The organism is Rothia sp. HMSC069C01 (assembly GCF_001814655.1).
GTDB classification, from domain to species: Bacteria; Actinomycetota; Actinomycetes; order Actinomycetales; family Micrococcaceae; genus Rothia; species Rothia dentocariosa.
Genome location: NZ_KV817408.1, coordinates 1 through 57,671, shown reverse-complemented (window position 1 = coordinate 57,671; position 57,671 = coordinate 1). Strand labels below are relative to the sequence as shown.

The following is a 57,671-nucleotide window of genomic DNA, read 5'->3' as shown; positions in this document are numbered from 1 at the left end:
GGAGCGTGTGCTCGCGGTTTTGGCGTTTAGGATGTATAACTCCCGTTGGCCTGACCCGCGAAACAGCAGCGATCAGTACATTGTCGAAACTCAGGCAGCAAACGGTATCGCCGAAAAAGCTCTCTGGAATGAGCATCCGGTCGGTAAGAACCTGTTGATGCCGCAGAATGTTCAGTAATTCCACAGTAGACAGTGGGAGCAGAAATCATCTGGGTTGTTTCTGCTCCCACCGTTTATTGTTAGGGGCTATATTCCGGGTGAAATTATCTGAGGTTTGCAGGTTTTAAGATGCGCTCCCCTGCGGCGGGTTTTGATTCTGCTGATAGTTGTGGGGCTGCTGCAGGTATCCATAGGGGCTCATCTGCTGGTTCGAGGGCTGCTGACCTGAATTCAGATAGCCCTCTTGAGGATACGTGTTCTGCGGGTATTGTGGCGGCATTGGTTGTTGTGGGACAGCAGTCTGTTCGGGCGTTATAAATCCATTTACTTGAGGGTATTCCATCAAGAAATCGGTTACTTCATATTTGGAGTCTGCTAGTTTCATGATCACAAGTTCATCTTCAGGGTTCTCAAGGTCAGGCCAACGACCAGAACGTGCCCGCGCATAGAGCAAGGCGCCAAAGATTCTTTCTTGAGGTTTGGCCGGAATACACGAGAAAACTGTGTTTCCCCAGGGATCTATCAGATAAAGATCATCGCTAAGGTCTTGAGTAATTTTCCAATGCTGTCCATCTAAGGTTTGACGTTTCCTTTTGGGACTGTATATATACCCGTCAATAGCTGCAAAGGGGGTAAATTTTTCTTTCCCGAAGACGGTCTGAGTCAGGAACCCTTCAGAGGTTATATCGATATAACTCATATCATGCTGAGCAACGAGGAAAAATAAACCTAATATCAGGATGGGCCCACCATATGCAAAGATTGTTATCTTAATGGTATGCGATCCATCATATTTTCCTGAAAATATGAGTGGAGCAAAATACAGATATCCAATAACTAAAACATAGAGAATATAGTTAGCTCCATGAAAGCGCCGTACGCGGTACGGATGTTTTTTAGACTCCACCCAAGATTGTACCAGCGAGAAAATAAGGTGAATAGAACATAGCACTGCCACGGCAATCCAGGCAAAAACCATTATAGAAACTCCATATCATCGGTGATATTTCCCTACCAGGATACCCTGAGAGGTACCCAGGTCTCATGCACAGTTCCTCCCTTAAAAATCCTGTCGCCATCGATTAACGGTTAGATACCTGACAACCACATCTTTCGTGTACTCCGCCAGAATTTTTTCATCCTCTGAGTACCCCAGCTGAGGCCATCGTTCCTGCATACCGCGAAACATCAAGCACTGTCCCACATAATCCGGCATGGCCGAATGACGTACCTGTGTCTGAAGAATTTTTTTACCTTCGTGATTAATCACGCGGAGCCTATCGCCGCGGGAAGTATTCACAGCGCGTCGATCTCCCATAGACACGCGAAGGGTTCCTTCGAAATCAAATCGAGCTGGGCGATAATCGTACCCTTTGATATCAGAAAAAGGAATATTATGCACTCGCCCAAAACCACTACGAAAGACAAACCCCGAAGGAACAAGCTCGATATACCGAATCGTGAGACCACGTATAAGGAGAATAATAAAAATAAAGAATGCGAATATTAGGCACATCGGTACAGCAAAAAGTACTATGACTATAGGTGTCCCTGCGCTTGGCGTCAGAATGACAGAAAGAACAAATGCAAAGAAACTGCCAAAGCCCACCAGAAAAATATCAACAATCACTAGAACCCACCACGGGTATCGTGCCCGCCGAAGCATTGCTTCGCTCTCACGTTTAGCTCTCATCCCCAAATAGGTAATATGTAACGCTGCACAGGTAAGCAACACACCACCAGCAATACCTGCACTCACAAAAACTGATGTATTCACAGGTGTACATCCTCCCACGTTCCTTGACATTATATAGATTATTTAAATAATTCTTTGGTGAGTGTCTAAATATTCTGATTCTTGCAACTGGTGCCAGAGCCCCCCATTCTGTTCTTTATTGGCATTTCAAGGCTAGCATTACATCTCCTCCAATACGGGATATTTAAGTCTTAGAGGGAAGATTTTGCTCCTCCTTGCATCAGGTCTTTGACCCTCCAGCGTGCAGCCCTTCAATACAGATCGTCAGCAAATCCCATAATTCTTGCCGTTTCGCCTCGCTGAGTCCGCCCACCATGTGCTGCTCAACATTGCGGATGCGCCCGGTCGCCTGATCGAGCACACGCTCCCCTTCTACTGTGAGCATGGTCGGTAGCACTGTTAGCCCCGGACTCTTGGTACTCTTCACAGTTTTAGGAGGTTCTTATGTGCTACTGGGTTGGAGTAGCCTCACGCGATCATGTTTTACTCGGCGTTGCGGGCGGATTCTGCCAGGTTTGCCACGGCAAACAGGCACCGCTGGCACGTATGAAACAGGGCGATTGGATTCTGTATTACAGCCCTAAAACCGGTATGAACTCCGGTGAGAAAGTTCAGGTTTTTACCGCCGTGGGGCAGATTGTGGACGACCGAGTCTACCAGTTCCGTATGGCCGAAAATTTTGAGCCGTTCAGGCGTGACGTTGTGTTTCAGGATGCGCCGTATCCGTGTCCGATTGAGGTAGCACGCGAGCACCCCGAATGGCGGAGTTATGCGAAGCAGCTGCGGTACGGACATTTTGAGGTCTCGCACGATTTCTTCGAGCACATTTACCGTTACATGATGGCGAGCAAGCACGAGATAACACCCGATAGGTGTTAGGCAGCCAGTCATATGGCAGCATGCAGAGTTTTACTGTATTGAAGCAAGGTGTGGCGGTCGAACACGTAAAAACTACGCTACTGGGACCTTTTATAGTCGAGCGTCAGCTCGCCCAAACTCGTAGGTGTTGACGCAGCCTCGCTGTCCGATAACCGCCTATCATGGGATAAGAGACTTTCAGGCACCCACAAACGAAAGGTTACCCATGACCGTATCAGCCGAACACCACCTCGCACACCAGCACAGCGAAGAGCTTTTTGAACGCTCCCGTTCCGTCATTCCCGGCGGGGTAAACTCCCCCGTGCGCGCTTTCAACTCCGTGGGCGGCACCCCCGCCTTTATGGACCGCGCATCCGGCCCCTATATTTATGATGCTGACGGCAACGAATACGTAGACCTCGTCTGTTCGTGGGGTCCGGCGATTCTTGGGCACGCGCATCCGCAGGTTGTTGCGGCGGTTCAGGAGGCTGCCTCGCGCGGGTTGTCATTCGGCGCTGCATCCGCGCCCGAGGCAGAGCTCGCAGAGCTTGTGGTCGATCGCATCAACACCGCGATCCCCGGCGCAATCGAACAGGTACGTATGGTATCTACCGGCACCGAAGCCACCATGACCGCTATTCGCCTGGCACGCGGCATCACCGGGCGCGATAAAATTATCAAGTTCTCGGGCTGCTATCACGGACATGTGGATGCGCTGCTCTCTGAAGCAGGCTCCGGCGTGGCGACTCTCGCCCTACCCGGCTCGGCGGGCGTGACCGCGGCGACCGCATCCGAAACTATCGTGCTCCCCTACAACGATCTTGACGCCGTGCGCGAGGCTTTCGCCGCGCATCCGGGAGAAATTGCCGCCGTCATTACTGAAGCTGCCCCCTGCAATATGGGCGTGGTGACTCCCGAACCGGGCTTTAACCGTGGTCTGCGCGAAATTACTCAGAGCAATAATGCCCTGCTGATTTTTGATGAGGTGCTGACCGGTTTCCGTGTCTCATCCGCCGGGTACTGGGGTAAGTTCGCCCCCGAAGATAACGGTTGGGTTCCCGATATTTTCACTTTCGGTAAAGTGATCGGCGGCGGTATGCCGATCGCCGCACTCGCCGGTAAACGTGAGGTGATGGAGCATCTGGCACCGACCGGTCCTGTCTACCAGGCGGGTACGCTCTCGGGTAATCCGCTCTCGGTTGCATCCGGCATTACGACCCTCAAACTCGCCGATGATGCCCTCTACCGCACGCTCGATACACGTTCGGACCAGTTGCAGGCTGCGCTGACGCAGGCGCTGACCGATGCCGGGGTGGATCATTCAATTCAGACGGCGGGCAACCTGTTCTCGGTTGCCTTTGGTACCGGCGAGCACGGCGTGCACAACTACGCCGATATTAAGAGCTCTGCTACCGCCAAATACACGGCTTTTTTCCACGCCATGCTTGATGCCGGCGTATACCTTCCCCCGAGTGCTTTTGAGGCGTGGTTCCTCTCCGGAGCGCACGACGATACCGCGATGGAACGCATCATTGAGGCGCTGCCGGGCGCGGCACGTGCGGCGGCTAAGGCGTAGCACGTCCTCTGACCCAGCGCTTTCCCACAAAATCTCGTTATAAATTCTGAACTCTGCCCGCCGCCAGCAGCAGCTTCTCAGCTTTGCTGGCGGCGGGTATTTTCTGAGATGTTCATCCATACTGTGAGCATCGCAAAAGCGAACAACGTAGAATGCTGTTATGGACTTTCGGGATATTTGGCTTATAGCATTCATCGTGTATTTGGGGCTATGCCTGCTCATTGAGGCGGTCTATCCGGTGCGGGTACGTAAAAAGTATGCGCTCAAAACCGAGCACGCTAAGTGGTTTTGGTCGTATAAGCACTTTTTCCTGTACCTTTGGGCATGGATTGTTAACGCGTCCCTTTTCATGCTGTTCTGGGAGTTTAATGAAATACTCCGCCCCATAGCCCTATCTCTCCCGTTCCTGATGGTATATGCAGCGGCACGTATTGGGCGGCGCAACTACCGCATCTTCCACGGCGCTTCTCCAGACGACCGCGCTGTGGGTATGCCCAAAATCTACAGCGCTACCCTGGGTAAGCTCAGCAAGCCCCTGCGTACGACGGGTCATCAATCTGGACTAACGCTAGATCATGACCTGAGCACTACCGCGCTGATAAGCGGCCTTATCTTTTTCGCGTCCATTGCCCTGTTTTTGCTTCGGCTGACCGATATCGATTTTGAATACGCGCCGCCGGTTCCCTATAACGCTATTATTCTGGGAATCGGATATATTGCCGGTATCGTCGCGCTCGTCTCGTATACGAACTCGTACCTTGTCTCCACCCCCACTCTTCTGCAGGTTGGCCGGGGACCTTTCCGCAACCCGCGCGATATTCCATACCGCCAGCTGAGGAGTTACCGCGTGGTGCCTCAAGACCCAGATGCCACTGACCCTGATACCAAAGATTTATCGCAGTGGAATCTGGAATTTAAGGTACCTCGGGCCAACAAATATACGAAAGAGCTGCGCGACCCCAATCTTGAGTATTTGGTTCGGCAGATTGCCTTCCGCGTGGAGCAAGAACGCTGGGCTGACGATAACTCCCCTGCCGACCGAGAACGGCTCGAAGAATATGGCCGGGATGCGCGCCTCGTGTGCATCACTAAGGGCTATATTCCGGCCGGTAAACACGCGCAGGAGGCGGCAAACCGCGCATCCTTCAAACAGACGCATTAGAGTTTTCCTCGCTCTGCTGCACAGGCACAAAGATGGGTTCTCTATTGTCGTGACGCTATCGCAGAAATGCTGGTTTCACGTTTTATGGAGAGCCTATCTTTGAATATTCTTCGCTTTTTACCGATATCTCCTCAATCCGGCACTAAAAGTTATGACAGTAAAGTAAATCTTCTACATTTCTTCAACGGTTTTCTGAGAATATTCTATTAAATTAAATATTTTTTACGTAAACTTTGTGATTGGTTCGCACAAAACGCTTATTCGTCGTACAGTTGCACTAGAGGTACTCTTTTGAGGATCTTCTGCCCTGTATCGTGCGTACCGTTTTGCGCATCCGCACCATGAAATACGGATATAAGACGCGGCTCTCGCAAGGTACTTGGCGAATCCTCAAAGATTGCCTTGACCTTCCCTAAAGAAGATCATAACGTTCTGCGGCTGGGCGCGAACCTTCCGGATCGGCTAATTCAGGCCGGGAGTATGCGTCACACCATCGTCGGTTAGCTCGCCTGCTGTGCAGCACTGAGGTTCTTCTGTGGGGGTACATATCACTTCCGATTATTCACCAACCACTACAACTCAGAAAGCCAATTCACCGATGAGCATCAGCAATAACTTCACCACCTGTACACGCCGAGCCGCGTTCGGTTTTCTAGGAGCTTCGTCTCTGGTAGCGCTCTTGACCGCCTGCGACGACGAGGACAAGCCCGGGGCACGGCCCAGCACGACAACCAGCAGCGCTGCCGCGCCTGAAACCGAGCCTCCAGAACCTGCCGATTCACCCAGTGCCGCGCCCAGCTCATCCGGCCCCAAGTATTCCGGCAAGTCTAAAGCTCCTGCGGGAGAGTTCCGGGCGGCCGATATTTACGGTCCGGCACAGAATGTTCCTAAACCCACAAATCCACCTGGCTACACCGAACCCACCCTTGACGGCATGATGAAAAGCATGAAGGCATGGACGCAATGGCGCAATTACGGCATGCAGACAGGTGATTACACCGAGGCATATAAGTTTGTGTCTAAAAACCTCGTCGAAGAGATTAATGCTTACAACGCAGATGCAAAACTGTACCACGACGGTGGCTGGATTATCGGCGGTGAGCAGCGCTCTTATGATTTCAGAAATGACCCCGTTCATCAGGGTAACGGCGTGTATTCCTGGGATTTCTTCGTGGGATGGTCCTATATCATCACCGTAGGCGCAGACGGGCGGCACAAGCGCAGCAGGAATACCAACTATGCCGATAATCTTTACACGCTTACCGTTCATTATGAAGAAACAGGTTGGATTATCGACAGCATTACCCGCAAGCAAGCCCAGAAATAACTCTTAGATTTTGCTTTCCTAGCCGTGTTAATCCCCGCCAGTACATTCATGATGAATGCGCTGGCGGGGATTTACCGAAACTGTAGGCTAATACATATACCTAAAAAAGGAACTCGATGGAAATCTCCAAATTGTTGCGCCAGGGCATTTTAGAAGACGGTATTACCTGGAGTTCCGAGCTACTTATAGAAAGATTCCATAGATACCGCTATAGAATTGACAACACTCACGGAACCGGTGAACCCGCTATTTTCATTGGGTTAAACCCAAGTTTAGCCGGAAGCTTTAGAGCCTCCGATCCTACGGTAAAAGCTCTAACTCAGGCTATGCTGGGAACCTGTCGTTTTCTCGATCCCGCGCATTCTGCACCATTGCTGCACGCCCGTACAGTGCTACTTATTAATCTATTTACCTTCGTAGAACCAAATGCACACAATATAGATTATTCCCTAGACCAGCATGCGGTTGCCGAATTAGAGACAGTACTTACCGAGTTCCCGCACGCGCCAATTGTCTGTGGCTGGGGCAAAGAGAATAATTCACCTGAGAGCCGGGAAGTGTGGCATCAGCAGATAAGCGAGTTTATCCGGCGGCTCGCAGATCGTGCCTGCTACCGTCTGGAGCTACCATATTCCCATGTTCCTGATGGTTCATTGGATGCGCGTTCCTGGTCACCGCGAGGTATCAACAGTGCCCTCAGGAACTTGCCGTCTGGTACCCGCATGGTCCTTGCCCGGTTTACTCCCCAATAAAGTATCCCTAGGGTTAGTCTTCACGCAGCCAGCGGGCGGCTTCGGCTGCGTAGTAGGTAAGAATCATGTCTGCACCCGCGCGGTGAATCGAACGCAGAGCCTCCAACGCCACGGCACGGCGGTCAATCCAGCCGTTTGCCGCGGCGGCCTCAATCATGGCGTACTCCCCCGACACCTGGTACGCCGCCACCGGAACAGGTGAAAACTCGGCGACCTCACGCACAATATCGAGATAGCTTCCGGCAGGCTTGACCATCACCATATCGGCGCCCTCGTCAATATCGGTCTGCACCTCTAGGAGAGATTCGCGGCGATTCGCCGGATCCTGCTGATACGTTTTGCGGTTCCCAGTAAAGCTAGACTCCACCGCATCGCGGAACGGGCCAAAGAACGCGGAGGCATACTTCGCCGAATACGCCATGATAGAGACGTTCTGGAACCCGGCATCGTCCAGCGCGGCGCGCATCGCGGCAATCTGCCCGTCCATCATGCCTGAAGGAGACACCGTGTGCGCCCCGGCGCGTGCCTGGGAAACCGCCATCTTGCAGTACAGTTCCACGGTTGCATCGTTATCGACAATCATGGTGCCGTAACCGTCATCAACAAGCACGCCGCAGTGCCCGTGAGAGGTGAATTCATCCAGGCAGGTATCGGCCATAATAACAATCTCGTCGCCAAACTCGGCACGGCAGGCAGCGATAGCGCGGTTCAAAATGCCGTTGTTATCCCAGGCCGCCGAACCTACCTCGTCCTTATCATCATCCAGCGGAACACCGAAGAGGTCGATGCATTTAATGCCCGCCTCCGCGGCCTGACGTACTGCGGGAATTAGGGACTCCAGAGTGTGCTGGTACTGGCCGGGCATGGACGAAATTGGCTGTGGTTCGCTAATGCCGTCGCGCACGAAAAACACCTGAATAAGCTGCTCGGGACGCAGCGCAGTCTCGGCGGTGAGGGCGCGCATCGCGGCGGTGGTGCGCAGTCGGCGGGGTCGTCGGGTAAGATTCATCGACATAACCTTTCACAAAATACTTCTATTATTTAGCGCCTAGGCTGAATGCAGCAGTTCAACGGTTGCTAGAGCCAGGGCCTCCGGGGTGGGAGAATCAGCAGTCCTATGGCGCAGCCCCAGATCCTCGCACATGCGGGCGGTCGTGCGGCCGATAGCCGCCACCGGCGGGATTCGTTCAGGGTTTGGGTTCTCCCCCACCAGCTCTTTGAGCCTTGACGGGGCGGTGGCAACAATAACGTCTACCGCGGCGGAATTCGAGCCAATACCGGCAATAAGTTCACGCGCATTCACACAAGAGAGCTCTCCCGCCTCAAGTGCGGAAGCGGTCGCCGACACCATCTCGTATACCACCGCACGCACAGCACGGAAGCCTAACCCCACCAGCCCTTCACGCAGAGTTGGGCGGGCGTTTGCCCCTTCAAAGACGAGTACATTCGCCTGCGCAGAAAGCATATCGTCCCAGCCCAATGCAGCAGATTCCGGGGTATTCTGCGGCTTACGCAGGCTCTCAGGGATGCCCAGCTCGGGGTTGGCGCCCTCGGTGGGAAATTCTGCGAGCATACCCAGAGCATCCTGCTTTTCGGGCATGAAATGGGGTTCCAAACCGATCTCACGTAGCGCCCGTGCCGTTGCGGACCCCACACAAGCGATCCGGGTTCCGCCATCGCGCAGCGCCCACGCAAAGGATGTGCCAAAGAGCTCGGCGCAGGAACGCACCGCATTCGCACTCGTGAAAGTTGCCCAGAGGAAGGCTCCTTCCGCCGCTAAGCTCACCAAGGAAAACAGCGAATACTCGGGCGCAACTGTACGGGGCAGCTGCATGGGCGCAAAATCCACCTGAATCTTCGGAATGCCTCGCTCCGCCGCCAAATCGTTCAAAGCACGCTCAAAAGGCGCGCCTTGAGCCGCCGTGCGGGTCAGCAGAACACGAGCCACGCTCTATTTCACCTCAAGACCGGCAAGGGCTGCGGCACCCATCTGAAGCAGGTCTTCGGCAACGCGAATACCCAGTCGTTCAGCACCGGGAACATCAAGCTCACCGGTGGCGGATGTGTGGCGCAAGCTTTCGGTACCGTCAGGCGATGCGACAACTGCGGTGAGCACAAGATCGCCGTCTTTGACGGTGGCGTAGGCACCGATAGGAGCGGCGCATCCGGCCTCAAGACGGCGCAGAAGACGACGTTCGGCGGTGACCTCAAGGTGGGTTTCAAAGTGGTCGGCAGCAATAAGCGCTTCCCCCAGGGTGCGCACAGGCTGGGAAATTTCAGGGTCGAATAAAGTCGCGGTATCGGGGTTAACAAATTCTGTTTCGCGCACCTCAATAGCGAGCGCGCCCTGCCCGGGGGCCGGGAGCATGCGGGAGGGGTCAAGGTATTCGGTAATAACGGATTCTTTGCCGAGACGTTTGAGCCCCGAAACGGCGAGGATGACGGCATCGCAATCACCGGTGTTTTCGGTACCGATTCCACGGTGTGCGGCTTCGTCGGTTTCGGTGCTGTCACGCACGACGACTTGGCGGTTTCCGTGTTCTTCGAGCCCTTTCACGCGGGCTATGCGAGTGCCCACGTTGCCGCGAATATCAACGATTTCAAGATCGGGGCGCAGGGCACGTACCTGTGCGGCGCGGCGCGGTGATCCGGTACCGACGCGGGCGCCCGTAGGCAGAGTATCGAGGGTGAGGTTATCGCGTGCTACCAGGGCATCGCGCGGGTCTTCACGTTCAAGAATTGCCGCGATGACGAGCCCGGGGCACGGCTCGGCAGGTAAGTCTTTGAGCGAGTGCACCGCAACATCGACTCCACCGGGGGTATCACCGTCGAGAAGGCGCTGGCGCAGTGCGGCGGCGAAGACTCCGGTGCCGCCGAGGGTTGCGAGCGGCCCGGTGAGCACATCCCCGTCAGTTTTGACGGTGGTGATGTCAAAGGATAGGGTGCGTTCGGCGCCGTGTTCGCGGGAGTGAGCGTTGAACACCTGAACGATGTGTTCGGCGGCAAGGGTGCTCTGGGTGAGCGCCAAGGCTGAGCCTCGGGTGCCGAGAATATAGGGGTCGCTCATGGTTCTCCTCAGGTTCTATGGGTACCGTATATGCGGGCTCATCACTCGGATGGGATCCCGCACATACGGCGGCGCTTATACGCGCTCATTGCAGCAGGCGCAGTCTTCCTTAGGGGTGTACTCCGCAATTACAGGCTTTTCCTGACCGCGCAGGGGTTTACAGCAGTCAGGGTCGCATTCGTCGAACCAACCGAGTTCGCCGGATATGGACTCCCCGAAAACGCTTTCACGCCTGTCGTGGCCGGATTCTGCGGGCTCGGCCATACGCTCGACAATCAGGCGGCGCAGCGATTCCACATAGGCGGGGTGCACGCCGGGAGTGGGGGTGCGCACCGCCACGATACCGTGGTTGCGGCAGGTCTCCATCGCCTCGGTATCGAGGTCCCAGAGGACTTCCATATGGTCAGAGACGAATCCCAGCGGAACCATAACGATGCCGTCTACGTCACCAGCGATTTTGTCGATGGCGTCGTTAACATCGGGCTCTAGCCAGGGGGTGGAGGGTGAGCCGGAACGCGACTGATAGACGAGCTCCCAGTCGGTACTGTCCAAAAGGCTCTCGTCCTGTTCACGGATCTTTGCAAGAATAGCGCGCGCCACCTGCAGGTGTTTCTCTACGTAGGCAGAACCGCCCTCGTAGTCGATTCCGCGCGGGCCCGCCTCATTAGCAGCAGAGGTCGGCACCGAGTGGGTGCAGAACATAATGCGAATACGCCCATTCCCTGCGGCCGCCGTTCCGTCAGCAATGCGCTCCGCCACGGTATTGCGAACCTGTTTCAGCCCGTTCTCTAAGCCCTCAGTAAAGGCCTCAACGAACCCGGGGGCATCGAAAAATTGGCGAATCTTATCGATGCGCATGCGGTCTTGAAGACCGAGTTTCTCCAGCGCCACGCCGTAGTCTTCGCGGTATTGGCGGCAGCTGGAGTACCCGGGGTAGGCGCTGGTGGCGAGCACCAGAATATTGCGGTGCCCTTCCTCATAAGCCTGCTGTACTACGTCGGTCACATAGGGTTTCCAATTGCGGTTTGCCCACACGATCGGAATATGCGGCCCGCGTTCCTGCATGACTTCTCGAAGTGCCACCAAAAGCGCACGATTCTGCTCGTTAATAGGTGAAATACCACCGTTTGCGCGGTAGTGGGTGGCGACTTCTTCCAGACGTTCATCGGGTATGCCGCGCCCCGCCGTAACGTTGCGCAGGAAGGGAATCACATCTTCCTGTCCTTCGGGCCCGCCGAAGGAGGAAAGAATCACCAGGTCATAGGGGGCAGGCACGGCGGTGCGAGAACGAGTAATACCGCACTCCCCCCGGTACGACTTTAGCGTCTCGGGGGTAAGCACTGCTGGCCCGTTAGAAGCGGTATTCGCGGGGTCTGTAGCGTTCGGGCAAACATCGTCCGGGATGTTCCCGCAGCACCCTGCGCGTACGGTCTCACTCACGCGAGCACCTCGGCGACATCGGCGGCGTTCACACGACGACCGGTGTAGAAGGGAATTTCTTCACGCACATGCAGGCGTGCCTCGGTATTGCGGAAGTGGCGCATCATATCGACCAGATCGACCAATTCGGGAGCCTCAAGGGCGAGTACCCATTCGTAGTCGTTCAGACCGAAAGTTGCCACGGTATTCGCGAGCACCTGCGGGAAGTCGACAGCCTTCATGCCGTGGTTCTTGAGCATTTCGGCGCGGCGTTCGGGATTCATGTAGTACCAGTCGTAGGAACGCACGAAGGGGTACACACATACCCATGCCTCGGGTGCCTTCTGGCGCGCATAGGCGGGTGCATGGTTGCGGGTGAATTCTGCCTCGCGGTGCACGCCCATAGTCGACCAAACGATGGTGGTCGCGCTGAAGAGCGCGGTACGGCGAATCTTGCGCACGGCTGCCTGCAGCTTTTCGGGAGTCGGCCCATGGGTCCACACCATAACATCGGCGTTATCGCGCATAGCGGAAACATCGTAGAGCCCGCGCAGCGTTACGCCGTCCGCTTTGAGCTCTTCGATGAGCTGCTCGAACTCTGCGATAGCTTCCGCCGAGGATGCGCTTTCGGCACGCTGCCCGGCACGGGCGAAGACGGTGTATAGGGTATAGTGCAGGGTTTCGCCTTCTTCACGGCCTCGTTTATTCTCATCGGCCGGGGAATGCTGCACGGCATATCCTTTGGGCGCGCCCCCGTACCCGCTTCCATGAGAGCCGTGAGCCGCATTCTGATGTTCTTCGTGAGACATTTTCTTCCTTTCGGTGAAAACCGCCCAAGATTCGCTGAATGTTTCCTGTTCACCTGCGAGTCTCAGCCAAACAGATCTTAGTCTGTCTGCGGTTTATGCTCCTCACTCGTGAGGTTTTGTCTTCTGCTTTCTTTGGTTAACACGGTGCCTGCACTGCGCGGGCAGCCGCAAGTATCTTCGTCACTTCGAGACATGCTTTTGCGTTATGTGTGCAATGAATTGATCCAGTTGTTCCTGGGTATCGCGCACCACAGCGGCGAGCCCGGAGCCTGCGGCCCACGAACCAACCGTGCAGACAGTATCGAGTTCAGCCGCGCGTTCGCGGAAAAGCTGCACCCGCTCGCGGTACCCGGGCGTTGAGAGAGGCAGCACGCCGTTCCAGCGAACCACATCTGCATCCACAAGATTTTGGGCGGTAATGGGCACATCGAGCAGTTTCGAGGCGTCGCGCAAGGCGAGGGTGATCAGCTGGTCTTCGTCAAGAGAAACGTCAGAGAAGGTACTCTGTTCTCCCCCGCGGCCGTAGGAAAGCCGCACCACGTGGCGGTTCTTGCCCGCCTCTTCGGCTACCCACGCCCATTTAGCGGTGGCATGGGTAAGCGCTTTGGCGCGCACGTTTGTCACGGCTTCGGAAACCAGCAGACCCGTACCACGCGGGTTCGAGTTAAGCGCGGGCTGATCGACGACGAGCGTTACGAGAGCAACCTCGGGGCCGGGATCAATATTAGGCAGAGAACTTCCCTTAATATGCGGTCCAAGCAGACGCGCAGCGGTGGAACCATCGGTAGCAATCACCAAATAATCGGCACCCACCGAGGCAGCTTTCTCGCCGTCGCTGCGGCGGCGGATTACCACCCATTCATTGGTGATGGGGTCACGGTCCACCGCAATCACGCCGCATTCGGGAATGTACCGCACGGGTGCGGGCATCTTCTCGATAAGCTGTTCGATCAGCAAGTGCATACCCCCAGAAAGTCCGGCGACTTGCGAACCTGCGGGTGCTTGAGCCCGTATCGCGGCTGAAGCGGCAGCTAGGGACTTATACTTTTTCAGCCCTTCGCGTAAGCCGGGGATAACGGCATCAATATCGAGCATATCCGGGTGGGTCGAGTACACCCCGGAGACCACGGGCGCAACCAGGTTATCGAGTACTTTTTTACCCATACGGGCACGTACCAGTTCGCCCAGCGTCTTTGCGTTTGCCCCAACCGAAGCAGGCAGAACCTTATCCATGCGAGCGCGGCGCAAACCACTTTTACCGAGCACACCGGCCAAAGATTTATCGGAAAGATCACCGGGAATGCCCATAATTCCAGTACTCGGGGTCTTTCGGGCACCCTGAGGCAGATACAGCCATGAACCGTGGGAGTTGGGATGCACAATCTGGTCGTCTAAACCAAGCTCTTTGACGAGGTTTGTCACGGTTGGGGTTCGGGTCGCATAGGATTCCGCACCGGAATCTAGCACCAAACCGGCGACCTTATGCGCGCCGAGGGCGCCTCCCAGATAATCATTCTGGTCTAGGACGGTCACGTTCACTCCGGCATCGGTAAGACGACGCGCCGCCAACAACCCAGAAATGCCGCCGCCGACTACAATGGCGCTTGGTGCATGATGATTCTTGTGCTGATGTACCATATTCATCCCCGTTAATGTTTCGGTTCTAACTGCCTCTCTTAAGAGTATCCGTTTTATGGGCGTCGAGTGCGTTCGTGAAGATATGTCACTAGATCGGTGAGCACCTGCGGGTCCGTTGTGGGCGGCACCCCGTGCCCCAGGTTCACGATATGGGCGGGGGCGCTCGCCCCGGCGGCGAGTACCTCATCCGCGTGAGCATATAGAGTCTCACGCCCAGCAGCTAAAAGCGAGGGATCGATATTCCCCTGAAGCGGCACCGCACCGTTGAGCCTGCGGTTCGCCTCATCAAGGGGCAGGCGGTAGTCCACACCGATCACATCGGCACCGGCTTCATGCATGGCGGGCAGCAGCTCGGCGGTTCCGGTACCAAAGTGGATGCGCGGCACCCCAAATTCTTCGACCATGCTCAAGGCGGCGGCAGAGTGTTCCTGCACATACCGGCGGTAGTCAGCTTCACCCAATGAGCCAGCCCAGGAGTCGAAGAGCTGTACGGCGGATGCACCCGCCTCGATCTGAGCCCGCAAAAACTGCCCCGAGGTGCGCGCGGCCCACTGCGCCAACTCGCGCCAGGCAACGGGGTCGGCATGCATCATAGTGCGGGGGCGCAGGTGATCGCGGGAGGGACCACCCTCAACCATATAGGCGGCAACGGTGAAAGGTGCACCCGCAAAACCGATAAGAGGGGTGGAACCGAGCATGTCGACGGTTGCCGCGACTGCCTCACGAATGGGGTCAAGTGCCGCATCGGTCAGTTCGGGCAGGGCACGCACTTCATCAAGCGTGCGCACGGGATGTTCGAGTACGGGACCGCGACCGGGCACAATATCGACATTCACGCCCGCGAGCTTCATGGGGATAACGATATCCGAGAAGAAAATACCGGCATCGACTTTGTGACGGCGCACCGGCTGCACGGTAATCTCGGCGGCAAGTTCGGGTGTCAAACAGGCGTCCAGCATGGGAATTTCCTCGCGCGCCTTGCGATACTCGGGCAGCGAACGCCCCGCTTGGCGCATAAACCAGACCGGACGATACTCAGATGCGCGCCCGGTGAGCGCCTGCAGCATTGGCGAATCGGCGATTTGAGCGGCACGCAGCGGGTGAGATGCGCTCAGGCGCGACAGCTGCGCCTCGGTCAGCAAATCGCGCTGACGATCTCTCGGGTGAGCCCCCACTATAGAGCGCGACTGCTGAGAATCTGCACCATTGGCGGCTCGCTGGGGCTGCTGGATTTCGGTCATACCCTCTAGTCTGACAGGTTTTCGCGCCTGTTTTTATGACACGGTGTCATAAAGTGCCGCTTCATAACCCATGTAAATTTTGGTGTAGGGTTACCTTATTTTTAAACCTGTTTTAGCTATCTCAAAATTTATTTACCCTAAGTTTTTATACACCGATCCTTTGCTGGGCCTTGTTGGGCATAGTTTCGGACCTTTTCACACAAACTCACACTATTGGGAGCCAGCTCACGTTAGGTTACACTCACCGACTAAAAATGTGTTTATGATTATTGTCTAGTGGCTACGTACTCATTTGTTGCATCACACAGGATCATCGATCTCACCACCGTCGCTCTACTGAGCAACGGTGCAGCTGGCATACCCGAGCTTTTTCGTACCGAAACCGCGCAAAACTTGGGCGTCACCGGCACTATTGTGCTGGCAACCTGCAACCGCCTCGAAATTTATGTGCAGCTCTCAGTGGCCGAGCATTTAGGTCCCGTTAGCGATATGCTCTACGCCGAGATTGCACAAAAATCTGAAATCGATGCAGAGCTTATTGCGGGCAGTTTTGAAATCTACGAAAACCTTGAGGCCGCCAAACATCTCTTTACAGTGGCATCAGGGCTGGAGTCCGCCGTGGTCGGCGAGCGCGAAATCGCCGGGCAGGTGCGCCGTGCACTTGCCTACGCCCAAGAAGAAGGGACGGTTCCTGGGGAGCTTGTACAGCTTTTCGAGCATGCGGCGCACACTGCCCGTCAGGTTGGGCAGCACACCACTATCGGATCACAGGGACGCTCAATCGTCTCAGTCGCCCTGGATTTGGCGGATGCGGTCGCTGAGAAAGACTGGAAAACCCGCCGTGCTCTCGTCTTTGGAACGGGTGCCTACGCGGGTGCTACTATTGCAGCCCTGCGTGAACGCGGATGCGAAGACATTTGGGTTAACTCCCGTTCGGGCCGTGCCCCGGAGTTTGCCGCAAAACGCGATGTTCGCGCGGTTCCCAAAGGTGAAACGTATAAGGCCATGGAACAGGCGGATGTGATTGTTGGCTGCTCGGGCGGGTCTGACCCGCTCTCCCCCGCCGAAATTCCACCGGGGCATCATACGATCCTTGATTTGGCGCTCTCCCGAGATTTTGACCCCGCTATTGCGGATCTGCCGCAGGTGGAGCTTATTACCTTAGAGTCAGTGCGCTTGGCAGCCCCCGAAGAAACTGAGGAGGCGGTCGCTACCGCCGAGCGCATCGTCGAGTCTGAGACTCAGGCCTTTGCTGCACGGCAAAAGACCCGCAATATTGATTCGGCGATCGTGGCGCTTCGTTCTCATACTATGGAGGTGCTGGATGAAGAGCTCGATAAGGTACGCAGCCAATTCGGTTGTACAGCCGCCACCGAGCAGCTCGAACTCGCAATGCGCCGCATGGTGAAGTCCCTTTTGCACACCCCCACGATACGCGCGAAACAGCTCGCAACCCAGGGGCGAACCTCCGACTACATTGCGGCGCTCGAAACGCTCTACGGAATCACCATCGACGACCGCTAATTGCGGGATAATCTTCTGCACGCTGCGCTTTATTCCACCGCAGCCCTAAGCCACAGGCGAATCATGCGCGCATCCTTACGGCATCCGCCTGGCAGGCACGGTACACTAAATCCAGAAGAAAACACCGCTGACGGCTTGAAGGGTCATCATGGAAATCAAAATTGGTATTCGTCACATTAGCCGCGAAGTTACGCTCGAAACCAAGGAAAGCGTAGAGACTATCCGCACCAAGGTAGCCGACGCCATTACGAACGGTTCCCTCCTTGAAATCACCGACGATAAGGGAGCAATCACCCTCGTACCCGGTGAGCAGATCGGTTATGTTGAGCTCGGCTCCGAAGAGAAGCGCCGCGTTGGGTTCGGTGTCGGCGCCTAACAGCAGGGGTACACCCAATAATTTTTACGAAGCCCGCATTCATGGTTTTACCGTATGAATGCGGGCTTCGAGCGTTCCTATGGCAGTACGCATACTCGACATATCGACCTGGAAGGGTGCATCTGACGCCAAGACGGGTTAAGATTTAAGGGTTAAGTGGATGCCCGGTCGTTCTTGATATACCAGACACCGCGTCTTTCCGAGAGCCTGAGTTCTTTTACAGCAGGTACATTTTCAAGAGCTCGACTTCGGAACATGAATTTCCCGCGATCGGCTTCCTTCACCTCGCGCAAGCCCGGCGTTGTGAATACACCGTGCTCCCCGCAGTACTCGGGCAGCTACACGGCATAACACCTGTGCACACTCACGCACAGGTACGGGTGCGGCGCAAACCGCCCGATCAGGGCAGGAAGATATGAGATGACCGACGCTCAAAACGCGACGACCGATGAGGCCCAGCCTTCCTCAACACCACAGTCTTCCCCCAAGTCCTTTGCCGATTTTGGGGTTCGCCAAGATATTAGCGATGCACTCGCCGCTGTGGGCATTGTGAGCCCCTTCCCCATCCAGGAAATGACCCTGCCGGTCGCACTCGCCGGGCATGACATTATTGGGCAGGCAAAAACCGGTACCGGTAAAACCCTCGGGTTCGGTCTCCCCACGATTCAGCGTGTGGTGGGCCGTGACGACGATCAGTGGGGTTCACTGCAGAAGCCGGGGGCACCTCAGGCACTTATCTTGGTACCCACCCGCGAGCTTGCAATTCAGGTGGGCAACGATTTAGCGGTAGCCTCTAAACTGCGCAATGCCCGCGTGGCAACCCTGTACGGCGGTGTTCCCTACGAGCCTCAGGTTGAGCAGCTCGCCAAGGGGCTGGAAGTTGTAGTCGGCACTCCCGGGCGCCTGATCGACCTGTACCAGCATGGTGCGCTCACCCTCACCCAGGTTAAGACGGTGGTGTTGGATGAGGCCGATGAGATGCTCGACCTAGGCTTTTTACCTTCCGTCGAAAAAATTATGGGATACCTACCCACCGACCGCCAGACCATGCTGTTCTCCGCGACAATGCCTGGCCCGGTGATCACGATGGCGCGCAAATACATGACTAAGCCCATGCATATTAGCGCGGCAGACCCGGAAGATCACGCCAAGACCAAGGCCTCGATTCGTCAGGTGGTTTACCGCGTGCACCATATGGATAAGGACGAAATGCTCGGTCGCATCCTGCGTGCTCATGGACGCGGACGCACCGTGATCTTTACGAAGACCAAGCGCGATGCCGCGCGCGTTGCCGATGAGCTTATCGCGCGCGGATTCGCCGCCGCTCCCCTGCACGGCGACCTCAACCAGGGCGCTCGCGAGCAGGCTTTGCGTGCTTTCCGCAACGGCAAGGTGGATATTCTGGTGGCGACCGATGTTGCGGCTCGCGGTATTGATGTGGAAGACGTGACCCATGTGATTAACCATCGCGTGCCCGAAGACGAGAAAACCTATCTGCACCGCACCGGGCGTACCGGCCGTGCGGGTCATGAGGGTACCGCCGTAACCTTCGTGGATTGGGAGGATATTGCCCGGTGGCGCCTCATTAATGATGCGCTCGATCTAGGCGTTTCCGACCCCGTAGAAACTTATTCTTCTTCTGAGCATCTGTTCTACGATCTGGATATTCCGCCGGGAACCAAGGGCCGCCTGCCGCGTTCCGAGCAGACTCTTGAAGGTTTGGATGCGGAGCACCTTGATGATTATGGCGACTCGCGCTCTTCGCGGGGCGGTTCCCGTTCCTCTCGGGGCTCGCGTTCGCGCGGTTCTAAACCCCGCGGCTCCCGCGGCGGTTCCCGCAAGGCGAAGTCCGAAAAGCGCGGGGAGGATTCGCCCTCGAAGGATGCCGCACCGAAGCGTGAACGCCGACCGCGTCGTCGTACCCGACGCGTTGAGGGTGAAGCTGTTGAGACGCGCACCGAGAAAACCGCAGGGAAATCCGCCGAGAAAAAATCGGCTAAGAAATCCGGCTCTGCCAAGGATGGCTCGGTCGAGAAAACAGAGTCTAAAGGCTCGTCGCGCCGCCGCAGCCGTCGCCGTTCCGGTAATAAGGGTAATAAAGCAGACTCGACCACAGCCAAGAAAGCGGGTCGCAAAAAGTCTGATGCCGCATCGGGTGAGGAGTAAATAGCGAGTGAGCGAAGCAGTATCCTCCGCCGATACATCTGTGCCCAAACGGTCGGGCACCGGCGATGTTCCAGTTTTCGATCCGAATGGTTCATCGCTGGTGGTTCAGGCCGATAATCTGGCGTATCTGAGCGAGTTGCCAAGTGCCTCGTTCACTGTGATCTACATTGATCCGCCGTTTAACACCGGCAAAACTCAGACCCGGCGTACCCTCAAAACCGCCCCTGCTGCAGACGGCGAAGAACAGGGTAAAGGTAACGGTAATCGTACCGGTTTTCAGGGCAAAAGCTACACGAGTGCCCTGCAAACCCTTGCGAGTTATCACGATGCTTTTGAGGACTACTGGGCGTTCTTAGAGCCGCGTATTAGGCAGGCTCACCGTCTGCTCACAGAGGATGGCACCCTCTACCTGCACCTCGATTGGCGTGAAGTTCACTACGCCAAGGTCATGTGCGACATGATTTTTGGGCGCGATTGTTTTATCAACGAGATCATTTGGGCCTACGACTACGGCGCAAAATCGACAAAGCGCTGGCCCACTAAGCACGACAATATCTTGATGTATGTCAAGAACCCGCAGGAATACTACTTCAATGCGGATGCGGTAGACCGCGAACCCTATATGGCACCCGGTCTGGTGACCGAAGAGAAAGCGGCACGCGGAAAACTCCCCACCGATGTGTGGTGGCATACGATCGTTTCGCCCACGGGTAAGGAAAAGACCGGGTACCCCACGCAAAAGCCGCTGGGTCTGCTCAAGCGGATGATTGCTGCTTCATCACGCCCGGGCGACTGGGTGCTGGATTTCTTCGCTGGTTCCGGTACCACCGGTGCGGCTGCGGCGGCATTGGGGCGCAGGTTCGTGTGCGTGGATCAGAACCCGCCCGCGATTGAGGTTATGGCGAAACGCCTGAACGTGGATGCCGAATCGTTTGCCGACTACCGCGGTGTGCCGCGCGGTGCGGCGGTGCTGTTTACTCCGCATCGTCACGTGGGGGTTCGCGGGGGTACCTCTCGGGATGCGCTCACGGCGGCATCACGGCGCGCACTGGCGGAACAGAGCGAGAAGATTCGGGAGCGTGTGAAGCCTATTGACGGGGCGCACAGCCAGTTTGTGCGGCATCCTTCGACCGATATTTTGGAACGCGAGCTGCGCATCCAGGCCCGCGAAAAACTGCGTAAAGACCGCAAACGCCACGAGCTGACGAAGAAGCGGAAGCAGGTCAAGGAGACGGCGCCGTCTTCATAGCGGACTGACCCGGCGTATGCCGTACACTTTGCTGCATCTTCGTAGGGTTTAACCGTACGATATGCGGCAAAGTGTACGACTTACAGTGATTACTTTAGTTGTCGGCGGCGAGCTTTAGCTGCGAATCTGGGCGCGGATCGCCTCAACAGTTTCGCGGGCAGTGGTATTCTCCCCCAGCTGGTTTGGTTTGCCCGCGCCGTGGTAGTCGCTGGAACCTGTCACTAAAAGCTCACGGTCGCGCGCAAATTCCAGCAGACGCGCACGGTTCGGCTCAGAATTTTCGCGATGGTAGACCTCGATCCCGGCGAGGCCCGCATCCGCCATCTGACCCAGGTATTCAAGCGGCAGCGCAGGCCCACGATTTTCACTCATCGGATGCGCCACCACCGGCACGCCACCCGCCGCGAGCACCAGCCGAGTCGCCTCCAGTGGGTCCATGCTCTCTTGCGGCACATAGTAGGGTGAGCCCGCATAGAGAATACGACCGAACGCCTCCTCACGGCTGGCGACGATTCCGGCGGCAATCAGCGCATCTGCAATATGGGGGCGCCCCACCGATGCATTCTCTTCACCCGTCTGTTCCTGCACATGCTCCCAGGTGAGCGGGTAGTCTGCGGATAGCAGCTCAACGATGCGCCGCGCCCGCCCCGCACGCGAGCACCGAATTTCCTCAACCCGCCGCGCCAACTCGGAGGATTGCGGGTCATACCCGTAGGCCAGCAGATGCACGCTCTTAGTACGCTTTCGCCCATGCTCATCGCGGTACGTGTACCGGCACGAAAACTCGGCACCGGGCAGAAAATCCAGCCCGTACTCCCCCGCCAGCTCGGCCGCCTGCGACCATCCGCACGCGGTGTCATGGTCGGTAAGCGCGAATCCTGTCAGTCCCGCCTTACGAATAAGCGGAATTAATTCGGTGAGCGGCTGAGTACCATCGGAAATTGCGGAGTGAATATGCAGATCGTAACGTTCGGTCATAGTTCTAACTCTAGCGCACCCTACGTTCGCCTCACCCGCGATAGCGCCTTGCTCAAGGCGATTTCCCGCGGAAAATAGCGGCGGTATACCGGCGATTTCTCGCGGCGCGTGGGATAGAATACAACTATGACTGAAAATACGAAGAAGAGCACCGGAGCTCCAACAACAGATCACCGCGATACCCCCAAAGCATCAGCTTTTCAGGAGTTCATCGCATCTAATTGGGAGCCCGCTGCCGATGATGGCTATACCCGCGAACGCGTTGCCGATTTTGCGGCGCAACGTCGTAAGAAGATTTCCCAAAAGTTCCCGGGTGAGCGTCTGGTTCTGCCCGCAGGACCGCTGAAGGTTCGCTCGAACGATTGCGATTACCGTTTCCGCCCGCATTCGGCGTTTGCGCATCAGACCGGGTTGGGTGTTGATCATGAGGCTGACGCCGTACTGGTTTTTGAGCCTGTGGATGAGGGCACCGGTGATAACGGCTCGAACCATGAGGTTACCCTGTATTTCCGTCCGTTGGCTGGCCGTGATACCACGCAGTTTTATGCGGATGCGCGCTACGGCGAGTTCTGGGTTGGTCCGCGCCCCACGCTCAAGGAGTTTTCGGAACGTTATGGTGTGCGGACGAAGGATCTTTCGGAGCTTGAAGTTGCGATCACGAAGAACGCCGGGGCTCAGGCGTTGGGCGGGGTGCGTATTCGACTGGTGCGTGAAGTTGATCCTTCCATTGATGCGCTGGTTGATACTTCCCGGTATAACACGGGCGTTGCGCTGGAGGAATCCGATAAGCTCGATTCCGAGCTGACGGTGGCGCTCTCTGAGGCTCGCCTGATTAAAGATGAAATCGAGGTTGAGAACCTGCAGCGTTCGGTCGATATGACGGTGAAGGGCTTCGAGGAGGTCGTGCGTGAGCTTCCGAAGGCGGTGGCGCATCATCGTGGTGAGCGCGTGGTGGAGACAGCGTTTTTCTCGGTGGCACGTACCGACGGCAACGACCTGGGCTATGACACGATTGCGGCGTGCGGGAATAACGCGACGATTCTGCACTGGATTCGCAATAACGGCACCGTGGATGAGGGCAAGCTGCTGCTGCTGGATGCCGGTGTTGAGGACGATACCCTGTATACCGCCGATGTAACCCGCACGTTCCCGGTGAACGGCAAGTTCACCGAGGTTCAGGCGAAGGTCTATAACGCGGTGTTGGATGCTGCGGATGCAGCGTTCAAGGTCGCTGTGCCGGGTCGTAAGTTCCATGAGATTCACGATGCCGCGATGGAGGTGCTGGCGCATCGTCTGGAGGAGTGGGGACTGCTGCCCGTTTCGGCTGAGGTTTCTTTGACGGTTGAGGGTGGTCAGCATCGCCGGTGGATGCCGCACGGCACCAGCCACCATTTGGGTTTGGATGTGCACGACTGCGCGCAGGCGAAGGCGGAGCTGTACACCGGCGCAACTTTGGAGCCGGGCATGGTCTTCACGATTGAACCCGCGCTGTACTTCAAGGATGAGGATTTGTCTGTTCCTGAGGAGTACCGCGGCATCGGTATCCGCTTGGAAGATGACGTGCTGTGCACCGAGGACGGCAATGTAAACCTCTCGGCGGCACTGCCCCGCACGGTTGAAGAGATTGAAGCGTGGATGGCGAAGCTCGCCCAGTAGTCTCTTACTTTCACAGACGGAAAGTCCCCGCAATCAGTACAGTACTGGCTGCAGGGACTTTTTCGTTGTGTCAGATGCCTCTGTGGCGTTGGACGCTAGTCTTCCTTGACTCCCTTGGGCTTAGGAGTCTCACGAGTTGGAGCTTGCCGGATAGTTTTGGCATATTCTTCCGGATCGTCAATGCGCAGACCGAACCGCTGTGCCGCTTGCGTCTGAGACTTGTGCTCGCGGGTGTCGGCGGCGGGCGAAGACTGCTCAGAAGAGTCGTTGGGCTGGGTTTGCGGCGCGGCAGTTTGTGATGCAGCGGCTTGTGTCGCTTGGGAATCCCCACCGGCTGGGCTTTGCCACGGAATCTCCTGTGCCGCTGTACCCTGTTGTCCGCCCGCATCCGCTTGCTCGGGATTCGGGTTCTTGGCAGCGCTATCGCGGTTTTCGGTGTAGCCACCTTGCTGATCCGTCACAGTCGACGGGGTGCTCGGAGCCTGCGAAGATTCACCGGCAGACGTTGGTGTATAAGAGACATAGGGGCTGGCGGCATGGGGCAAGCCGGTACCTGCACTCGGCGTTCCCGAGGATGCCGAAGCTACCGCCTTCTGAAACAGCGGGTTCGCCGAGAGGATGCGCCGCGCCTCCGAAGAATAATCACTCAGGGCGTAGACTATGGTGCGTTCCGGGACTGCCTCGCCGCGCATCGGGTAGCGACCGGAACCGCCGCGGCGAAGCTCAAAAATTTTCCAGACCACGAAAACCGCAACAGCGATCGGCACGGCTGACGAGGCGGCAGCCCAGAAGTTCGTGCCCGCGGTGGAAACTAACGCTGAGTAGAACAGGCCCGCAAGAATACCCTGGATAAGAGCGACCAGAAGCGGACGGCCGTACCCCTGCTGGGTGGGGTATTCGACCTGTTTGAGTCCTTCGTTCACCAGGTAAAGCGCAGTGATAGGGTAGTTCGCGGCGGCAAGCACATCAAAAGCGGCGAAGGCTTCTTCACGGCGGCTGAAGGCTGCCACGGGTTCACCCTGAGGCATAAGCTGCCCGTTAGCCTGCGCCAGGCGAGACGCTAAATAAGAAGACGGGGGCATATTGGGAGGCATCTGAGTCATGCCCTATATTTTACCGGCAGAGGGCCTGCAGGCGGCGGGATATTTGCGATGGGCTTAGTTCCCCACGCATAGAAAAATTTTGCGCATCGGTTAGGGTCTGCGACCCCACACCGGTCATGACTCGCAGCGTGCCTAAAGCACTGGTGAAGTGCGTATTCGGGGTTCACAGCGTACCCTAGATAGAGTGAGCAATACTAAATTCAGCGCCCCCAGCAAAATTTATATCGCCCGCCTGCTCGGTCTTGATGTCTTCGACCCCTTCGGTGATCGCCTCGGTCGCCTGCGTGATGTGGTCGTACTCAAGCGCGGTTTTGGCGCGGCGCTGGCGGCTGGTGCTCACCTGCGCAAAGGCAGCGAACCCGTGGTCGTGGGCATCATTATTGAGGTGCTCGGCAAAAAGCGTGTCTTCATGCCAATGACTCGTGTGCGCAGCATCGACGCCTCACAAATTATTTCAACCGGGCTCGTGAATCTGCGCCGCTTTGAACAGCGCAACTCCGAGACTCTGGTTGTGGGCGAACTTTTCGACCGCCGTGTGCGCCTGCTCGACGGCAGCGGGGATGCCGTGATCGAAGACGTCGCCATTGAACAGCGCCGCAACGGTGATTGGGGCGTGACCGAACTTTTCGTATCCCGTGTGAGCAGTTCCAGCGGGTGGCGCCGCCGCTCCAAAGAAACCCTGGTGGTGGACTGGGACCAGGCGATGCTCTCCACCGAGCTGGAGCCGCAGGCCGCGACCGCGTTCGTGGCGAACCACGAAAATTCTAAACCTGCCGACCTTGCCGATGCGATCCACGAGATGAACGATAAACGCATGGTCGAAATCGCGGCGGAGCTGCAGGATGAGCGCCTGGCGGACGTGCTTCAAGAGCTACCTGAAGAGGACCAGGTACAAATTCTTTCCTACCTAGCAGACGAACGCGCCGCGCAGGTTCTTGAAGAGATGGAACCGGATGACGCCGCCGACCTCCTGATTGAGCTCGACGACGTGCAGCGTGAAAAGCTGCTGGAACTCATGGAACCGGATGAGGCAGACGATGTGCGCCGCCTGCTCGAATATGACGAGGGCACCGCCGGTTCGCTCATGAACCCGGTACCGATTATCCTCTCCCCCGAAGCCACAGTTGCCGAGGCGCTGGCGCATATTCGTGCCGAAGAAATCTCGCCCGCGATGGCCGCCGCAGTTTTGGTGGCCCGGCCGCCCCTCGAAACGCCGACCGGCAAATATTTGGGGCTGGTGCATATGCAGCAGCTTTTGCGGGTGCCGCCGAGCGAATCGATTGGCCACATTCTAGACACAGACACCGAACCGGTCTCTGACCAGGCAAGTCTTGCGGAATTAGCGCGCGTACTCGCCGCCTACGACTTGACCATTATCCCCATCGTGAACGAATCTCACCGCCTGGTCGGTGCGGTCACGATTGACGACGTACTCGATGCGCTCCTGCCCGAAGACTGGCGCACATTCGACGACGGAACCCCCGTACGAAAGGTAGGGCGACGCTTTGTCTGATCAGAACCGCCGCAACGAAAACCTGAAGCACGAGGAAAATCCGAGGATCGATAAAGCGCGCATCCTCAAAGACCGTCTCGAAAAGAAATACGCCGAACGCAGCCGCGACACCCGGGAAACCAGCAGGAGCGGGAACCGCGCTGAGTCTCAACTGAGCACCCCGGCAGAGCGCAAGAACAAGCTTTTTGCGTACAACCCGAACCCGGACGCTTTCGGACGTATGACTGAGGCGTTCGCCCGGTACATGGGTACGCCTCAATTTTTGCTGTGGATGACCGTCTTCTGTGGAGTGTGGCTGGGCTGGAATACGCTCGCCCCCGAAGAGCTGCAGTTCGACCCGCGAAGCCTCAACTTCACTCTGCTCACCCTGATGCTCTCATTGCAGGCATCCTACGCCGCTCCCCTGCTGCTGTTGGCGCAGAACCGGCAGGATGACCGCGACCGCGTGGTTGCCTCCGAGGACCGCAAACGCGATCAGCAAAACCTTGAGGAGACACAGTATTTGACGCGCGAGATCGCTTCGCTGCGCATCGCCCTGCGCGAGGTTGCCACCCGCGACTTCGTGCGCAGCGAGCTTCGGGATATTTTGGAAGAGCTGAAATCTATTCAAGAAGAGCAGGAACGCCAAGCCGAACAGCTGCAGGATATTGGCGACGATATCGAAGAACTTGAAGATGCGGACGGGGAAGAAAACGCCGAGGCTGAGAGTCACACTGCTAATACCGAAAATTCTCCTGACACCAAGGCACCAACGGCGCATAAAGGCGAACGACCCACATCCTAAAGCGTGTTCTGCAACCCAGTTAAGCTCTTAAGCTCGCAGAACACCAGCCTAGACAAATAATGCGCAAACGCGCATGATAGTAGCACCGCAGCCAACCATCTACGCGGCGGTGTTTTTATCGCCCGGTGCGGCATCGTCACCGCGACGATATATACCCTCTTATGAACGCGCTGAGGAGATACCATGAGTAGCCCTAACGCCACACCGCACGATCGTTCCCGCGAAAACGAACCGGCGCCCGATAATCCCCTGGAGGATGCGCTCTGGGCGGCGCTCGCGCGAGTGGAAGACCCCGAGTTGCGCCGTCCTATCACCGAACTTGGCATGGTGGAATATGCCCGGGTTCTCGCCGAAGAAGACAACCCGCAGCGGCACTATGCCCAGGTGAAAGTTCTGCTGACCATTGAGGGATGCCCGCTCAAGAACACAATCGACGCCCAAGTGCGCGAGGCGGCTGCCGCCGTCACCGGTATCGATCGCGTGCAGCTTGAGCTTGGTGCTATGAACTCCGAACAGCGCGGCGCCCTCAAATCCCGGCTCAAGCCCGAACGCACCAATCCCTTTACCGCGCCCGGATCGCTCACCCGCATCTTCGGGGTGGTTTCCGGTAAGGGAGGCGTGGGGAAATCCTCCATGACCGCAAATCTCGCGGCGGCGTTTGCTTCGCGGGGTCTTGCCGTCGGCATTATCGACGCGGATGTGCACGGCTTCTCGATCCCGGGACTCATGGGCATTACGGAAGCCCCCACCCGACTGGATGACCTCATTATTCCCCCGACCGTAGACGTTCCTGCCTCGGTACGGGGTAAAGACGATACGGGCGGGCACGAGTTGGCGGCTGGCGCATCCGGCGGTTTTGTGAAAGTTATTTCGATTGGCATGTTTCTCAAAGATAATCAGCCCGTCGCCTGGCGCGGGCCGATGCTGCACCGGGCGCTTGAACAGTTCATTCTTGACGTCCACTTTGGCGCGCTCGATGTTCTGCTGCTTGATCTTCCCCCGGGTACTGGCGATATTGCGATCTCAATGGCACAGCTGCTTCCCAACGCCGAGTTGATTCTGGTCTCCACCCCGCAGCATGCGGCGGTGGATGTCGCCGAACGTGCCGGTACCCTCAGCCTGCAGACACAGCAAAAGGTGGTGGGCGTAATCGAGAATATGGCGGCGATGACTCTACCTGACGGCACTGTGTTAGAGATGTTCGGTTCAGGCGGCGGCGAACATCTGGCGAAACGTCTGACCGAGGCGCTGGACTATTCGGTGCCGCTGCTCGGTTCGGTTCCTCTTGATGTTGCCCTGCGTACCGGCGGTGATGAGGGTATGCCCGTGGTGTGGGGCTACCCGGAGTCAGCAACTTCTATAGAAATTAAGAATATTGCTGCACAGCTTTTGCACCGCAAGGATTCCCTGGCGGGCAAGCCGCTGTCGCTAATCGTGTAGAGTTTCTCGGATAGCTCGCAGAAGAGCTCACAAGAATATAAGTATGCTGGGCATCGAGATTCGTATTCTCGATGCCCAGCATACTTATGCGCAACCAAACGCCTCAGGGTTTAGGACAAGAGCGTACCGGGAACCACCCACCCAAACACTCAGAGGGCAAAAGCATTAGGGTATATTCAAGTCCCCCGGACCGTGACTATGCCACAGCCAACCTACCCATATCAGCTGTAAAACAAGCCCGAAGAACACCAAAAGCCAGCGATACGCCCTTGAGTCTTTTCCGTAGCTTATGAGCACGAGTGCATGTGGGAAAAGAGGCAACAGAATACGGAATGTTGAGGTCTGCGGAAGCCAGAAGACACCCAGATAAACCATATAGGCAGCACACCAGATCAGCATGACGGGATGCAGCAGAGAGCGGGTGCTACGCGAAAAAATCCAGCAGAAATAGGCGAAGAAGCCTACGGCAACCAGCAGGGCAACACCCCACATGTTCCACTGTGGCAAATAGGTATTCAGGTTGGTAACCCACTGCACCACATAGTGCTGCCCATCATCGACGGTACGCCCGCTCCAGCCTATTTCAGTGGCAAGATAAGCGTCTATTCGCCCGGTCGCAATTGCTGCGTGAAGCGCATGCCCCAGCGCGAAGAAACACACGATCAAGGCGCTGATAAGGTGCAGGGATCGTGCCGCGAACGCGCCCATCAAGGCTTGCCCGGCGCTGAGGGGCGAAGGTCCACCAGCCGCGCGGCGAACACGGTATTCGGAGGTCACACAATACAGCCACCATATACCCGCGAGCGCGCCGAGGGGCACGCCGACGGGTCGGGATTGCGTGGCGAGGAAGGCCACCGGTATAGCCCAAAGGTACCGGTCGTATGCCAAAAGTAGGATAAACAGGGCGATCGCGAAAATGGTCAGAGACTCCGCATACCCGGTTCCAAAAATAACCGCTGGCCCGCAAAAAACATAGGCGGCAACCGACCATAGTGCCAGGGAACGATGCGGTGATTCCTGGCTCGCACGAATCTCGAATACTCCGTGCTCACGCCAGTTGAGACATCCCACGAAGAGCAGATAGATGACCCATGCGAGGGCAAAGCTCACCACTACGCTGAGCATCACGGTGCTGAGGGCAAAAGGAATACCTGTGGTATCGGCTATGAACCCTGCAATAGTAGGTTGGGCCGGAAGGAAAGCCCACGTATTATGCCCAACAACTCCGTTATCGTATACGGGTAGTTGGATGGGGTATCCGTTCTTGTAAATCCGTTCATACCATTCGGCGTCCCACCACCCCAAATATTCAAGAAGGGTGGGCACATGGCCGTCGCCCTTTTTCTGCTGACCGGCAACCTGCTGCATACCGACGATCCAGAAAACGATAAACCCCCATAGGCGGCTGGGTGCCCAAATACTCAGCACCTGAGCCCAGGCTGGTAACGCAACAAAACGATGCGCCACCCGGTGCAGAGCAGCAGTCGCGGAAGTACCGAGGGAGTCGAAAAAGGAGAAGCCGCCGGTATGTAAGGTAAAACGAGTGGGATTAAAACGTTCTGCCCTGCGCGGGTTTAGCGGTGAAATGGGGTCCCGTGGTTTTTCCGCCTCACCATACGTGGGGCTATCAAGGCTTTCGCTCATCGGCGTATTCTCCTGGGCGGTGCGGTGTTTCGGAAGTTAGGTGATGTTTTTGCTGAAGATTTATGTTTCTCAAGGCTTTATCTATGTGACTGTCGCTAGAGCTTCGCACATAGTAAATCCCCTGCCGTAGGGCTAGGGGATCTTCCATAGAATCTAAGCCTTGTTTAGGTCGCTTCCGTATCGTAGGGAGCGTAGGCACCGCGCGGCAGCCGGTTTAGATTTGATGCGGCGGGCTTGTTCGCTTCGGAGCGTTCTTTAGCTTCACGTGCCCGTTCTGCATCGTCTTCCGCGAAGGCTTCGCGCACAATAACGCGGGGATCATATTGACGGGGGTCATACTGACGCCAGTTGATCTCGTTGAGTGTTGCATCCCCCAGCGTATCTTTAAACTCGTCTCGGGCGTCGAAGGCCATTCGACGAACTGTTTTGATGAGTTCCTTGATTTGGCGCACGTATTCGGGCATGCGTTCGGGGCCGATCACGAAGAACGTGAGAACGGCTAAGACGACGAACTCAGTGCCACTAATACCAAACACAAGATATAGAGTACCAGCATCTTGAGTGCGACGGGAATTGCCACGAAGGCTTTTATGAGGTGTTTCGCACTGAGCCGCACGGTTTTATCGTCTATATGTGATGCGCATCCCGCCGTAAGCTCTCGCCGGGATGCGCCTGGGTATAGCGTTCGGTTTAGGGCGGGTAGTCCCCGCCGCCCGGTAGTTGCTTCCAATGCCACAGCCAGCCCACCCAGACAAGCTGCAGAAGGGCCCCGGAACCAATCAGCAGCCACCGGTAGGCGCGCGAAGAGGATATCGCCACGATGGGAAGCATGAGTGGAAAGAGGGGCAGAAGCAGCCGGAAAGTTGAAGACTGTGGGTTGAGGAAAATCAGTAGATAGGCGCCATAGCATGCGCACCAGAGGATGATGGGACTTGCGAGAACCCGTTTCACGAGCGGACTTGCCAGAAAGGCTGCATACCCCACGATCAGGAGCGGGAACAGGAGGATCGTGAAGTACCCGAAGTATGCTATACCCTGAGAAATCCAGGGTGCCACGGGTGCAAGATCGCCCTGGCGCCAGGCGGTTTCGGTGGCGGTGTAAGCATCAATACGACCGGTTATTTGCCAGGCGTAGATTGGCCAAATGAGCGCGCAGAAGCAGATGAAAAGGGCACTGCCAAGCTGCGGCAGGCTGCGTAAGAAAACGCTCTCGAATCCTTCTTGGTCTTCGCCACGCTGACGGCGCTGCTGCTGTGCCTTAGCCTCTGTAATCAGGCAGGCGAACCACCATAGCCCGGCGGTGGCACCCAAGGGTACTCCAACCGGGCGGGACAGGCATGCCAGGAGCGCGACGGGCATCATGAGCAGATACTGCTTGCGCATCATCAGCAGTAGAACCCAAACGAGAAATACGAGGTTTAAGGATTCGGCATAGGGCACTTGCAGCACCGGGGCAACCGGCAGAAATGCTACCGCCGCAACCGCCCAGAGCGCCAGATTGTGCCGTGAGGTTTTTACATCCTTCTGGTCTTCGGTGCTCGACGCTGCCTCAGATACTTTTTCGCCATGCGATTGGTCTCGGTAACCCACAATATTCAGGCTCGTGGTGAAGAGCAGGTAGATAACCCATGCGGCAGCGAACCCAGCCAAGAGCGCCACTGTAGCCGCTACCGGATAGTAACCGATCCCTGTGATCCGGTTAATACCGCCAGCGATCAGGGGGAATAGCGGGTAAAAGGCCCAGGGATTTTGCGCCACCGCTCCAGTGGAATCATAGGGCAGCTTACTCGGGTATCCGGATTGCGCTATCTGCCCGTACCAGCTGGAATCCCAGGTGCTAATGAAGGGAAGGTACCCCAGATGCTGGCCCCAGGGACCAAGCAGCTGTTGGTTGCCAACCACAGAAAAAATAATGAATCCCCAGACGCGGCTGAAAGCGTAAACGAGCATGACTTGCAGCCAAGCGGGAAGTCTTAGAAAGGCATCGCCCATGCGGCGCAAACGCTCCCCCGATGCTATATACAACCATGTGATATCGGCATTGAGGGTGGAGGTTTTTGAGGGGTTTTTATCCTCATCGCGGTTGGATGTGCTGGCAGGTTTAGCCTGTGCCGCCGGTTTGTTCGCTGAGCTCCAGGGAATAGAGGGCACGGTAGTGTGCTGTTTGGGAGTTTTGTCAGAGGGATTGTTCATCGGGAATGTTGGGGTAGAACCGGTGATGAGGTCAAGGTACTTTCGTCGCTTACGGACTCCCGAGGTGCCGTTTTATCCGCGAACACGTCTAGTCCATCCCGAGCGATATAGGTCGCTAACTTCTTGCCGGGGTATAGTCGCTGGCTGGTGAGGCCAAAAGTTCCCAGCAGGGTGAGGATCAGAACCACCACCGCCAGAAGCGTGATCAGGATGTTCATGGGATACCTTTTCGGTTCATGTTCGGTTTACTGGTCCTATGAGCCCTCAGATACGCCTGCCCTAGGAAACACGCGCATTTCTTAAGGCGTACCCAAAGTAGCTGCTGACCGCCGTTGCCTGCATACAATAACGCATCCAGCGGGTAAGCGGTGCATCGCGACTCATAGATTTACTCTATCTGTTCAGTCTAGCCTACCTGCCCGGCTGGCACAGATATTAAAGTGCGTATTTGTATCGGTGTGGGGTTTATCGGCTAGTCTTCGTCGACTTCGGTATGCAGCCAAAAAAGCAGATCGGTGTAGCAGCGGGTAAGCGCGCTGAAGCTCACGTGCTCGTTGTCGGTGTGAGCGAGGAGCGCATCGCCAGGACCAAAATTCACCGCGGGAATACCGATCTCGCTGAGCCGCGCCACGTCTGTCCACCCGTATTTGGGTTTGGGTTCCTGCCCGACAGCCGCGATGAGTGATGCCGCCAGCGGGGTATCTAATCCGGGCCGCGCCGCCGGAGAAAGGTCTACGAAGTCGAGTTCATAGCCGTCGAAAAGCTCAGTGACGTGTGCTTTTGCCTCATCCAGGGTCTTATTCGGGGCAAACCGGTAGTTAATGTGCAGGGCGGCAGCATCGGGAATAACGTTCCCGGCGACTCCTCCGGAAACCTGCACGGCGTTGAGTCCTTCACGGTACGCAAGCCCTTCAACCTCGTAGGTTTGCGGTTCGTAATCTTCCAGAACACGCAGCGCCCCAGCGAGCTTGTGGATCGCGTTTTCACCCTTCCAGGCACGCCCGGAGTGCGCCGCGAGCCCGGCGGTACGCAGGTAGAAGCGCATCGTACCGTTGCATCCGCCCTCAATAGTGCCATCGGTGGGTTCCAAGAGCACACCAAAATCAGCGTCAGTCAGAAGCTCACCGTGGTTGCGAATGAGCCGCGCCATGCCCGAAAGTTCGCTGGCGACTTCCTCATGGTCGTAGAACACATAGGTGAGGTTGTAGTCGGTATCGTGCTCACCCAGTTCTGCCGCCAATTTGAGCTGCACCGCAACGCCGCCCTTCATATCGGTGGCACCGCGCCCATAGAGAATCCAGTCCCCGTTATCTTCAACGATGCTTGCGGGTACGGTTCCGAGCGATCCCGCAACCGTGGGCAGAGGTACGGTATCCAGGTGACCAGCCAGCAGAATGCGCGTGCGTTCTTCACCGTTGCGGGGGCCAAATTCGGTACGGGCTATCATGGCGTCACCATCACGGGTGAGATGCAGATGCGGATATGCGCTGAGAGCCTCATAGACGGCGTCTGCAATAGTTTTTTCTTCCCCGGAGACCGAATAAATATCAAGGAGCGTGCGGGTGAGTTCGGGCATCGAAACGTTCAGATCAAGCGAAGTGGTCATCAAGGGGTCTTCCGTGGTTGCGCAACAGTCTTCGTGTTCAACCCTAGCATTTCAACCCGTGGGAGGCCGCGCGTTTTCCCTATACGGCGCCCGATAGCGCATCTATAATGGTGGGCATGTCTGAAAACCTATCTTCCGAATCCCGTTATGCTTCCGGTGTCGCGCTGGTGAATGTCGTGGCTGCCGGGAATGAGGCTGGGACCGTGCTCGATGCTTGGTTCCCTGCCCCCTCGCTAACCCAGACCCCCGACCTTTCTCTCGCCGATGAGCTGGATGCGCTCGTCGCCGACCACCCCGAGCGTAACGCCCGTACTGAGGTGCGCACTGCATCCATCAACCTGGATGAGGCCCCCGAGGACGCGGTCGATGCTTACCTGCGCCTGCACTTACTTTCGCATACGCTGGTACGCCCGAACAGCATCAACCTGGACGGACTGTTCGGCAAGCTGGCAAACGTGGCGTGGACGAATCACGGACCGGTGCTCGCCAGCGAGTTTCAGAAACTTGCGCTGGGGCTTCGTAAGCTCGGGCACCTGAGTGTGAGCCATATCGATAAGTTCCCGCGCTTGGTGGATTATGTGGTTCCCGCCGGGGTGCGTGTGGGCGACGGCGACCGCCTGCGTCTGGGCGCGCATCTGAGTCCCGGTACCACGGTCATGCACGAGGGCTTCGTAAATTTCAATGCGGGCACCTTGGGTACGTCGATGGTTGAGGGGCGCATTTCCCAAGGCGTTGTTGTGGGCGACGGTTCCGATGTGGGCGGCGGCGCCTCTACCATGGGGACGCTCTCTGGCGGCGGCACGCAGCGCGTCTCGATTGGTGAACGTTCCCTGCTGGGTGCGGAGTCGGGTATCGGCATCGCGCTCGGCGACGACTGCGTGGTGGAAGCCGGTCTGTATGTGACCGCCGGATCGCGCGTGAGCGTGCTCATTCCGGGCGAGGAACCGCGCGTAGTCAAGGCCGCTGAGCTTTCGGGGGTCTCAAACCTACTGTTCCGCCGCAATTCGGTCTCGGGTGCAATCGAGGTTCTGCCGCGTGCCAAGAACACCGTGGAACTCAACGATGCGCTGCACCTGAACTAATGCCACTCCCCTAAATTTTTTACATGAAAAGTCGCCTATTGGTCTCATATGTTCGACCGGTGGGCGGCTTTTCGGCATAAAAAGTATTCACAAAAGTCACGCGGATCAGGGCTAAGTGATACAGATGGTTTTCAAACGTGAAATACGCGAAAAACCTCCAGGTCAGCATACCGTTAAGACATACACAACACAGCCTCACAGGCCACGGAAAATCCGGCATGCGCATCGTGGGCGGGCTACTATATTAAGCGACGTTATCACGGGGTGAGCACTCACCCAAACACCATGAGGAAGCACGGGCAAAGCCTCGCGCCTTCCGCGAAAGGACAATGATGAAGGTTCTCGTCACCGGTGGCGCCGGTTACATTGGTTCGCACACCGTTCTTGAACTCCTCAATGCAGGGCACGAGGTTGTCGTCATGGATAACCTGTCGAATTCCTCCGAAACTTCCCTGCAGCGTGTTGCCGAGCTCGCCGGTCGCGCGCCCGAGTTCCATAAGGTTGATCTGCTGGATTTTGAGGGTATGAAGAAACTCTTCCTCGAAATCCGCCCGGATGCGGTTATCCACTTCGCAGGATTGAAGGCAGTGGGTGAATCAGCAGAGAAGCCGCTGTGGTACTACCAGACGAATGTCGCCGGTACCCTGAACCTGCTCTACGCTATGGATGCCGCAGACTGTCGTTCTATCGTATTCTCATCGTCCGCAACCGTGTACGGTGAGCCCGAATCCATGCCGCTCATCGAGAAGCTGAATATGGATGCACAGTCCTGCTACGGCCGCACCAAGGAACATATCGAAGACATGCTCGTAGACTTGGCGGCTTCCGATGACCGCTGGAATATCGCTCTGCTGCGCTACTTCAACCCCGTGGGTGCGCATGAATCCGGGCGTATCGGTGAGGATCCTTCGGGTATTCCCAACAACTTGGTGCCATTTATCGCTCAGGTTGCAGTCGGTCGCCGCGAGCATCTGAACGTATTCGGCAACGACTACCCCACCGTCGACGGCACCGGTGTGCGCGATTACATTCACGTCGTCGATCTTGCCGATGGTCACCTTAAGGCGCTGGATTACATTAGCGAGCACGGCGGTCTGCACACCTGGAACCTGGGTACCGGGAACGGATACTCGGTGCTTGAGGTGCTGCATGCCTTCGAGAAAGCCTGCGGTAAAGAGTTGCCCTATAAGATCGTGGCGCGCCGCCCCGGTGATGTTGCTGTCTCCTATGCCGATCCTTCCTCGGCACTGGCTGATCTGGGGTGGAGCGCATCCCGAGATATTGACACTATGGTGCGCGATCACTGGAACTGGCAGAAAAATAACCCGAATGGTTACGATGCCTAGCCAACTGCCTCGTTAAGAGGTTCCTAAGTCGGGTGTCTTATGCAAACTTATGCATAAGACACCCGACTTTTATATTTTTAACTCTACGTAAGTACACCTGAAGTACAATAAAAACAACATAAAGTATTGCGTGAGATTCATATATTTACATGGTATTTATTGCTTTTATATGGCTTCTATTTCGAGTCACCAAAACTATAACTATGCACAGAAGATAAATTTTTCAATAATTTTTACAGAAAACCCGGCAGCTGTTACATACCCGTTACAAACCTGACGTAAGCTAGAATCTCATTCGTTTTATGAAACCCACGTCATAGATGCATCTCACATGAAAGGGTTATCACCGTGACACAGGCATCTGCACCCGCAGAAAAACCACTCGTAGAGCTCAACGAGGTCAATAAATATTACGGCACCAACCACGTGCTCAAGAACATCAATTTAGCGGTCAATAAAGGCGAAGTTATCATCCTTCTCGGTCCTTCCGGTTCCGGCAAATCAACCCTCTGCCGAACCATCAACCGCCTCGAAACTACTTCCTCTGGCTCTATACATATCGACGGAAAAGAACTGCCCAAAGAAGGTCGCGAGCTCGCCAAGCTGCGCGCAGAAGTGGGTATGGTTTTCCAGTCCTTCAACCTCTTTGCGCACAAAACCATCCTTGATAACGTGACGCTAGGCCCGCGCCGCATCCGCAAACTCTCCAAAGAACAGGCCGAAGCCGAAGCTATGGAACTTCTCGCCAAAGTTGGGGTAGATTCCCAAGCCGAGAAAATGCCAGCCCAGCTTTCGGGCGGTCAGCAGCAGCGCGTCGCCATCGCCCGCGCTCTCGCGATGAAGCCCAAGGTCATGCTTTTTGACGAGCCCACCAGTGCACTCGACCCCGAGATGGTGAACGAAGTGCTCGATACCATGGTCTCCCTCGCCCGCGACGGCATGACCATGATCGTCGTAACCCACGAGATGGGATTCGCCCGTAAAGCCGCCGACCGCATCGTCTTCTTGGCGGACGGCGAGATTGTTGAAGAAGCCACTCCGGATGAATTCTTCACCAAACCCAAGAGCGAGCGCGCCCGCGACTTCCTCTCCAAGATCATCGACCACTAGGGGGTGTGCCATGAAAAAATCATTCTTTAACCGCGCCGCCACCAAGTTTTTCGCCGCAAGTACCGCAGCTGCGCTTGCCCTCGGTTTCACGTTGACCGGGTGCTCCAGCGCCTCGGACTCTAAACCTAAGATTCGCATCGGCATTAAGTACGATCAGCCTGGCTTGGGCTACCAGGACGGTCAGGATTACACCGGTTTTGACGTAGATGTGGCGCGCTACATTGCTGGTAAACTCGGCTATTCGGAAGATCAGATCGAGTTCGTAGAGTCCCCCAGTGCTAACCGTGAGAATATGCTTTCCAACGGTCAGGTCGATATGATTCTGGCGACCTATTCCATTAGCGACAGCCGTAAGAAGAGTGTTGATTTTGCCGGTCCGTACTACGTTGCCGGGCAGGATTTGCTCGTACGCGCCGATGAAACGAGCATTACCGGACCCGATAGCCTGAACGGAAAGAACCTATGCTCGGTGACCGGTTCGACCAGCGCCAAAAAAATTCAGGATACCTACGCCAAAAACGTGAACCTGGTGAAGCAGAATAGTTACTCGGACTGCGTGGTCGCACTTAACGGCGGCGTGGTAGATGCGGTGACGACCGACGATATTATTCTTGCGGGTCTTGCCGCGACTAAGGCAAATAAGGGCAAACTCAAGCTGGTTGGCAAAACATTCACCACTGAGAAGTACGGTGTTGGTCTGCCTAAGGGTACCGATAAGTGTGAAGCCATCAATAAAGCTATTAACGAGATGGTAGAAGACGGCACCTGGGAGAACCTGGTGAAGAAGCACACGGACGGCACCGGCTACAGCTACAACACCGAAAAGAATCCGCCAAAACCTTCGGCGTCCTGCGCTTAGGCACGGAAGAGAGGAAAACGATGTCATTCTTTGACCAACTCGGCGCTCTCTTCGCCAAATACGATGTGTTGGGCGCGTTCTGGGTGAATATTCAGCTAACGTTCTGGGCCGCGATCGGGTCTTTCGTACTCGGTGCGATCCTAGCGCTGATGCGTATCAGCCCGGTCCCCTCGCTACGCTGGGCGGGTACGATCTATGTACACTTATTCCGCAACACCCCGCTGACGATTCTGATGACTCTAGCGTTACTGGGCGTGTGGACACAGTTTCAGCTGTCGTTCTCGACCGATTTTGAGACGAACTTCTTCGTGTACGCCGTGATCGTGCTGTCGATCTATCACGCATCTTTTGTATGTGAGGCAATCCGTTCGGGTGTGAACACGGTTCCCACCGGTCAGGCGGAGGCGGCTCGTGCCATTGGCCTCGGCTTCATGGATACTGCGCGCATGATTATTTTTCCGCAGGCGTTGCGCGGCTCCATCACTCCACTGGGCAATACGCTCATTGCGCTGGCGAAGAACACGACGGTCGCATCGGTAGCATCCGTTGCCGAAGCCTCAGGCATGATGAAGTCCATGATTGAGTTCGATGCGAATATGGTTTTAGCGATCTTCCTGATCTTCGCACTGGGATTCGTGGCGATTGTGGTGCCTCTAGGCATCCTGACCACCTGGTCCTCACGTAAATTGGCGGTGAAGCGATGAAATTCTTTAATTCTGATGTAACCACAAGCACCACTGTCCTCTTCGACGCTCCCGGCCCCCGTGCGAAGGCTCGCACCCGTGTCTTCAATATCGCGGCGATTCTGGTTTTTATCGCGTTCGCTGTCTATGTGCTGAGCGTGATGGGCGCTAAGGGTCAGCTTGAGGCAGAAAAATGGACCGACCTCTTCACCGCAAAAGCTTGGGGTTCCTACTACATGCCCGGTCTTGTTTCAACCCTGCAGGCGGCGGGTATTTCGGTAATTACCTCTATCGCTTTCGGTGTTGTCTTCGGCATGGCACGTCTAGCGCAGAACCGCGTGCTTCGCTGGTTCGGCACCATTGTAGTTGAGTTCTTCCGTGCCGTTCCGGTGCTGATGATGATGATTTTCTTCTGGCTGTTCCTCAGCCGGTTCAGCTGGATTAACCCCTCACAGCTGCCGTTCCTCGCGGTCGTAATCGGTTTGACCTTCTATAACGGATCCGTGATTGCAGAGCTGCTGCGTTCGGGTGTCAAACAGCTGCCGCGCGGCCAGGGCGAGGCGGGTCTAGCAATCGGGCTGACCCCCGGTCAGACCCTCCGCACGATTCTTATGCCCCAGGCATTCAACTCCATGATGCCTTCGATGCTCAGCCAGTTTGTGGTGATCCTCAAGGACACCGCGCTCGGGTACATTATTTCCTACCCCGAGCTGCTGGCATCTGCACGACGCATCGGCTCGGGTGACGGCAACGTGCTACAGACCCTTCTGTTGGCGGCGGCGCTCTTCGTCATCGTGAACTTCGCGCTCACGGCGCTGGCAACCTGGCTGTCCTCGTTCCTCGCCTCGCGTACTTCCTCGAAAGTTCGCAAGGTGGACTTGGTTCCCGGCGAGGTCGATAACCCGAATCCGCCCACCCTCCAGATGTTCTTGCTCCCCGGCAAACGCAAATAATCGGAGGTGCGCATCCGGTATAGAAGATGCCCGGAACTTCCTGCACTGGGGGTTCCGGGCATCTTTGTTTCTCAGGCGGTATTTATTCTCTTACGGCATTTCCTATCCCAGCGCTCGCCGTAAGACGCTCGGCCGCCTTCGCAATATCCTCATCGGATGCGGTCAGCGCGATACGCACATACCCGGCGCCGTCTTCACCGTAGAAGACCCCCGGTCCCGCAACGATTCCCAGCTTGGCCAAACGTTCGATAGATGCCCACGTATCCTCACCGAAAGTGGTCCACAGGTACAGCCCAGCCTCAGAGTTTTCGACGCGCCCGCCTGCGGCGGTAATAGCTGCGAGAAGCTCTTCCCGGCGCGCGCGGTACTTATTTTTCTGCGCCGCCACATGGGCTTCATCTCCTAGGGCAGCAATCAGCGCACGCTGCACGGGTGCGGGAACAATCATCCCGGCGTGCTTGCGGGAGTTGATGAGGTTAGGCATAAGCTGCGCATCACCCGCAATAAACGCGGCACGGTACCCCGCCAGGTTCGACTGTTTTGAGAGCGAATATGCGGCGAAAAGCCCGGTAAAGTTGCCGTCGCATACGCGGGGATCAAGAATAGAGGGCACCCGCTGACCGCCGCGAGCTTCATCCCACGCGCCCCAGCCGAGTTCCGCATAGCATTCATCGCTGGCTACCACAGCGCCAATATCACGTGCCTGCCGCACAATCTCGCGAAGCTCAGCAACATCACGCACCACGCCGTTCGGGTTGGCGGGCGAGTTCACCCACACCAACCGCACGCGCCTGCGCACATCTTCGGGCAGCTCATCAAGCGAATCTGCGGGCACGGACTGCGCGCCAGCGAAGCGCGCCCCTATATCGTAGGTTGGGTACGCCACGCGTGGGTAAACCACCACATCGCGCTCTTGAGTGCCGGGGTCAGTTCCTAGTCCCAGTAGAAACGGAAGCCACGCCACAAGTTCTTTGGAACCGACCGTGGGCATCACCTGGTCGGTGCTTAGCCCGGTGACCCCGCGGCGGCGTGCAAACCAGTCCACGATCGCTTGGCGCAGTTCAACAGTTCCGTGCGTGGTCGGGTATCCGGGGGCGTCGGATGCTGCGGCAAGCGCATCCTGAATCAGCTGCGGGGTGTCATCGACCGGGGTGCCGATGGAGAGGTCTATGGTCCCACCCGGATGTTCGGCAGCAAGTTTGCGGTAGGGAATAAGGGTTTCCCAGGGGTATTCGGGTAGATCTAGACCGTAGGCACGCATGGTTCTCCTTGTGCGGCGTTGTAAACCGGCAGATACCGGCTGTTCTTTCGTGCGTAGTCATTGTATCGCGCGTTTGAGTGCTGAGGATACGGCAAAGCCCCCGTTCCCAGCGTGCGAGATTCGGAGGCTTTAGCCTGTCTTAAGTTTTCAACGTAAGGGTGCGCCGAATGCGCCAGCTACTCCCCCTGCGGTGGTAGGGCGGCGATGAAGGGTACGTCTTTACCGGTTGGTCCCATCTTTGCGGCGCCGCCGGGTGAGCCGAGGTCGTCGAAGAATTCGGCGTTGGCGGTAATGTATTCGGACCATTCTTCGGGTACGTCATCTTCATAGTAGATAGCCTCGACGGGGCAAACGGGTTCGCAGGCTCCGCAGTCCACGCATTCATCGGGGTGGATATACAGTGTGCGGTCACCCTCGTAGATGCAGTCAACGGGGCATTCCTCAACGCAGGCGCGATCTTTCACGTCTACGCAGGGCAGTGCAATTACGTAAGTCATGGGTGCCTTTCTAAACCTAGCAGCGTGTGCCTGCCCTGTAATCCTGCAGGGTCGTCGTCCGGCGCACGTTATCACGAGGGTTATGACCTCGTGGAAGTCTGTGTATAAGTCTAGCTTGCACAGGGCATTTAAGCAGATTTTCGTGTCGTAGCAGACAGCCATAATACGACCCTTAGCCGGTATTTTTTAGGCTAGGCTTTCCTGCGAGCAAATATTATTTACCCTAGTCAAAGCCAAGAAATTAAAATAAATACTCTTGAAAGTTATATTCATCACAACATTTTTCGTGACGCCTCTATGTCATTCTTTAGCTTCATCACAGCTTATGGTGCAGTGCGCGAAGAATTATTAAGCGTTTGAGCTCGGCGCGCTTTCTCTTCGGCCCTGCGATGGCGCAAATGGACCTGCCGCGGGGTGTTATAGAAGGCGTTTCCTTCTTTGGTACGGGTAAAGACGAAAAAGGCAAGCAGAGAGATAACGGGCGTACCCAAAAGCCATAGTGTGCCGTATAAACCAATCGGCGGGTAGTCCGGGTTTACCAGTACGAAGGGCGAATCCGGGCGCATAAAGGCAAGCGCATATATCACCAGGAATGCGAAGGCACCGGTGATAACCGTTGCCCCGCCGCGACGTAGCGAGAGAGAAGCCCACAGCGATGCAAAAAATACGGTAGCGAAGCCGAACACGAGCCCGACAGGAAGCGGAGTTTCGCCCGTATACATGACCCAGGCGTGGTAGATTGAGCCCGCAATACCTGCGAGGGTTCCCAGAAGAATGCACGTTATCAGAAGCGATACGATGCCTGCCTGCGTGGGGGTTTCGGGAATTTTGCGCTGTGCGTTACCGTCGAGCAGGCGGTAGGTTTCAACCGCCGAAATTTTCTGCTCTACCTTGTTTGAGAATTCAAAGGTGGTGTCCCCGGTGACCACGATCTGCGTTCCGTGGGCTTTCATCGCTTCACGTTTGGCCTCGACTGAGCCGGTGATAGCGCATTGTTGGCGCGCATCCTGTTCTGAGAATTCTCCTTCAATGCCCCAGGTCAGTATGGGGCGGTCGTTACTATCGCCCAAGATTTTGAGTGCTTCAAGCACAGCCTGGTGAGTGCGCACATGGTCGGGGTGCCCGTAGCCACCGTCGAGGTCATAGGTGATCAGAACATCAGGCTTAATATCGCGAATGGCATTAGCAATAGCCTCGGCCTGCGGGGCAATCGGCTGGGCGGTCAAGGAATCTTCACTCGCCTTCGGGTTCGCCACCGGTTTACCGTCTTTGCCCCACGCCATGCCGGAATCACGGTAGATGTTGAGCGCGCCCGGCGCCGTGGCGGGTTCCTCTCCCAGGAAGAAACGCTTGCGCACACCCAGCTTTGCCGTCGCGTTGTTGAGCTCAACGGTTCGGTACTCCCCCAGTGCCTCGCCGTTGTCGCTGTTGCCGGGTTTGCCCACTTCAAGATGTTGCAGCTTCGGCGGAATGACTTCTCCCATTTCGCCTCGGGTGAGGGTCAGCAAATGCACCTTGGCGCCCTTCTTGGCGTAGTACGCCATCGTTGCGCCTGTTGCCGTGGTCTCGTCGTCTGGATGCGCGTGTACGAACAACATCACTGCCTCGGAGGGCGTGTAGCCGCTCGGCAGTAGGTCGCGTTTCGCGTTTTTCATCAGGTGTTCCCCCTGGACGGGGTACTGCGGCGCGGAAGTTTCAGGCATAGTGTCAGGTGACCTTCTGTCAAAGAACAGTTCTTCTATATCTTAAACCACAACCGGGAGCGGTACGGTTATCGTGGCTTGTCATGACGACAAACGCCTGTACTGCTCCCGGCGGTTAGCTATGCTTGTGTGCCCTAGTTGGCGCGGGCACGGCGGCGGAATTCACGCACGCGTTCGTTCGCATCCAGAATAACCTTGCGGATGCGAATAGCTTCGGGGGTGACCTCCACACATTCGTCTTCGCGGGCGAATTCGAGGCATTCTTCCAGCGTGAGCTTCTTGGGCGGGGTCAGATTCTCGAAGCTGTCTGCGGTGGAGGAACGCATATTGGTCAGCTTCTTTTCCTTGGTGATATTCACTTCCATATCGTCTGCACGAGAGTTCATGCCCACGACCATACCCTCGTATACTTCGGAGGTCGGTTCCACGAAGAAGGTGCCGCGTTCCTGCAGGTTAATCATGGCGTAAGGGGTAACCACACCGGCACGGTCGGCGATCATTGAGCCATTGGTGCGGTACTCAATATCGCCAGCCCAGGGTTCGGGGTCGATCGAGTACGACGACGAGATACCGGCGCCGCGGGTTTCGGTGAGGAACTGGGTGCGGAAGCCGATCAGGCCGCGCGCGGGTACCGCGAATTCCATGCGCACCCAGCCGGTGCCGTGGTTCGACATGTTCTCCATGCGCCCCTTACGTGCCGCCATCAGCTGGGTTACGGCACCCAGGTGCTCTTCGGGCACATCAATAATCATGTGTTCCATCGGTTCGTACAGTTTGCCGTCGATGGTTTTGGTGACTACCTGCGGTTTACCCACGGTCAGTTCGAAGCCCTCGCGGCGCATCTGCTCCACCAAAATAGCGAGGGCGAGTTCGCCGCGGCCCTGAACTTCCCAAGCATCCGGGCGCTGGGTGGGCAGAACCTTGATGGAGACGTTACCGATAAGCTCGCGGTCAAGACGGTCCTTGACCTGGCGTGCGGTCACCTTCGCGCCCTTGACCCGGCCCGCCATCGGAGAGGTGTTAATACCGATGGTCATGGAGATCGCCGGGTCGTCCACCTTAATAAGCGGCAGCGGCTTGGGGTTTTCGGCGTCGGTCAGGGTTTCACCAATGGTAATGTCTTCGATACCGGCGACCGCCACGATTTCGCCGGGACCTGCTTCTTCGGCGGGAACACGTTCGAGCGCCTTGGTTGCCAGCAGCTCGGAGATACGCACGTTTTTAATATTGCCGTCTTGGCGTGCCCAGGCGACGGTCTGCCCCTTCTTGAGGGTGCCGTTGAAGATACGCACGAGCGCCAGACGGCCCAGGAACGGCGAAGAGTCAAGGTTGGTCACATGCGCCTGCAGCACCTCATCAGGGTTGTAGGTGGGGGCGGGCACATGCTCGATAATGGTCTTAAACAGCGGTTCCAAATCGTCATTATCGGGCAGGGCGCCGTCGGCGGGTTGGTTCAGCGATGCGGCACCGGCTTTGCCGGAAGCATAGACGACCGGCACATCGAGCACGCTGTCGAGGTCAAGGTCGGGCACCTCCTCGGACAGGTCCGATGCCAAGCCGAGTAGCAAATCCATGGTTTCGCTGACGACCTCGTCGATGCGCGCATCCGGGCGGTCCACCTTGTTCACCACCAAAATGACGGGCAGCTTCGCGGCGAGTGCCTTGCGCAGCACGAAGCGGGTCTGCGGCAGCGGGCCTTCAGAGGCGTCCACGAGCAGCACCACGCCATCGACCATAGAAAGGCCGCGTTCGACTTCGCCGCCGAAGTCGGCGTGTCCGGGGGTATCGATCACGTTGATGGTGATAGTTTCACCGTTCGCGGAGGGTCCATCGTAGAACACGGTGGTGTTCTTCGCGAGGATGGTAATGCCTTTTTCCTTTTCAAGGTCGCCGGAGTCCATCACGCGGTCTTCGACGTCTGCGTGCGCCGAGAACGCGTGGGTCTGCTTGAGCATCGCATCCACGATGGTGGTTTTGCCGTGGTCAACGTGTGCCACGATCGCCACGTTGCGCAAATCAGGGCGCGAAGCGGTGTTTTCAGACATGCGTAATTTTTCTCGCTTAAATCTAGGGAATACTAGGGGCACGCCGCGTTAGATGCGTGAACTTAAATACGCAACGCGGATATCAGTGCGTGCATGCCCGAGCGTTCTCGTGCGGGCGCGCCAAAACGCGCCTCTGCCTCGGGCTTACCTATCCAGTGTACCACTTGCCCTAGTTTGTCTTGGGCGCAGGTTTTAGTCGGCTTCGACTCAGCACCCGGCATTTTTCTCGTGCAGCCAATCGTCCAACATGCGGCGGGCGACCGCGTTCGTGCCAGGAAGCTCCAGTTTGGGCACTCCTTGTTTCTGGCGTATAGCTTCAGATTCGGTGATAGCCTGCGCCAACTCGGGCGCGGTGAACCAGCGTGCGGCCCGGATTTCTCCGTCCAGATGTTCCACGGGTTGGGTGTCATCGACCGTTACCCGGTAGCAGATCATGAGCGAGCGCGGGAAGGGCCACACATCGCTCATGCGGTAGTCAAGGTTGAGAGCCTGCAGCCCGGTTTCTTCATAGACTTCGCGGGCTACTGCCTGTTCCAGGTTCTCGCCGGGATCCACGAACCCGGCGATGAGGGCGAAGCGGTTTTCGTGCCAGAGCCGGTTATTCGCCAACAGCACCCGTTCGCCGTCGCGGCTGAGGACGAGCGCCATAACCGCCGGTTCGATGCGCGGGAATACGAGCTCGCCGGATGCGGTGCGCCGCACCTGGCGTTCCCCGTCGATCAGCGCGGGATCTCCCGAGTACGCGGAATACTCCATTTCAAGAAGGTAGTCGCGCTTGGCAAGGGCGGCGGCGTAGCGGGCGCGCCCGGCGGGGTCTTTGTGCACGGGGTAGAAACGGAACCCGTTCTGCGATGCGGTGATGAGCGCATCCGTGTTAGTTCGGGAGAGATCTTCCGCGAGCGCGAGCAGTTCTTCATCCTCCAGGTAGGCTGCATGGTAATCGGCGCCTTCCCGGTCGGCGGGCTTTCTAAATTTAGGTTCCAGGCTGGTTTCGATGATGGTGTTTTGTGGCGCTTCAGGCAGGTAATGAACGGTTCCGTCACGGTTCATAAGGGTTTCTCCACGTCGAGAAATAACCAGGTAAAGATTCTGCTGCACGCTCATGGTTTCCACTCTACCGCATGCGGCCTTCACTCCCCCGCCTATGCGGCCTGATATGCCTAAAATCTGCCCGAAATCTGCGCACGTGATGCGCCCCCGCTCATCTGACATAAGCGAGGGCGTATCTCTGCGGTCTATTCACGTGCCTGGTGCTCTGGGGTTATGAACCTGAGCGACCTTCCGGCTTCCACCCTGCGGCGAGAGCACGCTCATATATTGTCTCTGCGAGGGTATGTTCGAAGGCTTTGGTGAGGTGGTTAGTATCCGCGTACACGTATACGTTGCCGATGACCGAGCGGCATAGACCGTCCGGGCAGTAGATATCCTTCAAATCGAGCAGATAGGCTCCACGGTCTGCATATTTCTCGAAAATTGGTGCGGCGGGATTATCACCATATTTCTGCTCAATGGGTTCAGAACAGCTGCTCTTATCCCCCTGAGCCCTAATCGCACACACATACATGTCTTGAGCAAATCGCGGGTTATCGCGCAGACCGATCACCTGGATGCCCGCATCAGTGAAGACGCGCAGGGTTTCGTCGAGGTTGGGGTCTGCGGTCTCGGCATCAGCGCTTGTGTCGGTCGTGGTTGCGATAATCACTACGGTCGTCGGCTTAAGGCGCAGAATTTCTTCCGTGGCTTTCTGTGAGAACGCGATACAGCGTTTCTTACGGTCGTTGAGATAGCCCTCGGGGGCTGCGAATGGGTAAGGGCATCCTGTCTCTAGAAGGTTCATCTGATTGGTGCCGGTGCGCTGGGCAATAGGCTCGAACGCAGCCGTCATCTGTAATGCGTGCGAGCTACCAACAACAATGGTGAGGGGTGCCGAATCGTCCCCATTCTGTTTGACGGCGCAGGATGTATTCAGAGATTCATGCACGGGGGTAAAGGGTGCGGGGCATCCCTCTCCCCAGTCAGCGAGCATGCCGTAGATGGGGATATCCTGCGGAATAGGCTTTGATACGCGCGACATTTGGTCCGTGCCGACTGCTCGGGCGCCTGGATATGTTGCCTCATCATTTTTCACCAGCTCTTCAGTATTCTGGATCACGGTTATATCGCGTTGCTGTGCCCAGGCGCGAACGCTCAGAACAGGAGCTCCGATCACCAGCAGAATCACGAGTATATAGGCGAGCTGATTCACCCAAAGAGTGGGGGTGAAAATCGTGGTCACGCGCAGTTTTGAGACCGTTTTATCAAGAAATACGCCGGATCGGCTGCGCAGCGGCTTCTCGATGTAGGTGCTCAAAACCCATGCCAAACCGATTGAAACGGCGATAATCACCGTGCCTTCCAGAAAATTCACGCGAGGTTTATTAACCGCAGCGCTGTAGAGCACGAGCAGGGGCCAGTGCACTAGGTACAGGGCGTAAGAAATATTGCCCAAGCTTTGCAACGGCGTGGAGACTAGCAGACGGTCGATCGCGAATTTATGGTCGGTGCGCCCGGCGATCATCACCAGCGCGCCGGAGAGCACGGGCCACAGCGCCAGGTAGCCAGGGAAAGTTCGTTCAACCGGTAAAACAGCGCCGCAGGTGACTAGTCCCAGGGCGCCCACCCATCCCATCACCACGCGGGTTCTCACATGGTGCGGCTTCCATTTCAGCGTCATCGCCGCAAGCAGGGTACCAATCGCAAACTCCCACAGGCGGGTGCGGGTATCAAAATATGCGTAGGCGGAAATCTGCTTTGTCTCCCAGATTGAGAAGGCAAACGAGGTCATGAATACAGTGCCGAATACCGTTACCGCCGCGGGTACGGGCTTGAAGCGTACCCGATGCACGAGAAACGCAGCCACCGCGAAAAGTATCGGCCAGAGCAGGAAAATTTGTCCCTGAATCGAGAGCGACCAGAAATGCTGGAAGGGCGATTTATCGCTTATACCCTGAGCAAAATAATTGACCGCACCGTTCGCCAAGTTCCAATTCTGGTAGTAAAACAGCGAGGCTTGGGCATCAACAGCGCGCGCGTTCCAATACAGTGCTGGCAAGATAGTTAAGGAAGCCGCAAGAGTCAACACGATCACCACGGCTGCGGCAGGCAACAGGCGCGCGAACACATGAGTCCAGTAGGCCAGCAGGTTCAGCGGTTTGCCCTCGTTGATTTTCCGCATGAACGAGAGCGAAAGCAAGAAAGCCGAGATGAAGAGAAAAACATCCACACCGCCGGAGACTTTGCCGATCCATACGTGGTAAAGCACCACGAGAAGCACGGCGAAGGCGCGCAAACCCTGAATTTCGGGGCGGAATCCGCGAGAATCTAGGAACGATTCATACGGCGGAGTATGCTCTGCAGCGGGTACACGAATTCCCTGCAGCGGGTTTATAGGCATAAACAATATCCTGGAGTGAATGTGTGAGTTATGAGTGAGTTTTCATGATGCACTGCGCCGTCGAGAATTTCCACGCACGCTATGCGAAAAGCCAGCATCGCTCGTGCCCGCATTACCGGATGCACCGAGGCAGGTCTATAAAGACGTCCCCAGTCTACCACCGGTATTCTCCCAAATGTACGCACGTTTTCGTGTACATTTAGGGGACGGTTTGCTAACCCTTGAGGGCACCCTGAGGATTCGTAAAATCTCCCCTCCAATGCGCGCCGTTCATGGGATAATGCCTGGCGGGAATTATGCACCGCACCCAAACGTTGTGGTCACCAAAAGCGCAAGAACGCGCAAAACCTTCAGGTAAACGCCTGTATAAAGGTGACATCACCGGGTTGAAAGAGAGAAAATAAGAACCATGACTATTACGAACCCGACGACCACCAGCGCGTGGTCAGCACTAACCCAGCACAAAGCATCGCTCACTCCGAATTTGCGAGCCTGGTTCGAGCAGGATCCTTCCCGCGCCCAGAAATTTAGTTTTGATGCCGCAGACCTGCACGTAGACCTCTCGAAGAACCTCATCACCGAAGAGACCGTGCAGCTTTTGCTCAAACTCGCCGAAGAGGTGAACCTCGCCGAACGCCGCGATGCTATGTTCACTGGCGAACACATTAACGTGACCGAGGACCGCGCGGTTCTGCACACCGCGCTGCGCCGCCCCAAAGGCTACTCCCCCGCCCTCATTGTTGATGGGCAGGATGTCGATAGCGATGTTCACGCCGTTCTGAACAAGATTTACGCTTTTGCCGATCGTGTGCGTTCGGGCGAGTGGACCGGCGTGAGCGGCAAGCGCATCGAGACCGTGGTGAATATTGGTATTGGCGGTTCTGACCTTGGTCCCGTGATGGTGTACGAGGCGCTTAAGCCTTACGCCGATGCCGGGATTTCCGCACGGTTCATCTCAAATATCGACCCGACCGATGTTGCCGAAAAAGTTTCTGATCTTGACCCCGAAACTACCCTGTTCATCGTTGCTTCGAAGACCTTCGGCACCCTAGAAACCCTGACCAACGCTCGTGTGGCGCGCGACTGGCTGCTCACCGCGCTTGGCGAGGCGAACGCCCTGCAGGGAAAAACCGCAGAAGAAGCCGTGGCTCAGCACTTTATCGCCGTTTCAACCGCGCTCGATAAGGTTGCTGCCTTCGGCATTGACCCCGAAAATGCCTTCGGCTTCTGGGACTGGGTAGGCGGTCGCTACTCCGTAGACTCGGCGATCGGTACCTCGCTGGCCATCGTCTTCGGCCCGAAGGTATTCGAAGAATTCCTCGCGGGCTTCCACGCCATGGACGAGCACTTCCGCACTGCGCCCTTTGAAAAGAACGTGCCCGTACTCATGGGCTTGCTTAACGTATGGTACGTGAACTTCTTGGGTGCCGAAACCCACGCGGTTCTACCCTACGACCAGTACCTGCACCGTTTTCCCGCCTATCTGCAGCAACTTACCATGGAGTCCAACGGTAAATCCGTGCGCGCCGACGGTTCCTTCGTGGACTACTCCACGGGCGAGGTTTTCTGGGGCGAGCCCGGCACCAACGGTCAGCACGCTTTCTACCAGCTTATCCACCAGGGCACCCGCCTTATCCCTGCGGACTTCCTGGCCTTCGCCAACCCGGCTCACCCCACCAAGGATGGCGAGCAGGATGTGCACGAGCTCTTCCTCGCAAACTTCTTCGCACAGACTCAGGCGCTCGCCTTCGGCAAGACCGAGGATGAGGTACGTGCCGAAGGTACCGCCGAGCATGTGGTAAACGCCCGTATCTTCAGCGGCAACCGTCCTTCGACCTCTATCATGGCCTCCCGTCTGACCCCGCGTGTGCTGGGCGAGCTGATTGCCCTCTATGAGCACATCACCTTTGTGCAGGGTATCGTGTGGGGTATCGATTCCTTCGACCAGTGGGGCGTCGAACTCGGCAAGAAGCTGGCGCTCGATCTGGTGCCCGCTATCAAAGGCGACCGCGAGGTTCTGGCACGCCAGGATTCTTCGACCGCATCCCTGATCGACTACTACCTTAAGCACCGCAAGTAGCAGTGTCTTAAGCTAATATGCGCGGTGCCCCCGATGAATGTCTGATCGGGGGCACCGCGTTTTAACCGCCGCTTTCACTCGTCTTCCCAGTTCTACGGCATGAATGAGCCTACATAACCTTGAGGGTATCGCGCACCAGCTCCACCACGATGCGCGCAACCACCGCCTCAGGCAGAGTCGGCACCGATTCGCTCTCTACTCCCCCAGCATCGGCATGTGCAGTAAACGTTGTCTGTGCGTCAGAGGGCTCATGATCGACTTGCGTGGCGGGAATATGCACAAACCCCGCAGGAATCCGCCGCCCCTGGCGTTCCAGAATACGGTGTACCTCATAAAATACGTGGTTGCACACATAAGTTCCGGCGGTGTACGAAATCTCAACCGGTAGCCCCACACCGCGCAAACGCTCATAGCTTGCCCGCACCGGCAGGGTCGAAAAATACGCTTCGCGTCCATCCGGGGTAATCGCCTCATCCACACGCACCACACCGTCATTATCCTCAATATCGGCAGAATCCAGGTTGATGGCGACCTTCTCAAAACTCACCTTATCCCGCCCGACTGCCACGCCCAAGCTGAGCACCACATCCGGGCGAATATCGGTCAGCATCTCCCCTAAAGCTTCTGAAGAACCCGCATAGCTCACCGGAACCTCACGGGTTACAACCCGTACCGTAGATTCGTCGGCAAGTACATCAGCCACCTGCCGCGCTGTTACCCCGCTCGGGTTCACGCTCACGCCGGGAAACGGGCCGAAATAGGTGATGAGAAGGGTCTTTGTCATCGTTGTCCTTTACACGTCGTCGGGTACCCTAGAGGTATGGCACGCACACACCGTCACAAAGAAGAACCCGTTTTTCTTCTCCAGGATACCCCCGATGCCCTGCGCGAAATCGGCGTTGATGATGAGCAGGAGGCGCTAGCCGCTGTTCGTGAACCCGCACAGGCGTTAGAAGGTGCCTCGTTCCTTCAGGCGGTGGGGCGGTTTTACCGTTTCTATACGCTCGGTCGCGGGCATGCCAGCCGCTCCGAAGTGCTGTGGGCATTGCTCTATTTGACACTCACCACTGGCGCGGTACTGGGGTTGACGGTCTATCTGGGCATGCTCTCAGAAGACCCTCACATGGAGTCCCTGATTCGGGTTCTCTATATGCTTATGATGACGCTCACGCCCGTATGGATTATTGTGCATATTCTGCCGCTTTCTTCGCTTCTGAGCAGGGCGCGCGGTAAAAACTAGACGCGTCCACGCCCCCCCCTACCGACGGGTGATGCAAAAACGCCCGCAGCGCTCAGGCCACGGGCGTGTAAGTAGTTGGTTTCTCCAGAGCTTCCGGGCTATTTCCCAAGCACCTTCATAAGCTCTTCGGGAGTGTCAACAACAATCAAACGTTCCAGGTATGAAGGGCGCAAAAGCTCAGTGCTAGCCATATATTGCATCGCCTCAACGAGCTTATCCCAGTACCCATTAACATTCAGGAGCGCCACAGGCTTCGTGTGAATCTTGAGGAATTGCCAGCTAAATACCTCGAAAAATTCTTCCAAGGTTCCGGGGCCACCGGGCATCGCAACGAAGGCGTCGGCCTTATTAATCATGGCGATCTTACGCTGATGCATGGTATCGACAATATCGAGGGTTGTCTGCCCGGGGTACACGCCCTCCCACTCCACGAGCTGGTGGGTGACCACGCCGTAGACTTTGCCGCCCGCATCCAGGGTCGCGCCCGCGACGGTTCCCATCAGACCGGTGCGTCCGCCTCCATAAACTACCCCCACGCCACGTTTTGCGCATAGGGTTCCCAACTCACGGGCGCAGGCGGCAAAATCGGGGTCATTGCCCATAGTAGCTCCGCAATACACGGCAAGGTTAAAACTATCTCTCATGTTCTGCTTCTTTCATCGGATGCGTTCATACACGCGACGGTGCGCGGAACGCGTGCGTCAACGTAAAATTTTTACGGGTGATTTATCCCTATGCACCCTACCGCCCCCGCGCAGCCGAGCGCAAGCCTTATCGCTCATATCGCGCATATTTTCAGCGGATTCACAGCGGCACCGATGGCGTTTCGCCAGGACTTATTCTGCAGATAAGCGGGAATATACACTCAGTGTTCAGAGGTGCCTGATCGGTATAGTCCGCTGCGGGGTCTACCCAACGTAATTCAGCAATTTCGGCATGCGGGCTCAGCTGCTCAAGTATCTTTTCCTCTTGCGGATGCGGCATATATTCAAAAGTTTCGGCACGTACCACGAATCCGCTTTCGTTCAGGGCGGGGGCGTCAAACTTGCCAAGGTACACCATCTGGGCAGGATCCGGTGCAAATCCCAGCTCTTCAGTAACCTCACGCACCGCCGTATACAAGGGGCTCTCCCCCGCATCGGGTTTACCTCCGGGCATCATAAACCCATGTGAGGCGGCTTTACGCACGGTCAGTACGTGCCCGGCGTGATTGCGGATTACCACTGCAGAAACATGCACAATTCTCTGTGCCGTATCAATTGCTGAATGTTCATCAACCATCTTTCTACAGTAGCTTATGTACAGCGCGTATCAGCCAAAATTTCAGAGGCTCTTCAGCCGGTCTATGAGGTAATCACGCAGAATGACCGCGTGGTTGCAGGTAGGGCTCTTAGCGCCGTACAAAAGCGTAACGCGAGAGGACTGGAGCTTCTGCGCACCCGCAACCATACGCTCAAGCTCGGGGTACACCTCTGAATTACTGTCAAGCTCGTTCAGATAGCGTTGTTTGAAGGATTCAAAATTCTCTGGTTTATGCCCAAAATCTCGGCGAGCCTCCGTCGAAGGAGCTAAGTCCTTCGCCCATTCATCAAGATGAGCCTTATCTTTTGAGACTCCGCGCGGCCAAAGCCTATCAACGAGTACCCGGTATCCGTCATCCGGGGAAGGCTCTTCATATATGCGCTTAATAACTATATCCATAGTGCCAATCCTACGCCGGAGAATCTGTCTGGTACACCTAACGTTAAGATAGGTGACCCGCCAGGATATGTACATTATCGATGTATGACTACATGCTCTATATATATGATATTTTTCCGGACGAAAGTATTTTCTAATTTTATTGTGGAGTATATATAAAAATTTTCATCATCAAAAGAAAATACTGCCACGTCTAAATCCCCAGCTTTAGTGCGTTCACATCAATTCCTGCACGGGCAGGCTTAGACCCCCGCCGTGCCTCTACCCTAAACACGCTACGGGGGTCTTATCCTAGCTTGAGCATTCATGTCTGTGCTTTTTCCCAGAGGGCACATCCCCTGAAAACAGTGAGTGCTTCAAACGAATCTATACATCCCCGACGATACCTTACGGGGTATTCTCATAGAGCGCTCACATGAGGCTTAACCGATCGTAAACCTACGCATGCACGAACCAAAGGTCAGGAAGCTTCATATCGTACATAAGAGAAGGTTCACAATAGTGAACGTTCTATGTCTTTACAAACATACCCTGCTCACAACACGGAGGTAAAGCATTTCGGGCAAACTTTATTATATCTTTATATTTACCCACGGAGTTGAAACATATATACCGTTAAAAATGATACTACCGCATAATAGTTTACCGTGAAACTCTTTATCAAAATGTGATTTTATAGCAATAAAACCCGCCGGGGAATACCTCACGATATTCCTCCGGCGGTATTTTTATTGATAATTCCGTTCGCCGAAATTACTTGCCCGTTTTAACCTCAAGACCCGAGACGTCCACCTGTTCCAGCGGAATCAAACGGTCGCGGGTTACGATAGCGTGAATAGCCCAAACTGCCACAAAGACCGGCAGGCCTATATATGAGCTCATCACGCCCACCCAGTCTCCCGCAAGGATCGCCTCGTAGTTCTGCCCACCGATCACCAGCAGACACATAATGAAGGCAATAATCGGCCCCACCGGGAAGAAGGGCGCCGTATAGGGAAGGTCGTTAAGGTTATGCCCCTGCCGCATATATGCACGGCGGAACCTATAGTGTGCCACCGCGATACCAACCCAGGTAATGAAACCGGCTAGACCCGAAACATTGACTAGCCACAGGTAGGCCGCATCCGGCGAAATAACGGAGGCGATAAATCCGACAGCTCCCACGGCGGAAGTTGCCATGAGAGCGGGCATCGGCACGCCCCCCTTATTGACCTTCGTGAAAATCTTGGGAGCTTTGCCCTCCTGCGCGAGGGAGAACAACATGCGTGCCGAAACATAGAGGCCCGAGTTACCTGCAGAGAGCACGGCGGTAAGAATCACGGCGTTCATCGCTGCAGCGGCGAAGGCAATACCAGCGCGTTCAAAGATAAGGGTGAAGGGAGAAATGTTAATATCGCCTTCGGCTGCGGTGAGCAGATTCGGATCGGTGTAAGGAATAAGGAATCCTATAACCACCATGGCACCGATATAGAACAGCATGATGCGCCAGAATACGCTGGTGAGTGCGCGCGGCACATCGCGACGGGGGTTCTTGGATTCTCCGGCGGCAATACCGATCATCTCGGTACCCTGGAAGGAGAACCCGGCGACCATGAAGATAGAGAAAATAGCGACGGGCCCGCCTACAAAAGGAGCTTCGCCCGTGGTCCAGTTTGAGGTACCCGGTGATGCGCCTCCGAGAACCCCGAAGATCATCGCGATTCCCGCGATCAAGAACACGATAACGGTGACCACCTTAATAGTGGCAAGCCAGAATTCGCCCTCACCGTAGGCTTTGGCGGAAAGAGCATTAAGCCCCGTCAAGAGAACTAAGAAGATGCCCGCCCACACCCATGAGGGAGTTTCAGGAAGCCAATACTTCATCACTTCCCCGACCGCTACGAGTTCGGCCGCGACGGTGATTGCCCAGTTAAACCAGTAGTTCCACCCCATGGCAAACCCGAAGGATGATGAAACGTAACGGGTCGCGTAGGTTTGAAACGAACCTGGGACGGGCAGATGCGCTGCCATCTCACCCAGAGACTGCATGAGGAACAGCACCATAATACCGATCAGCCCGTAAGCAACGATAGCGCCGCCCGGCCCGGCGGTAGAGATAGTTTTACCAGATGCAACAAACAGACCGGTGCCGATAGCGCCGCCGATGGCGATCATCTGCATATGACGTGCAGAAAGACCGCGTTTCAGATCAGTATCTGCGGCAGCATCACTCGCATCCGATGCTGGCGAAGACTGTTGTGAAGTTTGTGCCATTGTTTTCTCTCTATTCTGAAACTTCCCAGATATGCGGGTGTCACACAGCCATCAGCTTTCTTATGGTGTTCCCTCAATATCTAAGCCGGAAGATCCTATGTACGTATCCTCTGAAGAAACGCCGTTACGGCATCCTGAAGTATTTCTAATGATGCCTAAATTTTTCTAATCAAGCTCTAATACTACATCTCTCATACGTGCTACGCCACTTCGAAAGCTGTATGTGCGCTGCCCCCCATCTAGGCAATAACCGTCTTTACGCACAAAAACGGGGTGGATACCTCATGAGAGAGATACCCACCCCGAATTTGTAACCTCTATAACGACAATTCGTCGTTAATTAGGCCTTGTTGCGGCGAGTCAGCAGAACCACAAGTCCGGTCATCAGGGAGAGCAGACCCAGCCCAGCGGCGAACAGAACGCCACTGACACCGGTGTGTGCCAAGCTTCCTGACTTCTGGGAGCTCGCGGAGCTACCGTTGTCTGCCTGAGTGGCCTGGTTAACAGCTGCGTTGCCGCCGCCGTTCACCTGTGCGGAACCGCCGTTGCCGTTATCGCCAACGAGGCCGGCGCCACCGCCATTAACATTGGGAGCATTGCCGACGAGGCCGGCGCCGCCACCATTGTTATTCTCAGAACCGTTGCCAACAAGACCGGCACCGCCACCATTAACATCTTCAGAAGCATTGGTGTTCACGGCCTCGCTACCGCGGGATACCGCGCCAGCGTTGAGGTCAATATCGACATCGTTGCTGATGGTCACAGTACCCTGATGCTGGGGAGCCCGGTTGTCACCGGTCTGACCCAAACCACCCCGACCGTTGTCGGAATCGTTATCAGCAGTCAGACCCAGTCCGCCATGATCTTGATGACGCTGCTGCTCCTGGAGGATTTCGCCTTCAGAAGTGCGAGTGTAGCTCTCGCTCAGCTGACCGAACTGTGCACCCTGGCTTTCGCTTCCGGTAGCCTGTTCAGTTTCGGTGGTGGTGTTGCCACCAACCTGACCGAGACCGCCCTGACCAGTGGTGTCAGGAGCTACCGACTGCGGGGTATCACCAGTCTGACCCAAACCGCCCTGACCATTAGGTGCGGGCGTATTTCCAGCATTACCTGGGGTGTTAGGAGTAGCGTTATCGCCTACCCAACCAAGACCGCCGTGACCGTTAGGTGCAGGCGTTACGGCATTATTTTCCCCAGGAGTTACCTGAAAAAAATTACCGCCGCCTTGGAAGCAGTCGTCACCGCCGTTGCCCCACTGACCCCAGCCGGGAACGGTTGCGCCAAAGTCCCAGCCACCTTGGTAGTGACCGTTGAGGTTGAAGTCACCTTCGTAGTAGCCGCCGCCACCGATGTTCCAGTCGCCACCACCCTTGTTGTTATCGGGGAGGCTGGGATCGGGGGTACCAGGCTGACCAGGCTGGCCGGGCTC

The 57,671-nt window shown here is 56.4% G+C and carries 50 protein-coding genes and 1 pseudogene (1 of these 51 running past the window's edge); 22 read left to right on the top strand and 29 right to left on the bottom strand.

Annotation, left to right across the window (positions count from 1 at the left end; translation table 11 throughout):
• A protein-coding gene (locus HMPREF2981_RS07090; protein ID WP_246825368.1) for a hypothetical protein crosses the window boundary here: on the top strand, nt 1–178 show its 3' end. The gene continues 485 nt to the left of window position 1, outside the view; only the last 178 of its 663 coding nucleotides appear in the window; its start codon lies beyond the left edge, outside the window; it ends in the stop codon at nt 176–178.
• A gap of 105 nt (nt 179–283) precedes the next feature.
• Here HMPREF2981_RS07090 and HMPREF2981_RS07085 read toward each other — a convergent pair whose 3' ends face one another.
• The 3 genes from HMPREF2981_RS07085 to HMPREF2981_RS07075 form a co-directional block, all read right to left on the bottom strand.
• A complete protein-coding gene (locus HMPREF2981_RS07085; RefSeq protein ID WP_070661913.1) occupies nt 284–1,138 on the bottom strand; it encodes a hypothetical protein in 855 nt (284 codons plus the stop codon).
• Between the two features lie 81 nt (nt 1,139–1,219).
• Nucleotides 1,220–1,936: a hypothetical protein gene (locus tag HMPREF2981_RS07080; protein WP_070661910.1), complete on the bottom strand. Its 717-nt coding sequence runs from the start codon at nt 1,934–1,936 to the stop codon at nt 1,220–1,222.
• Between the two features lie 199 nt (nt 1,937–2,135).
• The gene (locus HMPREF2981_RS07075) at nt 2,136–2,342 is read right to left on the bottom strand and encodes a hypothetical protein (RefSeq protein WP_246825367.1); all 207 of its coding nucleotides are present in this window, start codon (nt 2,340–2,342) and stop codon (nt 2,136–2,138) included.
• Between the two features lie 17 nt (nt 2,343–2,359).
• On the opposite strand from HMPREF2981_RS07075, the gene HMPREF2981_RS07070 reads away from it, so the two are divergent.
• The 5 genes from HMPREF2981_RS07070 to HMPREF2981_RS07050 all read left to right on the top strand — a co-directional run bounded on the left by HMPREF2981_RS07070 (nt 2,360) and on the right by HMPREF2981_RS07050 (nt 7,590).
• Nucleotides 2,360–2,794 carry an EVE domain-containing protein gene (locus HMPREF2981_RS07070; RefSeq protein ID WP_070661907.1) on the top strand — a complete coding sequence of 145 codons (435 nt, stop codon included), beginning with the start codon at nt 2,360–2,362 and terminating at the stop codon, nt 2,792–2,794.
• A gap of 205 nt (nt 2,795–2,999) precedes the next feature.
• Nucleotides 3,000–4,349: a glutamate-1-semialdehyde 2,1-aminomutase gene (hemL, locus tag HMPREF2981_RS07065; protein ID WP_070661904.1), complete on the top strand. Its 1,350-nt coding sequence runs from the start codon at nt 3,000–3,002 to the stop codon at nt 4,347–4,349.
• Nucleotides 4,350–4,509: 160 nt separating this feature from the next.
• Nucleotides 4,510–5,511 carry a hypothetical protein gene (locus HMPREF2981_RS07060; RefSeq protein WP_004005090.1) on the top strand — a complete coding sequence of 334 codons (1,002 nt, stop codon included), beginning with the start codon at nt 4,510–4,512 and terminating at the stop codon, nt 5,509–5,511.
• Nucleotides 5,512–6,109: 598 nt separating this feature from the next.
• Nucleotides 6,110–6,838 carry a DUF6318 family protein gene (locus HMPREF2981_RS07055; protein WP_037231075.1) on the top strand — a complete coding sequence of 243 codons (729 nt, stop codon included), beginning with the start codon at nt 6,110–6,112 and terminating at the stop codon, nt 6,836–6,838.
• Between the two features lie 116 nt (nt 6,839–6,954).
• Entirely contained in the window at nt 6,955–7,590 is a 636-nt protein-coding gene (locus HMPREF2981_RS07050; RefSeq protein WP_004005092.1) for a DUF1643 domain-containing protein, read from the top strand.
• A gap of 13 nt (nt 7,591–7,603) precedes the next feature.
• Here the strand turns inward: HMPREF2981_RS07050 and hemB are convergent, their stop codons facing one another.
• From hemB to hemE, 7 genes are all read right to left on the bottom strand, one after another.
• Nucleotides 7,604–8,599 carry a porphobilinogen synthase gene (gene hemB / locus HMPREF2981_RS07045; RefSeq protein WP_037231077.1) on the bottom strand — a complete coding sequence of 332 codons (996 nt, stop codon included), beginning with the start codon at nt 8,597–8,599 and terminating at the stop codon, nt 7,604–7,606.
• Nucleotides 8,600–8,638: 39 nt separating this feature from the next.
• Nucleotides 8,639–9,538 (bottom strand): uroporphyrinogen-III synthase, encoded by a 900-nt coding sequence (locus HMPREF2981_RS07040; protein ID WP_004005094.1) that lies wholly within the window; start codon nt 9,536–9,538, stop codon nt 8,639–8,641.
• A 3-nt stretch (nt 9,539–9,541) separates the two neighbouring features.
• Nucleotides 9,542–10,657 carry a hydroxymethylbilane synthase gene (gene hemC / locus HMPREF2981_RS07035; RefSeq protein ID WP_004005095.1) on the bottom strand — a complete coding sequence of 372 codons (1,116 nt, stop codon included), beginning with the start codon at nt 10,655–10,657 and terminating at the stop codon, nt 9,542–9,544.
• A 75-nt stretch (nt 10,658–10,732) separates the two neighbouring features.
• Nucleotides 10,733–12,097, bottom strand: a complete 1,365-nt coding sequence (locus HMPREF2981_RS07030; RefSeq protein WP_050749217.1) for a ferrochelatase — start codon at nt 12,095–12,097, stop codon at nt 10,733–10,735.
• Entirely contained in the window at nt 12,094–12,885 is a 792-nt protein-coding gene (hemQ, locus tag HMPREF2981_RS07025) for a hydrogen peroxide-dependent heme synthase (protein WP_004005097.1), read from the bottom strand. Before hemQ ends, HMPREF2981_RS07030 begins: the two co-directional genes overlap by 4 nt.
• A 180-nt stretch (nt 12,886–13,065) precedes the next feature.
• Nucleotides 13,066–14,529, bottom strand: coding sequence for a protoporphyrinogen oxidase (hemG, locus tag HMPREF2981_RS07020; protein WP_070661900.1), 1,464 nt, complete (start codon nt 14,527–14,529; stop codon nt 13,066–13,068).
• Between the two features lie 47 nt (nt 14,530–14,576).
• The gene (gene hemE / locus HMPREF2981_RS07015; protein WP_070661898.1) at nt 14,577–15,764 is read right to left on the bottom strand and encodes a uroporphyrinogen decarboxylase; all 1,188 of its coding nucleotides are present in this window, start codon (nt 15,762–15,764) and stop codon (nt 14,577–14,579) included.
• Between the two features lie 276 nt (nt 15,765–16,040).
• On the opposite strand from hemE, the gene HMPREF2981_RS07010 reads away from it, so the two are divergent.
• The 4 genes from HMPREF2981_RS07010 to HMPREF2981_RS06995 all read left to right on the top strand — a co-directional run bounded on the left by HMPREF2981_RS07010 (nt 16,041) and on the right by HMPREF2981_RS06995 (nt 21,079).
• A complete protein-coding gene (locus tag HMPREF2981_RS07010; RefSeq protein ID WP_070661895.1) occupies nt 16,041–17,288 on the top strand; it encodes a glutamyl-tRNA reductase in 1,248 nt (415 codons plus the stop codon).
• 148 nt (nt 17,289–17,436) lie between these two features.
• Nucleotides 17,437–17,664 (top strand): DUF3107 domain-containing protein, encoded by a 228-nt coding sequence (locus HMPREF2981_RS07005; protein WP_070661892.1) that lies wholly within the window; start codon nt 17,437–17,439, stop codon nt 17,662–17,664.
• Nucleotides 17,665–18,084: 420 nt separating this feature from the next.
• Entirely contained in the window at nt 18,085–19,830 is a 1,746-nt protein-coding gene (locus HMPREF2981_RS07000; protein WP_048779405.1) for a DEAD/DEAH box helicase, read from the top strand.
• 7 nt (nt 19,831–19,837) lie between these two features.
• On the top strand, nt 19,838–21,079 hold the full coding sequence (locus tag HMPREF2981_RS06995) for a DNA-methyltransferase (protein WP_238382288.1): 1,242 nt from the start codon (nt 19,838–19,840) through the stop codon (nt 21,077–21,079).
• Between the two features lie 114 nt (nt 21,080–21,193).
• Here the strand turns inward: HMPREF2981_RS06995 and HMPREF2981_RS06990 are convergent, their stop codons facing one another.
• Nucleotides 21,194–22,057: a PHP domain-containing protein gene (locus tag HMPREF2981_RS06990; protein WP_004005106.1), complete on the bottom strand. Its 864-nt coding sequence runs from the start codon at nt 22,055–22,057 to the stop codon at nt 21,194–21,196.
• A gap of 126 nt (nt 22,058–22,183) precedes the next feature.
• Between HMPREF2981_RS06990 and HMPREF2981_RS06985 the strand changes: the two genes are divergently transcribed.
• The gene (locus HMPREF2981_RS06985) at nt 22,184–23,713 is read left to right on the top strand and encodes an aminopeptidase P family protein (protein ID WP_004005107.1); all 1,530 of its coding nucleotides are present in this window, start codon (nt 22,184–22,186) and stop codon (nt 23,711–23,713) included.
• A gap of 95 nt (nt 23,714–23,808) precedes the next feature.
• Here the strand turns inward: HMPREF2981_RS06985 and HMPREF2981_RS06980 are convergent, their stop codons facing one another.
• The gene (locus HMPREF2981_RS06980; protein ID WP_004005108.1) at nt 23,809–24,816 is read right to left on the bottom strand and encodes a hypothetical protein; all 1,008 of its coding nucleotides are present in this window, start codon (nt 24,814–24,816) and stop codon (nt 23,809–23,811) included.
• Nucleotides 24,817–25,000: 184 nt separating this feature from the next.
• Between HMPREF2981_RS06980 and HMPREF2981_RS06975 the strand changes: the two genes are divergently transcribed.
• The 3 genes from HMPREF2981_RS06975 to HMPREF2981_RS06965 all read left to right on the top strand — a co-directional run bounded on the left by HMPREF2981_RS06975 (nt 25,001) and on the right by HMPREF2981_RS06965 (nt 28,553).
• The gene (locus HMPREF2981_RS06975) at nt 25,001–26,329 is read left to right on the top strand and encodes a magnesium transporter MgtE N-terminal domain-containing protein (RefSeq protein WP_004005110.1); all 1,329 of its coding nucleotides are present in this window, start codon (nt 25,001–25,003) and stop codon (nt 26,327–26,329) included.
• Nucleotides 26,322–27,113, top strand: a complete 792-nt coding sequence (locus HMPREF2981_RS06970; protein ID WP_004005114.1) for a DUF1003 domain-containing protein — start codon at nt 26,322–26,324, stop codon at nt 27,111–27,113. The genes HMPREF2981_RS06975 and HMPREF2981_RS06970 overlap by 8 nt, the downstream gene beginning before the upstream one ends.
• A gap of 183 nt (nt 27,114–27,296) precedes the next feature.
• A complete protein-coding gene (locus HMPREF2981_RS06965; protein ID WP_050749218.1) occupies nt 27,297–28,553 on the top strand; it encodes a P-loop NTPase in 1,257 nt (418 codons plus the stop codon).
• A 165-nt stretch (nt 28,554–28,718) separates the two neighbouring features.
• Here the strand turns inward: HMPREF2981_RS06965 and HMPREF2981_RS06960 are convergent, their stop codons facing one another.
• The 5 genes from HMPREF2981_RS06960 to dapE all read right to left on the bottom strand — a co-directional run bounded on the left by HMPREF2981_RS06960 (nt 28,719) and on the right by dapE (nt 33,996).
• A complete protein-coding gene (locus HMPREF2981_RS06960; RefSeq protein ID WP_004005116.1) occupies nt 28,719–30,197 on the bottom strand; it encodes a hypothetical protein in 1,479 nt (492 codons plus the stop codon).
• Between the two features lie 164 nt (nt 30,198–30,361).
• The gene (locus tag HMPREF2981_RS06955; RefSeq protein WP_004005117.1) at nt 30,362–30,733 is read right to left on the bottom strand and encodes a twin-arginine translocase TatA/TatE family subunit; all 372 of its coding nucleotides are present in this window, start codon (nt 30,731–30,733) and stop codon (nt 30,362–30,364) included.
• A 154-nt stretch (nt 30,734–30,887) separates the two neighbouring features.
• Nucleotides 30,888–32,390 carry a hypothetical protein gene (locus HMPREF2981_RS06950; RefSeq protein WP_070661889.1) on the bottom strand — a complete coding sequence of 501 codons (1,503 nt, stop codon included), beginning with the start codon at nt 32,388–32,390 and terminating at the stop codon, nt 30,888–30,890.
• Nucleotides 32,387–32,608: a hypothetical protein gene (locus tag HMPREF2981_RS06945; RefSeq protein ID WP_004005119.1), complete on the bottom strand. Its 222-nt coding sequence runs from the start codon at nt 32,606–32,608 to the stop codon at nt 32,387–32,389. Before HMPREF2981_RS06945 ends, HMPREF2981_RS06950 begins: the two co-directional genes overlap by 4 nt.
• 254 nt (nt 32,609–32,862) lie before the next feature.
• The gene (gene dapE / locus HMPREF2981_RS06940; protein WP_004005120.1) at nt 32,863–33,996 is read right to left on the bottom strand and encodes a succinyl-diaminopimelate desuccinylase; all 1,134 of its coding nucleotides are present in this window, start codon (nt 33,994–33,996) and stop codon (nt 32,863–32,865) included.
• Nucleotides 33,997–34,103: 107 nt separating this feature from the next.
• Here dapE and dapD point away from each other — a divergent pair, with 107 nt between their 5' ends.
• The 6 genes from dapD to HMPREF2981_RS06910 all read left to right on the top strand — a co-directional run bounded on the left by dapD (nt 34,104) and on the right by HMPREF2981_RS06910 (nt 40,029).
• On the top strand, nt 34,104–35,078 hold the full coding sequence (gene dapD / locus HMPREF2981_RS06935) for a 2,3,4,5-tetrahydropyridine-2,6-dicarboxylate N-succinyltransferase (RefSeq protein WP_004005121.1): 975 nt from the start codon (nt 34,104–34,106) through the stop codon (nt 35,076–35,078).
• 332 nt (nt 35,079–35,410) lie between these two features.
• A complete protein-coding gene (galE, locus tag HMPREF2981_RS06930; RefSeq protein ID WP_037231082.1) occupies nt 35,411–36,424 on the top strand; it encodes a UDP-glucose 4-epimerase GalE in 1,014 nt (337 codons plus the stop codon).
• A 348-nt stretch (nt 36,425–36,772) separates the two neighbouring features.
• Entirely contained in the window at nt 36,773–37,534 is a 762-nt protein-coding gene (locus HMPREF2981_RS06925) for an amino acid ABC transporter ATP-binding protein (RefSeq protein ID WP_004005123.1), read from the top strand.
• A 10-nt stretch (nt 37,535–37,544) separates the two neighbouring features.
• Nucleotides 37,545–38,393: a glutamate ABC transporter substrate-binding protein gene (locus tag HMPREF2981_RS06920; protein ID WP_004005124.1), complete on the top strand. Its 849-nt coding sequence runs from the start codon at nt 37,545–37,547 to the stop codon at nt 38,391–38,393.
• 20 nt (nt 38,394–38,413) lie between these two features.
• The gene (locus HMPREF2981_RS06915; RefSeq protein WP_004005126.1) at nt 38,414–39,097 is read left to right on the top strand and encodes an amino acid ABC transporter permease; all 684 of its coding nucleotides are present in this window, start codon (nt 38,414–38,416) and stop codon (nt 39,095–39,097) included.
• Complete coding sequence (locus HMPREF2981_RS06910) at nt 39,094–40,029, top strand: amino acid ABC transporter permease (RefSeq protein WP_004005127.1); 936 nt, start codon at nt 39,094–39,096, stop codon at nt 40,027–40,029. Before HMPREF2981_RS06915 ends, HMPREF2981_RS06910 begins: the two co-directional genes overlap by 4 nt.
• A gap of 82 nt (nt 40,030–40,111) precedes the next feature.
• Here HMPREF2981_RS06910 and dapC read toward each other — a convergent pair whose 3' ends face one another.
• From dapC to HMPREF2981_RS06880, 6 genes are all read right to left on the bottom strand, one after another.
• The gene (gene dapC / locus HMPREF2981_RS06905; protein ID WP_004005128.1) at nt 40,112–41,290 is read right to left on the bottom strand and encodes a succinyldiaminopimelate transaminase; all 1,179 of its coding nucleotides are present in this window, start codon (nt 41,288–41,290) and stop codon (nt 40,112–40,114) included.
• Nucleotides 41,291–41,466: 176 nt separating this feature from the next.
• Nucleotides 41,467–41,787 (bottom strand): ferredoxin, encoded by a 321-nt coding sequence (gene fdxA, locus HMPREF2981_RS06900; protein ID WP_004005129.1) that lies wholly within the window; start codon nt 41,785–41,787, stop codon nt 41,467–41,469.
• A 323-nt stretch (nt 41,788–42,110) separates the two neighbouring features.
• The gene (locus HMPREF2981_RS06895) at nt 42,111–43,490 is read right to left on the bottom strand and encodes a PIG-L family deacetylase (protein WP_037231084.1); all 1,380 of its coding nucleotides are present in this window, start codon (nt 43,488–43,490) and stop codon (nt 42,111–42,113) included.
• A 134-nt stretch (nt 43,491–43,624) separates the two neighbouring features.
• The gene (gene typA / locus HMPREF2981_RS06890) at nt 43,625–45,535 is read right to left on the bottom strand and encodes a translational GTPase TypA (RefSeq protein WP_004005132.1); all 1,911 of its coding nucleotides are present in this window, start codon (nt 45,533–45,535) and stop codon (nt 43,625–43,627) included.
• A gap of 207 nt (nt 45,536–45,742) precedes the next feature.
• Nucleotides 45,743–46,639 carry an NAD(+) diphosphatase gene (locus tag HMPREF2981_RS06885; RefSeq protein ID WP_050749219.1) on the bottom strand — a complete coding sequence of 299 codons (897 nt, stop codon included), beginning with the start codon at nt 46,637–46,639 and terminating at the stop codon, nt 45,743–45,745.
• A gap of 157 nt (nt 46,640–46,796) precedes the next feature.
• On the bottom strand, nt 46,797–48,968 hold the full coding sequence (locus HMPREF2981_RS06880; protein WP_004005135.1) for an acyltransferase family protein: 2,172 nt from the start codon (nt 48,966–48,968) through the stop codon (nt 46,797–46,799).
• Between the two features lie 409 nt (nt 48,969–49,377).
• On the opposite strand from HMPREF2981_RS06880, the gene pgi reads away from it, so the two are divergent.
• Entirely contained in the window at nt 49,378–51,048 is a 1,671-nt protein-coding gene (pgi, locus tag HMPREF2981_RS06875) for a glucose-6-phosphate isomerase (RefSeq protein WP_004005136.1), read from the top strand.
• A gap of 109 nt (nt 51,049–51,157) precedes the next feature.
• Here pgi and HMPREF2981_RS06870 read toward each other — a convergent pair whose 3' ends face one another.
• Nucleotides 51,158–51,832 carry a pyroglutamyl-peptidase I gene (locus HMPREF2981_RS06870; RefSeq protein WP_070661887.1) on the bottom strand — a complete coding sequence of 225 codons (675 nt, stop codon included), beginning with the start codon at nt 51,830–51,832 and terminating at the stop codon, nt 51,158–51,160.
• 36 nt (nt 51,833–51,868) lie between these two features.
• On the opposite strand from HMPREF2981_RS06870, the gene HMPREF2981_RS06865 reads away from it, so the two are divergent.
• Nucleotides 51,869–52,288: a hypothetical protein gene (locus HMPREF2981_RS06865; RefSeq protein ID WP_048754168.1), complete on the top strand. Its 420-nt coding sequence runs from the start codon at nt 51,869–51,871 to the stop codon at nt 52,286–52,288.
• Nucleotides 52,289–52,386: 98 nt separating this feature from the next.
• Here the strand turns inward: HMPREF2981_RS06865 and HMPREF2981_RS06860 are convergent, their stop codons facing one another.
• From HMPREF2981_RS06860 to HMPREF2981_RS10895, 5 genes and pseudogenes are all read right to left on the bottom strand, one after another.
• On the bottom strand, nt 52,387–52,932 hold the full coding sequence (locus HMPREF2981_RS06860; protein WP_004005139.1) for an LOG family protein: 546 nt from the start codon (nt 52,930–52,932) through the stop codon (nt 52,387–52,389).
• Between the two features lie 160 nt (nt 52,933–53,092).
• Nucleotides 53,093–53,569 (bottom strand): NUDIX hydrolase, encoded by a 477-nt coding sequence (locus HMPREF2981_RS06855; protein ID WP_013397498.1) that lies wholly within the window; start codon nt 53,567–53,569, stop codon nt 53,093–53,095.
• A 42-nt stretch (nt 53,570–53,611) separates the two neighbouring features.
• Nucleotides 53,612–53,989, bottom strand: a complete 378-nt coding sequence (locus HMPREF2981_RS06850; protein ID WP_004005141.1) for a DUF488 domain-containing protein — start codon at nt 53,987–53,989, stop codon at nt 53,612–53,614.
• Nucleotides 53,990–54,742: 753 nt separating this feature from the next.
• The gene (locus tag HMPREF2981_RS06845) at nt 54,743–56,242 is read right to left on the bottom strand and encodes an amino acid permease (protein ID WP_070661885.1); all 1,500 of its coding nucleotides are present in this window, start codon (nt 56,240–56,242) and stop codon (nt 54,743–54,745) included.
• A 340-nt stretch (nt 56,243–56,582) separates the two neighbouring features.
• Nucleotides 56,583–57,671 (bottom strand): annotated as a pseudogene (locus HMPREF2981_RS10895) (hypothetical protein); the annotation flags it as partial.

Bases quoted from the DNA above. Each gene is read 5' to 3' on its own strand.
- hemG (WP_070661900.1), bottom strand. From the start codon at position 14,529: ATGAATATGGTACATCAGCACAAGAATCATCATGCACCAAGCGCCATT.
- HMPREF2981_RS07055 (WP_037231075.1), top strand. From the start codon at position 6,110: ATGAGCATCAGCAATAACTTCACCACCTGTACACGCCGAGCCGCGTTC.
- HMPREF2981_RS06990 (WP_004005106.1), bottom strand. From the start codon at position 22,057: ATGACCGAACGTTACGATCTGCATATTCACTCCGCAATTTCCGATGGT.
- dapD (WP_004005121.1), top strand. From the start codon at position 34,104: ATGGTGGGCATGTCTGAAAACCTATCTTCCGAATCCCGTTATGCTTCC.
- HMPREF2981_RS06850 (WP_004005141.1), bottom strand. From the start codon at position 53,989: ATGGATATAGTTATTAAGCGCATATATGAAGAGCCTTCCCCGGATGAC.
- HMPREF2981_RS07050 (WP_004005092.1), top strand. From the start codon at position 6,955: ATGGAAATCTCCAAATTGTTGCGCCAGGGCATTTTAGAAGACGGTATT.
- typA (WP_004005132.1), bottom strand. From the start codon at position 45,535: ATGTCTGAAAACACCGCTTCGCGCCCTGATTTGCGCAACGTGGCGATC.
- dapE (WP_004005120.1), bottom strand. From the start codon at position 33,996: ATGACCACTTCGCTTGATCTGAACGTTTCGATGCCCGAACTCACCCGC.
- hemB (WP_037231077.1), bottom strand. From the start codon at position 8,599: ATGAATCTTACCCGACGACCCCGCCGACTGCGCACCACCGCCGCGATG.
- HMPREF2981_RS07060 (WP_004005090.1), top strand. From the start codon at position 4,510: ATGGACTTTCGGGATATTTGGCTTATAGCATTCATCGTGTATTTGGGG.
- HMPREF2981_RS06910 (WP_004005127.1), top strand. From the start codon at position 39,094: ATGAAATTCTTTAATTCTGATGTAACCACAAGCACCACTGTCCTCTTC.
- HMPREF2981_RS06845 (WP_070661885.1), bottom strand. From the start codon at position 56,242: ATGGCACAAACTTCACAACAGTCTTCGCCAGCATCGGATGCGAGTGAT.
- hemC (WP_004005095.1), bottom strand. From the start codon at position 10,657: ATGAGCGACCCCTATATTCTCGGCACCCGAGGCTCAGCCTTGGCGCTC.
- dapC (WP_004005128.1), bottom strand. From the start codon at position 41,290: ATGCGTGCCTACGGTCTAGATCTACCCGAATACCCCTGGGAAACCCTT.
- hemL (WP_070661904.1), top strand. From the start codon at position 3,000: ATGACCGTATCAGCCGAACACCACCTCGCACACCAGCACAGCGAAGAG.
- HMPREF2981_RS06880 (WP_004005135.1), bottom strand. From the start codon at position 48,968: ATGCCTATAAACCCGCTGCAGGGAATTCGTGTACCCGCTGCAGAGCAT.
- HMPREF2981_RS06945 (WP_004005119.1), bottom strand. From the start codon at position 32,608: ATGAACATCCTGATCACGCTTCTGGCGGTGGTGGTTCTGATCCTCACC.
- HMPREF2981_RS07085 (WP_070661913.1), bottom strand. From the start codon at position 1,138: ATGGTTTTTGCCTGGATTGCCGTGGCAGTGCTATGTTCTATTCACCTT.
- HMPREF2981_RS06950 (WP_070661889.1), bottom strand. From the start codon at position 32,390: ATGAACAATCCCTCTGACAAAACTCCCAAACAGCACACTACCGTGCCC.
- HMPREF2981_RS06920 (WP_004005124.1), top strand. From the start codon at position 37,545: ATGAAAAAATCATTCTTTAACCGCGCCGCCACCAAGTTTTTCGCCGCA.
- HMPREF2981_RS06965 (WP_050749218.1), top strand. From the start codon at position 27,297: ATGAGTAGCCCTAACGCCACACCGCACGATCGTTCCCGCGAAAACGAA.
- HMPREF2981_RS06895 (WP_037231084.1), bottom strand. From the start codon at position 43,490: ATGCCTGAAACTTCCGCGCCGCAGTACCCCGTCCAGGGGGAACACCTG.
- HMPREF2981_RS07070 (WP_070661907.1), top strand. From the start codon at position 2,360: ATGTGCTACTGGGTTGGAGTAGCCTCACGCGATCATGTTTTACTCGGC.
- HMPREF2981_RS06870 (WP_070661887.1), bottom strand. From the start codon at position 51,832: ATGACAAAGACCCTTCTCATCACCTATTTCGGCCCGTTTCCCGGCGTG.
- HMPREF2981_RS06885 (WP_050749219.1), bottom strand. From the start codon at position 46,639: ATGAGCGTGCAGCAGAATCTTTACCTGGTTATTTCTCGACGTGGAGAA.
- HMPREF2981_RS06980 (WP_004005108.1), bottom strand. From the start codon at position 24,816: ATGACTCAGATGCCTCCCAATATGCCCCCGTCTTCTTATTTAGCGTCT.
- HMPREF2981_RS06960 (WP_004005116.1), bottom strand. From the start codon at position 30,197: ATGAGCGAAAGCCTTGATAGCCCCACGTATGGTGAGGCGGAAAAACCA.
- HMPREF2981_RS06915 (WP_004005126.1), top strand. From the start codon at position 38,414: ATGTCATTCTTTGACCAACTCGGCGCTCTCTTCGCCAAATACGATGTG.
- fdxA (WP_004005129.1), bottom strand. From the start codon at position 41,787: ATGACTTACGTAATTGCACTGCCCTGCGTAGACGTGAAAGATCGCGCC.
- HMPREF2981_RS06855 (WP_013397498.1), bottom strand. From the start codon at position 53,569: ATGGTTGATGAACATTCAGCAATTGATACGGCACAGAGAATTGTGCAT.
- hemQ (WP_004005097.1), bottom strand. From the start codon at position 12,885: ATGTCTCACGAAGAACATCAGAATGCGGCTCACGGCTCTCATGGAAGC.
- pgi (WP_004005136.1), top strand. From the start codon at position 49,378: ATGACTATTACGAACCCGACGACCACCAGCGCGTGGTCAGCACTAACC.
- HMPREF2981_RS06865 (WP_048754168.1), top strand. From the start codon at position 51,869: ATGGCACGCACACACCGTCACAAAGAAGAACCCGTTTTTCTTCTCCAG.
- HMPREF2981_RS07005 (WP_070661892.1), top strand. From the start codon at position 17,437: ATGGAAATCAAAATTGGTATTCGTCACATTAGCCGCGAAGTTACGCTC.
- hemE (WP_070661898.1), bottom strand. From the start codon at position 15,764: ATGACCGAAATCCAGCAGCCCCAGCGAGCCGCCAATGGTGCAGATTCT.
- HMPREF2981_RS07000 (WP_048779405.1), top strand. From the start codon at position 18,085: ATGACCGACGCTCAAAACGCGACGACCGATGAGGCCCAGCCTTCCTCA.
- galE (WP_037231082.1), top strand. From the start codon at position 35,411: ATGAAGGTTCTCGTCACCGGTGGCGCCGGTTACATTGGTTCGCACACC.
- HMPREF2981_RS06985 (WP_004005107.1), top strand. From the start codon at position 22,184: ATGACTGAAAATACGAAGAAGAGCACCGGAGCTCCAACAACAGATCAC.
- HMPREF2981_RS06860 (WP_004005139.1), bottom strand. From the start codon at position 52,932: ATGAGAGATAGTTTTAACCTTGCCGTGTATTGCGGAGCTACTATGGGC.